This window comes from Anabaena sp. PCC 7108 (assembly GCF_000332135.1).
Lineage (GTDB): Bacteria > Cyanobacteriota > Cyanobacteriia > Cyanobacteriales > Nostocaceae > Anabaena.
Window position 1 is genome coordinate 4,886,428 of record NZ_KB235896.1, and the last position, 57,671, is coordinate 4,944,098.

Sequence of the window (57,671 nt, forward strand, 5' to 3'; positions counted from 1 at the left end):
TAAATAGGGCGCAATAGCTTTGGAGTGAGTACCGGGGTAATATTCTGGAACTAACTTTCTGAGTTCCTCTTTCGCGGAATTGAGTTGATCGGGGTTACGAAACTTGCTTTTATTTTGTTGTTGACTCAAACTTTCAGGTTTTAGTCCATAAGCTTTTTCAACTGCGACTAAATCACCCAAAAACCAAGATTCTAATTCATGACATATTATACGTATTAGTATATTTTGGTTTCCTGCATTTTGACAAATTTCTAAAAGTTCTGATTTGAGTTTTTTACAGTCATGGGAATCTTGATCATGAACAATGATAAATTTTGTTTCAGGTTGAAAATTAAAGGCTTTGATCTTCTTAGGAATTGATTTGGTAAGATCCTGTTTGCCTTGATGAGAGATACAAATATAGCTAATATGCTCAGGAATTAATTTTGGAAGAATAGTCTCTAGTACAGTTTTCATAGAAGGTTCTTCTAGTAAAAAAATCAGGTCATAGCTCATCAGGGGGCGACTCCTTCAAACCAGCCTTGATTCCAGAGATATCCGGGTAAATCTCCTGCTTTCACTAAGTTATTCAGAGTTTCATTATCACTGGCTCGAAAAATTTTGGTAATTCCTTGTTCTTTTGTCAACCAGAAAATACTTTCTAGGGGAACAGCATTAAGAAAGTCGGGGGAGTGGGTAGAGACAAAGACTTGTCCACCTCTGTGGGCATAACTGGCAAATTCTTCAGCAAGTTCGTGAAGCAAACTAGGATAAAGTTGGTTTTCGGGTTCTTCGACGCATAGTAAAGGATGGGGTTTAGGATCGAAGAGTAGAATTAAATAGGCAAACATTTTCATTGTGCCATCAGAAACATAGCGATCAATGAAGGGATCTTTAAAAGCTTGGTCTTGAAATTTGAGAATTAGTCTACCGTCTTCTGTTTCTTTTGCTTCTACTTTAGAAATACCGGGAACTCTTTCTTTCATTTTGTTGAGAATAGCTTGAAAAATGTCAGAATGGTTTTGATAAATATATTGAGCAACCACTGCCATATTATCACCTGTAGGAGTGAGGTGTTCGGCATAGGATACATCTTTGCTACCTCTGGCATCGCTGATATGGAAGTCGGAAACGTGCCAATTTTCAATTAGTGAACGAAAGGCACTAGCAGCTTTGAAGCGTTGAAATTGCCCCAATCCTTTAATTGCTAAGATGTCGCTAGATTCGAGTTGTTGTTCTTCGCGTTCTAATTCTTCGTCAGTTTGTTCAAAATTTTCTTCATTGGTGATCGCATAACCTTTACCTTTCTGGAAGTCGAGAAAGTGATAGGGAGAACCGTATTCGCCGCGTTTGTACCGAAGAATTTCTCTTTTAACTAAGGGTCGTTTTTCTTCTTGTCCAACAATTAAAATATAAGTAACAAGGCGCTCTGTCTCCAGAATTTTCATGCGGAATTTTAGTTCTATTTCGATATCTTCTTGTTCTTTGCCTCTGGTGACGACTTCATTAAATCCACCTCGGATCTGAAGGGCTTGACGAATGTTATTTTTTAGGGCATCGCGGAGAAAGCCAAAAATATCGAATAGGGTAGATTTACCTGTACCATTGGCTCCGATGATGACGCAAAAGGTGGGAATTTCTCTGATTTCTAGAAATTCAAAGGCTCGATAATTTTTAATTTTTATAGAAACAATTTTCATAACTAAATCTACCTTAAAAAGAAAGAATACTACTTATCTTGCTGCTATTTCTAGGGTTAGGACATTGGGTAATGTTTTTATTTTATTCCTCATTGCCTGGCTCAAGGGTTAAACCGCGATAGACTTGTTCTATGGGGAAACTGAGATTAATGCTCTTTAGTTCAATGATGTCGCCTTCTCCATAATTAATAATCATCCATTGTCCCGCATCATTTTTGTGATACAGGTCGATTTCGATGCTGGTGGAACTAACCAATAGGTAATCTTTCAATACGGCGTTATTTTGATACATTCTGAACTTGCTACCGCGATCATAGGCTTCGGTAGTTTTGGAGAGAACTTCAACGATTAAGCAAGGATAGGTAAAATAGTTGGAAGTATTTTTATCTCGTTCATCGCAAGTTACACTCGCATCTGGATAGGTATAGTTATTCGTCTCGACAATATTAACCTTGATATCAGAATTCCCAGTTATACAACCACTATTCTCTAAATGGGCATCAAACATGGAGGTGAAGCGGATAGCAATACGACCGTGATTGACGCTACCACCGCTCATGGCATAAACTTGACCGTCGATCAGTTCGTGTTTTTCTAGTTGCTTTTCTTCCCAAGTGAAATATTCTTCGGGGGTTAAGTTTGTGGGTTTGTCTTTGGCTGCGATCACGATGGAGTTAGCTCCTGTGTAGCGAAATTGATAGTATTATCTTATTTTATACAAACATTTTTTGGAGTCAGCTTTTTTAAATTGTTCGGTTTGATTGATTTGGCATTTTCAGCAAACCCTAATTAGCACGACGTTCATCGAGGGAAGCTAAAGTAGCGCCGGCGATTTCAGCTAAGATGCTAATGAGACGATAGAGAGCGATCGCACTAATTACTAAAGCAGTTGGGAAGTGATACTGTAAAATTGTCAGTGCTGTAGCTTCAAACACGCCTATTCCACCAGGCGCACCGGGAACAACCAAACCTAAAACCCAAGCAAAACTAAAAGCACCCAATAATAAAGGAATGTGGCTCAAGTTTAACGAACCCAGAGCAAACATAGTTAATATAAACCCAGTTCCACGCAGTCCTAAAAAAACCAATTCTCCTAACAACGGCTTTAGAGGATAGCGTTTAATATTTAAACTACTAATAGGCTGATTTTCAGAATTAGATTTTTTGGACTTTAATTTATATAAAAAGCGAATTACTGGATTCAAAACCCAAGGATGAAGCGAACTCAATACAATACCTAAACTCACCAATTGCAGAATTTGCACTCCGAAATTAGTATTATTAACTGCAAATTGACTACCGAATAAAACAACAATAATTAAAGCCGCAGCTGCCATAAGTAGCGGTTCTAGCAATACACTTAAAGTCGCTGCACCAGCAGAAACATTAGCATTTTTAGCCGCTAAAATTCGTCCGTAGTAGTGCCAAACATTACCAGGTAAATACTTAGCTATATTCGTCTTCAGATAAACTTGGATAAACTCAGAAATTGATACAGGTTCATTTAACTCTTGTAACACCCAAGTCCATATCCAACCAGCCCACGTATGTGCAAGTAAAGTTACACCTGTAGCAATTCCTAAAATTGCCCATCCTACCGCATCAATACGGATAGAAGTTACTCCTAACCAATTATCCTTCAGTGTTTTTCCTAAAAAAAACAGCGTCCCCCCCAAAATAAACCAACGTAAAATTTTTTTGATCATGATTTTCGTCAACACAGCCTTAAATCAACAATCATTATATTAAATAATATCTCTCTATAGCTAGATAAAAGTCATGGTTTCTGATCAGTAAAATGTGACCTACGCTAGAAGCAGATATCACTGCAAAAAAATTAATCTTGATTGAAACTGTTCACCTTAGAAATAAACTGAATGGCAAAAACTCCCATTCAATAGCAATTGAGAACCGTGACACGAGTTAGCAGAAAAAAATAGTTGCAGATATTGCCAAACATTAATTCGCAAAATCAAGATAGCTAGGTCCCGTTTCTCTACGAGAAGCTACACGGAATTTGTAATTGGTAATTACCATTCTGTCAGGTTTTTAGACTTTTCTAATGGGTGGCTTATTTACGCCGTACTGTACTAGAGGTAAATAGACTTTTAGTTTGTTGACTAATGCCTAATTTGTTTATGTAAGAGTCATTAAAAAACTACAAGGAGAAAAGCATGAAAACAGTAATTAATTGGTTTCAAAATCTGCGCCCACTCAAAACTTTAACAGTATTTTTGGCAGGAATATTTCTCTTTCTAGCACAAGCTTGTAATCGTCCTGGTATAGCTGCACAACCACCCCAGCCGACTGGACAACCACCGAATGTTCAGAAATATAATCCCACCACAGATTATACTATTCCTCCCTATGAAGGGGGAATCAAGAACTTTAGTGATGTAGATTCCAGAGCGAAAAAAGCAGAAAAAGCAGCCCAAGATAGAGCAGATGAGCTAATAGAAAAGGCTAAGAGAAATGTTGAAAGCAAAGGAATAGATAGTACTGAGCAATATGTCGATAATTATCGGACAGGAACACCCTTTGGTGAAAGAGTTAAAAATCTAGGTGAAGATGTAGGAAGTTCTGCAAAAGAATTAAGAAAAGATGTAACCAAGGGGACTCAGCGAGGAGTTGAAAATCTTCAGGAAAATGTTGGCAATGCTGCTAAAGACTTAACAAAGAACGTGCAACGCGGCACTGAAGATATTGGCAAAAATCTTCAACGCACAGCCGAGGATGCTGGTCAAGCAGTAAGAAGGACTGTAAGAGAAGCAGATTAAATATAATTCACGTTAATTCACGATTTTAGGGTGGTTAATACCCACCCTATGATGATTAAATAATGCCCTAATTAACCAACACCCACAAATAAATTATCTGCGTTTATCTGCGTTTATCTGCGTTTTTTGATCATATTTTTTCTCCAAATACCAATTATGTAGCGCCAAGCGTTGAACTTCCAGCCAGGGAATATTGTGTTTTCGTGCTAAATCTGCACAATCTTCATATTCTGGCTGTACATTAGTAATATTTTTTTCTGTTGCTTGTCCTTTCCACGCCACTTTAACACGCACCATGCCATAAGGTGTTTCCACTTCTTGAATTTCCCGTTGTAAAATGTGGCGTTTTCCAGAAGTTCGACGAATTCCTAAAGTAGTAGTTTCACGGAATAAAACACTTTCACAACTGGCTAATTGTTCTGAATGACAAATGACAGTTAACAAAATCCCTGGACGAGATTTTTTCATTCCTATCGGTTGAGTAAAGACATCAACTGCACCAGCAGCAAATAAAGCCTCAAACACATAGCCAACAGCTTGGGGATTTAAGTCATCAATTTGGGTTTCTAGTACAGAAATTGTTTCTAAATGCGGACTAGTATCCGTAAAATCAGGAATATTTGTCTGTGAATTCGTAGTTTCACCGAGCCAGAGGCGTAGTATATTAGGAACGGGTAAGTCAAGGGAACCTGCTCCTAGTCCCACTTTTTTGAGGGTCATTGGGGGTGGTGAACCAAAACTTCTTGCTAAAGTAGTAGTGATCGCAGCCCCTGTCGGTGTCACCAGTTCTCTGTCAATACCGTTGCTATAAACTGGACAACTCCGCATTTCCCAAAGTTTTAATACTGCGGGTACTGGTACTGCCATTTGACCATGTGCAGCCCGAACAGTTCCCCCACCAGTCGGAAATGGTGAGCAATAGATGAGGGGTAATCCTTCCTGATTGCTATCGATACCCAACCAATCTAACCCCAAGCAAGTACCAACAATATCCACAATCGCGTCTACAGCACCCACTTCATGGAAATGAACTTTTTCAGGTTCAATGCCGTGGACAGCCCCCTCTGCCAATGCTAACTGGCGGAATACAGCTAAACTCCAAGCTTCCGCCTGTGATGGTAACTTGGCTTTGAGAATCATCTTTTCTATTTCTGGGAGGTGGCGACCATGTTGGTGATTGTGTTCGTGGTGGTGATGGTGATGTAATAAATCTACATGGATTTTCGTTGCTTCCTGAGTTTGTCGATGAACAAGTTCTGCCCGTAATTGGTATTCTTGCTCAATTCCCAAATTGTTGAGTTTTGCCACTAAATACTCTAAGGGAACACCCAAACTTATTAAGGAACCCAGGCACATATCACCGGAAATACCTGTTGGACATTGAAAATAAGCAATTTTAGTCATAAATTAGTCACTGGTAATTGGGGAAAAGGTAATTGTAAATACTATTCACATTACCTTTAACCTATAACCTGTCACCTGTCACCACCCATCACCTATCACCGAATGAGCATCTTTTATGGCAAAAATTTTCACAATTCATCCTGATAATCCTCAAAACCGCCGAATAGATGAGATAAAGTTGGCGCTCTCTAGTGGCGCTATCATGCTCTACCCTACTGATACAGTCTATGCAATTGGTTGTGATTTGAATGCCAAGTCGGCGGTGGAAAGAGTGCGACAAATTAAGCAGTTAGCGAATGATAAACCACTGACCTTTTTATGTCCCTCACTTTCTAATGTGGCGACTTATGCCTTCGTAAGTGATACAGCCTATCGGATTATGAAGCGGTTGATACCAGGAAGCTATACATTTTTGCTACCTGCTACCAAGTTAGTACCGCGACTGGTACAAAGTCCCAAGCGTAAAACGACGGGAATTCGAGTGCCAAATCATATTGTCTGTTTGGCATTGCTGGAAGCGTTAGAAAATCCGATTATTTCCACTTCGGCACATTTACCACCAAATGATGTAGACGATGGAATAGTTGGAGTTAATCCAGATTCTATTCTGTCACGGGTAGAGCTATTTGACCGTTTGGATAACTTGGTAGATATTATTATAGACACGGGCGAAGAGCCGACTTCTGAAGTGTCTACCATTTTAGACTTGACGGATGAAGAACCAGTAATTACACGGAGGGGGTTAGGTTGGGAAGCAGCAGCAGCTTGGGTATAATAAGAGAGCTTTACAAGTGCAATCATCTGTTTCGGAAATTGTGATAAACATACTCCAGTTTTGAAATTTTCCTACTCACAGGCGCGGGGACTGGGGAACACGGGATGGCGAAAAATCTGGGCATTCCCTTGCTTTAGATTAGTTTTCCCACTCCACAAAGACCTATGTCTCAAATTTGATCTAGTTGCTGATAAAAAAAGCGACACAATTGACAGGCCCTTAACTTTTGAAATTTCCTACAGTCTTATAGGTGAGCAATATCTGTGGTGGGTCTTGGTAAATATTAGCAAGATTCTCCCATTAGAACTGTCCTTAAGTACTGTGTCTGCGTTTTAGTTAAGGTGCAATACCAATTTCAGGAAAAGTCATGAAAGCTAACCTCGTCAATCTGCCAAATTCTACACCTGCTTTTGACAGCGATGTTTCAAACGAAGACTTATCAGCTGGTAACACTGATACTTTAGTGCAACTGCTAGGTCAGGAATTGCAGACTCAAGTTAAAGCTTCGGTTGGGTGTGTGCAAGCTATAGCCGAGCGCATAGCCAAAGAAGTAGAACGCATTTGTGATAAAAGCTCTCGCATCCAAACTTCTGGGCAAATCAGGTCTTGGCAGATTACTTTAGCAAGACATCGAATACAAAAGTGCCTGCGTTACTACCAGTTGGGTTCAAGACAAGGACGTGTGGAATTACATAGTAGTCTAGGTGCTATTGTTTATCGCCACGTTACAATTGCCGGTTCAGAATTAGGTTTTGAAGCTCGTTACAATCTGATTGAAGATTTTCTCCAAGCTTTTTATATCGAAGCGATTAAAGCTTTTCGTCGGGAAAATGAATTACCGGAAGATTACACCCCCCGTACTCAGCTACAACTAGCTGAGTATATGGCGTTTACAGAGCAGTATGCTAAACGCCGGATTAATTTACCGGGTGGTGCTAATCAACAATTGATTGTATTACGCGCTCAAGGTTTTGCTCGCCGTCAGCCTCAAGAAACTACTGTAGATATTGAGATGGCTGTGGATTCAGCTAAGACTGAAGAAGCAGAATCTTATCAACGTAATTTGGCGGTGCAGCAGATTAGGTCGCAAATGGTTGCTAAACCTAATTTTGATCCATCTGAGGAGTCGGAACGCGATCGCGTGATTACAGAATTGATGAAATATCTGGAATCTCAAGGTCAATCTGATTGCATGGATTACCTGTCTCTCAAGCTGCAAGACCTCTCAGCACCGGAAATTGACCAAATTCTAGGCTTAACTAGCCGTCAGCGTGACTATTTGCAACAACGCTTTAAATACCATGTGGAAAAATTTGCCAAACAACACCATTGGCAATTAGTACATCAATGGTTAGGTGCTGGTTTGGAACATAAGTTGGGTTTATCTTCCCAGCAGTGGGATACTTTCTGGAATCAACTCACAGAACAGCAACAGCAAATCTTTAATCTGAAAACTGCTCTTGAGAATGATCAAGCGATCGCAAAAGCTGTCCAATGTACCCCCAAACAGTTACAAAAGCGCTGGACTCAAATGTTAGAACTAGCATGGGCTATTCGCAATGGTCATGCTGAAGTTAAAACCTGCTGAAGACAAGCTGAAATCACTCAATTTATCTGAAGCCCTGATCCACTTTATACACCTGTTTTTACAACACAAAAATCTCCTCTATTTCTCCCCCAGTAACGGGAGAATTAGAGAAGAAGGCGGTGATCATAACCAGTTAATACCCCTGGTTTGACCTTTTTCACATCTGACCACATCATTTCCTCTACAGTCTTTAGCAACATAGCCTTTATCTTTATCCCACTAAAAAAACTCCAATTTTCAAGATTGACATAGTTTGATTAAATACTATAAATATTTAAGTAGGGCTTGCTTAATAAAGCTAAAACTTAGATATATCAAGAGTTTGAAGGTAAAAAATGTGAATCAGGTGCAAGGAATAAGCGTTGAAACTGTTCATTGACCTATCACTTGACCAGATTTAAGACTCTTCTTCTAATTCTTACTCCTGACTCCTGATACCATTTCTTTATGAGGATGCGCTTTATTGGCGGATGTAGAGACGTTCCATGGAACGTCTCTACGGTATTTATTTGGCGCAACTTTACAGAGAATTGGTATGACTTCTAGCCCTAACAAAAAGACTTTTTCAGCAAGCCCTAAGTATATATTTTTGATTCGTTGTTTATTACACAGATTTTTTAGGAGTAATCTGTTTTCTTTAAAAACTTTAAGTATTGATTTAAGATAAGTGAACTTTTATGCTATTTCTTGTCAACTTGATTATTAATCATATATGTCCTTCTATACTAACTTAGCACAGAATAAGTTCATATAAGTAATAAATACTGATGAATAGTAGTAAAAAATATTTTATAAATAAATTCCTAACTTTGGCTTTGATGGTATTTATACTCATCATTGCTATACCTTTTGCCTATTCTCAGGATACTGCTCCACCCACTGATAAAACTCCAGCTGTTAGTAAGATAGATGGCGCTCCTGTAGTTTTGGGAGATCAAACATTATTTGTTATTAAAGCAGGTGTCGGGTCGTTTTCAGCATTAGAGCGATCGCAAGCGGTGACAAACAGAATTGAAATCATGGCTAAAGACCTAACAATTCCCGTTAGTTCCTTAAAAGTTTCTGAGCAACCAAATACAACAAATGTATTATCTGGTGATAAAGTCATATTTACGATTACAGATGGTGATGCAAAAGCCGCAGGTAAGACAACTCAAGAACTGGCTAATGAATATGTGCAAACAATTAGTACTAATATCACTAAATATAGACAAGACAGGAGCTTAAAAAATATTCTCTTTGGCGTTCTTTATACGGTTATTTCTACCGTTGTCCTTTTGATTGTTTTCAAGATTTTAAATCAGATATTTCAGAAAATATTTAATTGGGTAAGTAATTGGCAAGGAACAAGCATACCTGCTGTACGCATTCAAAATTTTGAGCTTTTGCCTGCATCACGAATCACCTATATTTTAAATAATATTATTAAGTCAATTCGCCTTGTAGTGGTACTGGGTATCCTCTTTATTTATGTTCCATTAGTATTGAGTTTCTTCCCCTGGACTAGAAAAATTAGCACAAATCTGTTGAGTTATTTATTTTTATCTTTGGAAGGTGCTATAGAGGGATTAGTTGCTTATTTACCTAAAGTAATTTACCTGGGAATAATTATTGTTTGTGCGTATTATATTATTAAGTTTATTCGACCTATTTTTAGAGAATTAGGTAACGGGAATTTATCTTTACCTGGATTTTACCCAGAATGGGCAGAACCTACTTTTAAACTAGCGTTATTTTTAATAGTCGCTTTGGCGTTAGTAGTGGCGATGCCTTTTTTACCTGGATTTGGTTCACCAGCATTTCAGGGAATTTCGGTCTTTTTGGGTGTTCTGCTATCACTCGGTTCATCCGCAGCTGTGGCTAACATTGTTGCAGGGGTGATTCTCATTTATACTCGCGCTTTTCGGATTGGCGATCGCATCAAGATTAACGATGCAATTGGTGATATCGTCGAGAAAACTTTGTTTGTCACCCGGATTCGCACTGTCAAAAATGTCGTCATTACTATCCCCAATGGGACAGTGCTAACCAGCCAGATTATCAACTATAGCGCTCTGGCTCAAGACCCCAACTATTATTTAGTTCTGCACACTACGGTAACTCTTGGCTATGATGTACCGTGGCGAAAAGTTCATCAGGTGCTAATAGATGCGGCTGTAGCAACACCACGTATCCTCAAAGAACCTGCGCCGTTTATATTACAAACCAGTTTGGATGATTTCTATGTTAGTTATGAAATCAACGCTTATACAAATCAGCCCGCGATTATGGCGAGAATTTACTCAGAACTCCATCAGAACATCCAAGATAAATGCAACGAAGCAGATATTGAAATTCTCTCTCCGCATTATTCAGCAATTCGAGATGGTAATCAAATCACCATTCCCGAAAATTACTTACCTAAAGACTACAAAGCACCGGGATTTCGCCTCTCTCCCCTCGACAGTCCATTAAATCCATCAAATGGCAAAGAATCTGGGTCAAATCAGCAATGATACGAAATTAATTGATGGAGATATACCATGCGAATACTGACTTTATTAGCATTAGCGATCGCGATCGCATCTGTGACTTTCGCACTGCAAAACTCAGCCCCGGTAGCAGTACAATTTTTAGGGTGGCGATCGCTAGACTTGTCAATGGCGCTAATACTTCTAATTACCTTTAGTTTTGGCGTATTATTTGGCTTCATTGTCTCATTATTTCCAGCCATCAAAGGTATGAGAAAAAGGTCTGAACTCATGCGGGAAATCGAACAACAGACCTACGAAAATGAAGACCTCAATCGTCAACTAACAGAAGCAAACAATCAACTTCAGGTGCTGCAATCTACACAACCACAACACTATTTACCTCAAGACACATCATCAAATTACTCCTCAGATGCCTATAGATGCCTATATTGAATGATATTCATTAGTAAAACAAATTATCAGGATTGCTAACGATGGACTTTATAAATACAATTCAACATTGGCTAAAAGACCCTGCTGTGGGAAAACTTATCCAAGTCTGCATAGCTGTTTTAGTTATTACTCTCATCGTCCGCGCCTTAAGTAATTCTGTACCTCGTTACATTCAGGATAATGATACCCGCTATCACCTCCGCAAGACAATCAACTTCATCGGCTATGGGTTGATTTTTCTGTTTGCTGCTAGTATATTTAGCGACAACTTCCGCCAGTTAACAGTCATCTTCGGGGTTATTGGTGCTGGTGTCGCTTTTGCTTTGCAAGAGGTAATTGCCAGCTTTGCAGGCTGGGTTGCTATCTCTTTTGGTCAATTTTATAAGCCTGGAGACAGAGTTTTACTTGGGGGAATTAGGGGAGACGTTATAGATATCAGTATTCTCCGTACCACCATCATGGAGTGTGGTGACTGGGTGAAAGCCGACCTTTATAACGGACGGATTGTGCGGATTGCGAATAGCTTTGTCTTCAAAGAACCCGTGTTTAATTATTCTGCCGACTTTCCTTTTGTCTGGGATGAGATTACTGTACCAGTAAAATACGGAAGCGATCGCCGCTTAACAAGAGAAATCATTCAACGAGTTGCAGATGATGTTGTTGGTGAGTACGTAATTCATGCTAGGGAAAGATGGCAAAATATGGTACATAAGTATTTAATTGAAGATGCCAGAATTGAACCAACTGTTACCTTAGCTGCCAATGATAACTGGATGGAATTTACACTACGGTATGTAGTAGACTATAAGAAGCGTCGAGGTAAAAAAGATGAACTTTTCAGCAATATCCTCGATGAGATTGATCTAACAGAGGGTCGAGTTGCTATTGCTTCCACAACTATTCATCTTGTTGAAACACCCACACTAGATGTCAGATTGTCAAAGAATGAAAATGGTTTTAAAACTCAAGTGTAAGAGCGGCTATGCCCTCAATCTACCCAACTGTCAGCAAATTTGCCCCTAATACCGAAACTAGAAATAGTCGTAACACCTAATAAATCATCTCGTAAATAATATCAATTTTTTTTTGTTTGCTATATTTGTTAATCAGTTAATTATGAGTTTATATTTAATTAAGCTATTTTTGCTACTTGTTACACTTGTATATGTACTAGAAAATGAGATGCCGAATGTGGGATTTATATCAATACATTTATTTTTGAGTACGCAATTACTATAATATTTCTGGTTTTTGATTGATTTATCTCATCAAAAATTCTTATACTCCATCATTTCCTGTCCCTTCTAAGGAATCCTAATATGAAGAACCTTTTTGAAGATAATCAGGATAAACATGACTCAAGGTGGAAAAGCGGTTACATCATCTAAATTTAAATATTCAAGATTGTTATCCAGCAGCAGCAATCGTATTAATTGACGGTGGAGGTATGAAACCACAAGCCATATCATGGTTAACCAAACAAGTTGGGTATAATCAGAATTTGCTCGCAGTTCATAATTTAAGTTCCTTTATTGCCTGGTCTAACAATCATATTTAATACAGCAGATTGCAGATCAATGAGGTACAGAATCAAAATTGAAACCTAGACACCAAGCCAGTTTTACTCCTGACTCCTGACTCCTGACTCCTGACTCCTGCTGTATGAAGTTACTAATACTTCAGTAATTTTTCCCCGCTTTTTAGCATTGGAATTAATTGACCTGGCTGCTGATATGGTATGAATATTGAAATTGCTATAAAGCTCACGAATAAATTTACAATCTGAATTAGATAGCATAACTTTCACACCACGTTCAGCTAATTTTACAAATACATCCCTTAATTCAACTTGCTGACTTTCAGCAAAAGCATAGCGACTGTAAGCCGTAAAATAGCTAGTTTCACTCACAGGATAATATGGTGGGTCAAAAAAGACAAAATCATCACTGCTAGTCGCATAATTTAAGACTTCGGTAAAATCGGCTTGTTGAATGTCTGCTTGAGAAAGTGCTTGTGATGCAATTCGCAAAACATCTTCTTGACAAATACCAGGATTTTTATATCTGCCCAAAGGCACGTTAAATTTACCTTGAGAATTGACCCGATAAAGACCATTAAAACAGGTTTTATTCAGATAAATAAACCGAGCCGCTTTTTCTAAATCAGTGCGTTCACAATAATTTCTGACATCATAGTAATAACTTGGATTATGTCCGATTTTATGTTCTTTTAGTAGTTCAATTAATTCTTGAACATGATCTCTAACACAGTGATAAGTAGTAATTAATTCGGCATTAATATCAGTTAAAATTGCTGTTTTAGGTCGCAGATGAAAAAACACAGCCCCTCCACCTAAAAAGGGTTCATAGTAAGTATGGAAATGCGGGGGAAAATAACCTTCATATTGCGGAATCAAGCGATTTTTACCCCCAGCCCACTTTAAAAAGGGACGTGGGCAAGTTTCTTTGGGGATTTGACTGACCATTTATTTATGATTCAACTAAAACTCAGCTACGTAAATAAAGCCAATATAACTAACGAATCATATTTTAGATGAATTGATCGATTTTCAGCACCATAGATTATAATTACGTTAAATAAGCACCTGAAAACAAACTTACATTTTATAACAAGGCAGTCTATATTCAAATGTTTGACGGATTTTGGGATAACGTCTTTCGCTACCCTCGGTACTTAATTAGTATCGTCTTAGGTCTTTTTCTGAACGCCTTTGAACCATTAAAGCCGCTTTTCAAACGCCCAATCACCTTAATTGCTATTTTGGGCTTTTTTATGGGGGGTTTATTTTTCTTAACGCTGACTCTCCGGGCAATGCTAGGTTTAAGTACTATCTAGACAAGGACTATACTATCATTGTTAATTTATTGGAAATGTTGCTGTGGGCTTTAGCCAATTTAAGCAATATCCTCTCAAAAAAAGCATCTATTTATGTTGTACAACCTCTGTGAGAAGGCGGAATTTATATGGCTACAAATCGCCGCGTTTCCCGCGTTGCTGAATTAATTAAACGGGAAGTTAGCCAAATGCTGCTCAACGGGATTAAGGATGACCGTGTGGGTACAGGAATGGTAAGTGTCACTGATGTGGACGTTTCCGGTGACTTGCAACACGCTAAAATCTTCGTCAGCATTTATGGGACAGAGGAAGCTAAGGCTGAAACAATGGCGGGTTTAAAGTCAGCGACGGGTTACGTCCGCAGTGAATTGGGTGCGAGAGTAAGGCTACGTCGCACGCCAGAAGTTCTGTTTATTGAAGATCGCTCTATAGAGCGAGGTACTAAAGTGCTGAGTTTATTAAACCAACTCCAGCAGGAGCGTCCAGTGGGGTTATCAGATGAAAATGAGCCAGATGTTCCCGAATAATTAGTTGAGAACTGACCACATACTGAGTCAGGTTTTTGAATCAGATACATAACCAGAAACCTGGCTCCAAACCAGGTTTTTAGTATCAAGTAGCGGCCAAGTTGATTAATAAATAGTAGAATAGGTTAAAAAAATGTTAATAGATGGGTTGCTATAAAAATTACAGGTGTAAATTATTCATTATAACTTGCAATAGTTTATACCCTATTTCCGGCAAAAAATTGCTGGGCTATTTTTTTGTGAAAACATTACAAATTAAAGTCTGAATAATTGCTTCTCAAAAAACCTATTTGTGTCATAGCGTTAGCCTTAATGAATAAGTATATCTCTAGCGAGATGCTAAAGCTATAAATTGGACACAATATTAAACCGTCAGAAGCGCTACTTCTGGTAAGTTTACCCAGAGAGATCATGCAGCGTGGGATCAATGACAGGAGCAAATTGGTACGCCCCTAATTCCGGGTAGTTAAGTTGTGAGTAGTCAGACAAGGTGATTATGACACCAACTGATTATCAAAACTAGACACCAAAATACTTTTCACACTGTCACCTGCTATAACTACCCAAGTACTCATAATGTGAAGGGTATTTATCAACAATGTTATGATTCCTTGACAAACTTAATATTTCTTTAGATAATTTACAGGTCTGTAGCGTCAAAATGATAATAGTTCCGTATAGCAAACTACAAAACCTAGCCACAGGTCTAATTATTGCCATCTTTGTTCCTGATTAACATTGGGAATACTATCTAAATGTAAATTTGTGAGTAAAAACATGAGTGTGAATACGGTGCCTTCTATCAATTACTACTCTCTGGATGTCATCCAGGACGAAGCACGCCAACTGGTACAAAAGGGAATGTTGAGCCGTCAGCAACCAATATATACACTCTGCCAATACATCCCAGCCAGAGAGTGGGTATGCGTTGAATGTGAATTAGAGAAATGTGACTTTTTGTTGCGCGATCGCATTGGTGATTTAATTGGTCGGGAAGAATGGGATAACGATTAGTCAAGCCTAAATTTTAGATTTTGGCTTGGGTGTTAAGTTTTGATGTATGGATGACATAACCAATTACTAGAACCTAAATCTACGGTACAGTCTCTAATTTGAATTTCTCAAGAAAGCAGAAAACCTACAGCCTAAATTTATACTACTTTTGCAGCAAGTGATATGTACGATTGGCTACGCCTACCCATTGCCTTTTGAAAGTAGTAATTGTTTTATTTATACTTGTTTAGAGTTAATGACTTTGAACAAGTATATTTTTTAATCGCAAATTATTACCTGACTTGAAAATAAGACCCCACCCCTAACCCCTCCCCGCTGTTTCGTGGAGGGGAATAAGAAGTTTTTTTTCATGTGTTCTGGTGTACGCAGTTCATGATGGCTACTTAGTCAGTTAACCAACTTGTTCTAAATACTGGTTAATATCCTCAATAACGCGAGTGAGTTCAGCTTCTGTAGTCACGCGAAGGTTAACGTTGCGAACAGTGAGTAGAACTTTAGCCGCAAAGGGAGTCGGCCAGATATTAGGATTGCAAAAAACTTCTAAAAAAACCTCACCAGTGTAGCGATATTCCAAAGGAGGTTGGGGAGTAAGTTTACCACCACCTGGGGTAGGTTTAACAGCAACAGCTTTCAGACTTGTCATTAATTCATCTATTGCGGCTTTTAATTCTTGTGCTGCTTGGGGTGAAAAACTGAAGGAGACAGAACCTTCACCTAGATTTAGTGTCAGAGGGGTAGAAGACATAGAGCTTTTTGATGTTTTTTTAACGTTGACTTACTAATGATAATAATCGTCTATTATCGACGATAATAATACCCAAATATATCAGGATAGCAGCTAATTTTAGTTAAAAAAAATCTCAATAAATTAGTAGTAAATTTAGAAGCTGTCGATAGACTTATTCCTTACAGAGTAAGACTTTGATACATTTTATTTGTGTTTATTTGTGAATTATGTTTTACAGTAGAAGTCATAGAACTTGATGTTATAAATTATCTATGACTTACGATAACCGTGCCGAAGTGCGAAAAGTTTTAATTATTACCCTATTACTTAATTTATTTGTAATGGGATTAAAAGCATTTGTGGGGTACTCAACAGGTTCTCTGAGTTTGTTAGCTGATGCATTGCATAGTGTGACGGATAGTGCCAACAATGTTTTAGGATTGTTTGCTAGTAAGTTTTCTTCCCCATATCCAGATCGAGAACATCCCTATGGACACCACAAATTTGAAGCGGTAGGAGCCTTGGGAATTTCGGCCTTCTTAGGAATAGCCTGTTTTGAGATTATCCAAGGAGCAGTGGAGAGAATTCTTAAAGGTAGTGAACCTGTAACAATAACAGCAGCTGAACTATGGCTATTACTGATTGTCTTAGGTGTGAATATTTTTGTCACCTTTTATGAACGTGGTGTAGGTAAGCGGATAGGTAGCCCAATTTTGATTGCTGATGCTACACATACAATGAGTGATGTTTGGGTGACGATTGCTGTACTTGGTGGTTTGATTGGTATTTGGTGGTTAAATTTTCAATGGCTAGATGTAGTCTTAGCCTTTCCTGTGGCTTTATTGGTATTTTGGAGTGGATGGTCGGTTTTAAAAGAGAATTTACCTTCTTTAGTCGATGAAATGGCGATCGCTCCCGAAGCTATCCATGCGATCGCTGTTGCTGTTCCTGGAGTGGTTAACTGTCATGATATCGCCTCCCGTGGCGTTCTTGGCCGCCAAGTTTTTATGGAAATGCATTTAATAGTAGATGCACCAGATGTAGAAACTGCTCACCGTATTACCGAAGAAGTCGAAAGCCAATTAGAAGCACGCTTTAGTCCAGTTAGGATTTTAATTCATGTTGAACCGCCAGCATACAAGTCTGAAAACATTAGCTTTGAACCGGGAGTAAAATAGTCTTGGTAAACGATCTCAACTTGTAAACCAGTCTTTAAAGAAAACCGTGTGATTTACTGAGTACAAATTGATTCAACTTGACTAAATTAGCGATAATTGCGACTAATTCACTTGGATCAACAGGTTTAGCTACATGATTTTGAAAGCCAGCTTCTAAGGCACAGATACGATCTTCACTATCTGTATAAGCAGTAAGAGCAATAGCAGGAACTCGTCCTCCTTGATTTACTTTGAGCGATCGCACCTTACGAATGAAGGTATAACCATCTTCTTCAGGCATAGCAATATCGCAGATTAACGCATCAGGTTGGAAATTAGGTAGTATTTCTCTAGCAGAGGCAGCTGATGGAACTGCTTGAACACTGGCTCCATCAGCTTCTAAAACCGTAGTTATGTAAAAACGGCTATCCTCATCATCATCAACGACAAGAATGCGTAAGCCAGCCAAGGGGAGATTAGCTTGCATAATATCTCCATTAGTGTTGGGAATTGAAATAAGAATCTTAAATCAGCTTCTTGTTCTATCCTCAGTCACCACACACTAAGAGTAATTTTACTGCGATCGCTGCTCATTTAGCTAAAATAAAAGCCCAAACTGTACGCTTCAGTGTAGGTAGTTTACTCCCACTCAATAGTTCCAGGTGGCTTAGAAGTGATATCATAAACCACGCGGTTTACCCCTTTGACCTCGTTGACAATGCGGGTAGAAATGGCTTCTAAGACCTCATAAGGTACACGGGCCCAATCTGCCGTCATCCCATCTTCACTAGTGACAATCCGTAAAACAATCGGGTAAGCATAGGTACGTTTATCACCCATGACACCTACACTCCGAATCGGTAGTAATACAGCGAATGCTTGCCAAACTTCATGATACAAGCCGCGCTGGTTAATTTCTTGGCGGACAATTAAATCGGCATCGCGTAAAATATTTAACCTATCGGCGGTGACTTCACCTAAAATGCGAATTGCTAAACCAGGACCTGGGAAAGGTTGCCTTTGGACAATTTCTTCTGGTAAACCAATAGAACGACCAACTTTGCGGACTTCATCTTTAAAAAGTTTCCGCAACGGTTCCACCAGTTTAAATCTTAAGTCTTTGGGTAAACCACCAACATTGTGATGACTCTTGATTTTGACTGCTACCCGTTCACCTGTTTTCGGATCAACGTTGGTATCAGCAGATTCAATTACATCTGGATACAATGTACCTTGAGCTAAATAGTCAAAATGGCCAAGGTCTTTGGATGTTTCTTCAAAGACGCGGATAAATTCATGTCCTATGCGACGGCGTTTTTCTTCAGGGTCTGTGACACCAGCAATAGAAGCAATAAAGCGATCCCGTGCATTCACATATTTTACGGGAATGTGAAACTGTTCTTGGAACAACTTCAGCAATCGTTCTGGCTCTAACTTCCGCATAAAGCCTTGATCAATAAACACACAAGTTAGCTGTTCACCAATGGCTTTATACAGCAAAAATGCCAGAGTTGAAGAATCTACTCCCCCTGAAAGCGCCAACAGCACCCGCTTTTCACCGACTCTAGCGCGAATTTCCCGAATTGACTCTTCTACAAAAGCTGCTGTTGTCCAGGTGGGTTCGCAGTCGCAAATGTGATAAACAAAGTTACGAATTAATGCTATGCCACCAAGGGAATGTACGACTTCAGGATGGAACTGTACACCGTAAAGTTTCTTGTCGTGGTCAGCAATAGCTGCACAAGGAGTATTTTCTGTATGTGCTAGTAATTCAAATCCCGGTGGCATTTTTGTGACTGAGTCGCCATGACTCATCCACATTGTGGTGCCATCTTCAACATTAGTCAACAAGTCTGTAGGGTCATCTATATATAATGATGCTTTCCCGTATTCACCTCGTTCAGCTTTGGTTACTTCCCCACCTAGTTGACTGACCATCAATTGCATCCCATAGCATACGCCTAAAATGGGGATTCCCAAATTCCAGATTTCTGGGTCACAATGGGGAGCATGATCACTATATACTGAATTCGGACCTCCAGAGAAGATAATCCCTTTCGGATTGAGTTGGCGTAAATGTTCAGCTGTAGTGCGATAGGAAAGGACTTCAGAATATACTTGAGTCTCGCGGATACGACGAGCTATTAGTTCAGAATATTGAGAACCAAAGTCTAAAATTACAACAATTTGGCGATCAAGCTTTCTCAAATTTGACTGTGTTTGAGATGCTGGTTCGGTTGGTAGAGTCACCGCTGTATTCATGATGGCGAGAGTGTGTCTTTTAAGGATAAATCTGTCTAATTGAAGATGATCATCACTATTTCCAGCTTTTTTAGGCTAGTAATAGTCGAAAAAACCTAATATATAGACGCGACTGCTGCCGCGTCTGTTTAACCGATTAATTTGACTGGTGATTAAAAGCAAGAAATCACTCGAGAGTAGGTACTCAAAAAATTATTTATTTGGTTTGTTTATGTTAATTCATAATAAGTTAGCATAATTTTCCTACTAACATACAACCAGTTTTACTCTTGACGATAATTTGGCGATCGCGGTCAAAAAGAACTGAACCACAGACTGTGGTATTTATCCCCCTATCGCTGTGACTGTGAATATATTCTTGGCAACGAGTATCAATGGTTTCCGCAATGGCGCTATAAACTTGATTAACCCAATTACTACCAGTATTTTGGTCAAGCGATCGCAGATGTTTTAATGCTGCTTCCGCAGTAGGGCTATGAAACACTGTCTCTATATCTGGAGACTGTAAACCCAAAATGGCACAGTGTGCTGCTAAAATTTCCCGTCGGCCATCAGCTAAATGATGATGGGTGTGAAAAATTCCCCCTGCGAGTTTCATCAGTTTACCGTGATAGCCAAATAATAAAATTTCTTTGACTCCTAGCAAATCAGCTTCTACTAACATCGGTCCAATCCAGTTAGCCGTTTTTACCAATTGTTCCGAATTTATCCCTAGTTTTCGCGCTAAATCTAAGCCGTTTTCGCCAATACAGAAGACTAAATTCTCAAAGCGACTGGCTTTATCTTGTAACTCCGCACGAAAAGCTGTGAGTTGATCTGGTGTACTCAAAGGTTGAGAAATGCCCGTTGTTCCTAATAAGGAAAGTCCTTCAACTACACCAAAAGCAGCATTAGAAGTTCTCAAAGCCAGCGATCGCCCTTCTGGTAAAATAATCGTGACGGTGATTTTTTCCCCTAGGGTGAGCAACCGCTGCAAATTCTCTGTTAACAACCTTTGAGCATAACCATAAATTGCGGCTTTCCCTTCACCATTGAATTGCTTACCAATTCCCTCACCACCCTTAATCACAACTGATTCCCCATCTCTGTGATCCCATTGCACCAAAGCCCAAATTGGCGTATTTTTAGTCAAATCAAGGTTATCACCCGGAGCACTGCGAGTAATTGCCAAAGCGCTATTTTCAGAAAGTCCGGCTACCTGTTCAATTGGTATTTCGGCGATTACGTCTGGTTCAATCAAATCCACTGAAGTTACAGACAGGGGTTGACCATGACGTAACCAGTGTAAAGCGGCAACAGCAGCAGCACAAGCAAAAACGGGGAGGGTGTATCCAGAAAGGGACATGAGCAAAATTCACAATTCACAATTCACAATTCACAATTCACAATTCACAATTCACAATTAAGCTGAATTTCTAACTTAAGTAGCCATCATGAACTGCGTACACTAGGAGGGATGAAAAACTTCTTATTCCCCTCATCGCTTGCGGGGAGGGGTTAGGGGTGGGGTCTTATTTTCAAGTCAGGTAAACAGAAAAATTTAAAGGTATGTGAAGAAAAGTAAATAGGGCTGAAACCCTCTTTCCCCCTGCCCCCTGCACCCTGCCCCCTGCACCCTGCACCCTGCCCCCTGCTCCCTGCCTTACCCCAACGACAATTTTTAACGCCCACCTACTTAGACTCCTACTTCCGCTAATAGGAGTTGCATAGCTTCCCAAGAGATTCCTCTTTCGATATAACGGGGTGATTCAGGATTATAAGGGCTACCGATGCGATCAATACTGATAATTGTGGCTTCATCTGGTAAAACAGGTACATCTGGGTCAAAGGCAGTAGAACGCATTAAAGAGCTAGAAAAGCCTTTAAAAATTGCAATTTTATCTTGCTCATCAGTCATTTTGATCGTGACTATTAAGACTTCTTGAGGGCGTTTGACAGTATATTGTTCTAGCCGTTTACCAATGGAATTATTCATCAATCAAAAACCATGTAACTTATTTACTCATCTGAAGTATTTACATCTGATAATTAATTTTCATACTTCATTTTTTATCTTTATATTCTGGTTATTGTGTGGCTGAACGCCCTTGCTTGCCTAGTTTAATCAATACAAAATAGCTTAAATAAACTACATAAACTACTAAACCAATTATGGCGAGAAAGCTCAGAAAAGCAGGTTTACTATTGTGATGAAAGTAGTCTTTAAACAGTAATGGTGCTTCTAACCAAACGCTACAGTGGGGGCTTTTCAGGGAAATTTCAGAAAAAGCACAACCCAAAAAAGGTACAAGAGCTACTGTACTCAGAATACAATAAACAGTTGTTGCCCAGCGCCAAGAGGTGAAAATCAATTTCAATAAACCACTGGATTGATATTCAATTTCATCGTTGATATCAACCCAGAACCATAGAGAAATGGGGATGAGAATACGAGCTATTAAAGCAGAAATAAAACTTACGGCCAATCCCCCAATCATTAAGTAAAGTGTTATTAGCAATAAACTTGCTACTCGCCAGTAAATCATTAATAAGCGTTGTATTGCTTCTGATTTTTGTACAAATGCCCAAATCAGCAGAATCAGGGGAATAATTACTGTAAATAATAAGGCTAATCTATATTCCATCCAGACGTAAGGTCGAAACCAAATTTGTGGCATAAATTTTTTCAGGTGATCAATCTAAAATTTATTTATCTTTTACTTGATAGTTTATTGAAACTGACACGGCGGAATTAACAATTAAAAACTAAAAAAGCAGATTACACAAGCTTTTTAGGGATTTTTAATAGTAGTTTTATTTCCGCCGCGTTGTACTAGACTAAAAGAAAAAGGATTAACTCAATTTTTAGTCTTCGTAGAGTCGGCACTCATCTGCTTCTGGATTGGCATCACAGTACTTTTCTAAAGAGTTCTTTGGCTTCTGTTGACGTTGGTGGGAGGCTTCAGCTTGCAGTTCTTCAACTGCATCCCAAGCCGCAGCACACTCAGGCGAACCGCTACCTGTGATATCACAGACAACACGCGCCTGTTCAACTTCTTCCTGGATCTTTTCTTGAATATCGGGATTTGCTGTTTCTTGGATATTTGTCATTGCTTTAGTCTCGTTATGTGTTGTTTATACTAGTGTAGAAAAAAATTCAAAATTTCCAGTGTTTGCTCTATCGCTTACTATTCTAACCACTGACCTGATCAGTTAGTATTTGAGCTTGGTAATCTATAACTAATACAACAAATTGCCTCATCTGTACTGTGTTCTCCTCTATGTTTTAAGATTTTGTGGGGACAGTACTACAGAAAAACAATCATACAATATATTTAAATGCATCTGGCAAGAAGTCACCGTCCTAGATGCGGGGGTAGATGAAGGGCTGGTGCATGAACTCTTGTCGGATGCAATACTTCCCTGGATAAAACCATCAACTACTAGCCTCAATAGAGAAAGAAGCCCAGAACTCATGGCAGACAAAATGCAGTGGGCAAATGCCCTATCAACCCGTCCTTCTTTAGAAGCAGCTGTTGCAGATGTGGTACAACAAGCTGTCTCATCTTTAACAGCACCTGCGGATCTGGGGCTGGTATTCATTTCGTCTGCTTTTACAAGTGAATATTCCCGACTATTGCCATTGCTGGCCGAAAAACTTTCAGTACCTGTGCTGATTGGTTGTAGTGCTGCTGGTGTAGTTGGTAGGACAGAACCAGGAAAAACTCAAGAAATCGAAGCAGAACCAGCTATCAGTTTGACTTTAGCCCATCTTCCAGGGGTGAATATCCAGGCTTTTCATGTTGTGGCTGAAGAATTACCTGATTTGGATAGTTCTCCCGATGCTTGGATTGATTTAGTCGGTGTGCCACCATCACCAGTACCTCAGTTTATTTTATTGTCTAGTGCGTTCTCGTCAGCAACTAATGATTTATTGCAGGGTTTGGATTTTGCTTATCCGGGTTCGGTAGTTGTGGGGGGACAAGCTAGTGGTGGGTTTGTGAGCGATCGCATTGCTCTATTTTGTCACAATCGTCTTTATCGTGAGGGGACGGTGGGTTTAGCTTTGAGTGGTGATATTGTGCTGGAAACAATTGTAGCCCAAGGATGCCGACCGATTGGCCAGCCATTGCGCGTGACTAAAGCTGAACGCAATATTATTTTGGAGTTAGATGAGCAAGTTCCTTTAGTAATTTTGCGAGATTTGATTGGTAGTCTGAGTGAACAAGAACGTTTGCTGGCACAGAATTCTCTGTTTGTTGGTTTAGCAATGAATGAGTTTAAACCTTCTTTACAGCAGGGTGATTTTTTAATTCGCAATCTACTGGGTGTAGATCCATCCGCTGGTGCGATCGCTATTGGCGATCGCATTCGTCCTGGTCAAAGGTTACAATTTCACCTGCGGGATGCTCAAGCTTCTGCTGAAGACCTAGAATTGCTTTTACAAGAATATCTTGACCACAACAGCAGTGAATCTTCTCCTTTGGCAGCTTTGATGTTTAGTTGTGTTGGAAGAGGTGCAGGTCTTTACGGTCAGCCTAATTTTGATTCTCAGCTATTTGGGCGTTACTTCCATGACATCCCCATAGGCGGTTTTTTTGGTAGTGGTGAAATCGGACCTGTGAGTGAGAGAACTTTTCTTCACGGTTACACTTCAGTTTTTGCAATTTGCAGACAACTTAATTCATAGGAAATAGGGAATATAATTAAATGTGCGTAACTTGAAACTATTGTAGGGACAATTCATCAATTGTCCCTATATTATTAAATAATAGATTATGAATAATATTTTGAAAATAGGCACTTTGCTTAAAGACCGTTATAAAGTTATCGAGATTTTATCTAGTAACACGGGTTTTGGAATTACTTATAAAATTAAAGATTCTCACCATCCAAATCAACCAATTCGGATTTTAAAACAACTCAAAAAACCTACAGCAGCTAAATTAGATATTGAAAATTTACCAATTCAAAAACAGCAAGAGATATTAAATCAATACTGGCAAGAATATCTAAGGCTTTTCAGAATAGAAACTCAAGTATTAGCTAAACTGGGAGAAGACTATAAACAAATTCCGACAATTTACGAATACTTTGATGAACAGGATGAATATTTTTATGTGCAGGAATATATTCAAGGACATTCTTTAAGTGAGGAAATTAAACCAGGACAAAAATTATCAGAACAAAAAACCATATCTTTATTAATTGAGATTTTAGAGGTTTTTGAATATATTCAAACTAATCCTGGTTATTCTGTAATTCATCGAGATATTAAACCAGAAAATATTATTCGCAAAATTACCGATCATAAATTAGTTGTCATTGATTTTGGTTTAGCGAAAGAGGTAACTATTCCCGGAACAAAAATAGGTTCAATTTTTGGCGGTACAAAAGGATATATTGCACCGGAAATTACATTAGGAACAGTATCATTTGCGAGTGATATTTATTCTATGGGAATGATTGGGGTTTTTGCAGTTACTGGAGAAGACCCTAATTATACACCTTTATTAGCTGAAAATTGGCAAACAAAAGCAAATGTTAGCCCTGAATTTGCTGCTGTATTAAATCAAATGATTTGTGAAAGTTATAAACAAAGGTTTCAAAATGCAACTGAATCATTAGCAGCATTGAGAAAATTAAATAAAAAACCAGTTCCACCACCAAAAATCAAAATTCCTATTAAATTAATTACGGGATTTATTTTAGCTGTTGTTGTGGTTATTGGGATAATTTTCATACTAAAAAAACCAGATAATCAATTAATAGCAGATGGTAAAGAAAAACAAGGACAATTAACAACAGCAGATCAGAAAGAATTAGCTAGTGATAAATTTTTTGATGGTTATAAATTTACAAGTGAGAAGAAACAATATTTAACTGTGGAAATAGTTAGTAATGATTTCAATCCTATTTTCACTATTCGTAAATTAGATGATCAGAATTTTATAACCGTGAAAGATGTGGAAAATAAAGACAATAATTTCACAGCTTCTATGATGGTAGAAAAAGGTGAATACGAGTTGAAAATTAAATCAGAAAATGAGGCTTTAGGAGATTATGTTATTAAAGCTTGGATAACTGATATTAAGTAACCATCTCTCGTTCCCAGTCTCCAGACTGGGAATGCTGTGATAGAGTCTCTGACTCTACTACAACGGAAGTCAGAGACTTCCTTAATTCATTCCCATACAGAGTATGGGAACGAGAAACGAGAAACGAGAAACGAGAAAATGAGAAAGACGCAATTAAACAAATATTTGCGTAAATTTTACATACATCAACCCTCTATGTGAGGCATAATATACTACAACGAATAATCTAATATACCCACAAGTGCAATTATGAGAAGTTATCAGTGGTTGTTATTCATTATTATGTTTAGTCTAAACCTGATCTTAACAGGGTGTCAAAAACCTAAAGAGGTTGTTTTTTCCTGTGAAACAAACAGTGATGGGGAAAACACCACCAAAGTTAAATACCAAGACAAAACGCGAGATTTGATAGAGTGGAAACGCACGAATTTTGTAAAAGCTGGTTTCCCTCCGCAACGAAGATGTGAAGAAGTAACACCAAAATTACAAACTGCTTATGATAATGGAACTTTGAAGGATTTAACTTGGGGTTATTCAGAAGCAGAAAATAATCCTAATCAAAGATTTAAGTCTTTATGTACCACTACAGGGAAAGATTGTCATACTTTGATTTTAACATTGTTAGATTCAGATGCTCCTGATGTGGAATTAAAAGCTTTTACTGCGGTGTTAAATGGTGATGCTTCCCAAGCATATAGAAATTCTTCTTGTGCGGTAAAAAATGGTAGTAATTTAACTTGTACAGTTGATATTTTCAAAGTATTTAAGGACAAATAAAATTTACCATGCGTCGAGACACCCTTTTTTATCAGCTATTTAAACAATTTCCCGGTTTAATCTTTGAACTGGTAGATCAAAAACCTCCAGAAGCAGCAGACTATCAATTTGATTCTATCGAAGTCAAAGAGACAGCATTTAGAATTGATGGAGTATTTTTACCTCCAGATCATGCTAATCCAAAAATAGCATTTTTCGCTGAAGTGCAATTTCAAGAAGATAAAGATTTATATCATCGGTTCTTCACTGAAATCATGACATTTCTCTATCGTCATAAAGTTAGGTATGACAACTGGTTTGGAGTCATAATTTTTCCATCACGAAGTTTAGAACCATCTAATTACCTCATTCATGATGTATTGGTAGATAGTTACAAAGTCAAGAGAATATATCTTGATGAATTAGGAGATTTAGAAAACCAATCTTTAGGAATAGGGTTAATGTTACTAACCAATACTCCTGAAAATAAAGCCAGAGAAGCCGCTAAAATTTTACTAAAAAAAGCCCAAAATACGGAGGTAGACAACCTAGAAAAACAAGCGATAATAGATTTAGTTACGAAAATAATGACTTACAAATTCAACAAATTAACTAGAGAGGAAGTAGAAGCCATGTTATTAGGACCAATTACAGAAGAACCTAGAGCCATTAGAGAATGGAAGGAATTAGGATTAGAAACAGGAGAAAGAAAGCTGATTATGCGACTATTAAACCGTCGCTTTGGTACAGTTCCTCAAGTGTTAGTACCAAAAATTGAGCAGTTATCTAGAGAACAAATAGAAACATTGGCTGAAGATTTGTTAGATTTTTCTGTGTTGACAGATTTAGAGAATTGGTTGCAACAAAATCAATCTGATCAATAAAAACTGTAGGTTGGGTTAAGCGACAGCGCAACCCAACAACTAATTAAGCAACAACAACTTAAAAATGTTGGGTTTCGTACCTCAACCCAACCTACATCAATAAATATACCAGGTTTATCATCTATGAAATTACACAAATTATCCCATTTATTATTATTCTTCATTCTCTTATTTCCTGCTTCTCCTATTATTATCACAGGTTGTAGTTCTTCCCTATTCGCACGCAAACCAGGGACATTATCAGAATCAGAATTAAAGAATGTCTTAAAAGAAATTACTGTAAAAGTCCTAGTTGATGATAAAGAAACGGCTTCAGGAACTATTATTAAAAAACAAAACGGTTTTTATACTGTTCTCACTAATTATCATGTGATAGAAAATGCGAAATCTGTGAAAGTTGTCACTCCTGATAATCAAGTTTATCCCGTTGAATTTTCTAAGGTAGATAGACAAGATAATAAAAAAGATGATTTATATGATTTAGCTAAGTTGACATTTAGCAGTGAGAAAACTTATTTAGTTGCTGGTTTAGGGGAAGAGAATATTAAACCAGGAGAAAAGGTATTTGCTGGAGGATATGTTAAAGGTAATTTGCAAACTACCCAAGGTACAGCAAAATTATTTTTAAATCAGCCGTTAATTAAAGGACAGCAAATAGCTTATGATAATGATATTCAACAGGGGATGAGTGAAGGAGCAATTATTAATGAAAAGGGTTATTTAGTGGGGATAAATAGTAAACTTGCTCACCCGGTTTTACAAACTGATTTTCGCTATTTACAAGGTGAACAACCTGATGAGAAAACATTAAAGGAATGGGGTAATTATAGTTGGGGTATTGCGGTTAATTTAGTAGATGAAGCCGCACCTGATTTAGCTTTATTTCCTGAGAGAGTAATTAGGAAAATTGGGGGTATTCCGGCTAAGGTTTTAGATATTGCTAAACAGTCTTCGGTGCAGATTGAAAAAGCTGATGGTGGTATTGGTAGCGGGGTAATTATTGCTAAGGATAATGATATTTATTATGTGTTAACTGCCGGTCATGTGGTGGAAGATAAACAGGAGTATCAAGTTGTTGCACCTGATAAACAAGTATATAAGGTGGATAATCAGACTATTCGCACCAGAAAGGGACTTGATATGGCTGTTTTACAGTTTCGTAGTTCTCAGGTTTATCAAGTTGCTACTTTGGGGGATTATAAGTTAAAGGAACAATATGTTTTTCTTTATGGTTGGAAGGGGGAAGAATTAAATCATCCTTCTTTGTTTAGCGCTGGAGTTATGTATAGTACATTAGATTCAGGAACTTTAAGTACAAGAAAACTTTACAAAAGAGGATATGATTTAGTATATACAAATGAAGGCTATTCAGGGATGAGTGGAGGAGGTATTTGGGATACAGAAGGTCGTTTAATCGGTATTCATAATTATGCAGAAACAGATATTGTAGGATATAGTTTAGGTTTATCTGTTCAGACTTTTTTATTTTTACAGAAAGAGACTTTATGGAATTTGCCTGAAGCTAAACTAAATATTGCTAAAAATGAACCTTCTACAGAGAATGTAAGTTCTATAAAGATTTCTCTACCTTCTGCGCCTAATGAAACTGACAAAGGTATTCGTTGGTTAGAATATGGTATTAAACTATGGAGAATTCAAGAATATAGTAAAGCAATTGAGGCGATGGAAGAAGCTATTAAGCTAGATCAAAATCTATGGCAAGTATACTATAATATTTCTTTCATTTTGGTATCTCAGGGCAAATATGAATTAGCTTTATCTACTATTGATATGGCTATTAATAAACAAACTAAAGAAATTCATCGTTCTTATTTATTAAAGAGTATAATCTTAGGACAGTTTCAAAAACATGAAAATGCTTTAGAAGCTATAAATTTAGGAATTAAAGCCGCAGAAGAATCACACAAACCAGAACCTTTATTATATTTAGTAAGTGGATATTTATTAGAGAAATCTAAACAATATAATGAAGCTATTAGCTATTATAATAAAGCACTTGAAATTGACTCTCAAATATCAGAAATTTATCTAAATCGTGGAAAGATTTATGGACAACAAAGACGTACAGATTTAGAAATTGCTGATTATACCCAAGCTATCAACATTAATCCTAAATTTACACAGGCTTACTATAATCGTGGAGTTGTATATGATGAACAAGGTGAAAACGACTTAGCAATTGCTGATTATACCCAAGCTATCAAGATTAATCCTAAATTTACACAGGCTTACTATAATCGTGGAGTTGTATATGATGAACAAGGTGAAAACGACTTAGCAATTGCTGATTATACTCAAGCTATTAAGTTGAATAATAAATATGCAGAAGCTTACAATAATCGTGCAGGTATTTATAGAAAAACAGGTAAAAAAGATTTAGCATTTTCTGATTATAATCAAGCTATTAATCTTAATCCTAAAGATGAAAGATTTTACTATAATCGGGGAGTTATATATGGTGAGCAAGGAAAGCAAGACTTAGCAATTGCTGATTATACTCAATCTATTAAGCTTAATCCTTTATTTATAATGGCCATTTCTGAACGTGGACTTGAATATCTTAATCAAGGAAAACTAGATTTAGGTATTGCTGATTACAAAAGAGTCGTTGCTATTAATCCCCAGTATGCTAATACTGTTAAGTCTAAATTTATATCTATATTAATGTTAGGAGGAATAGGTAATTCTGCACTTGGAAATAAAGATTTGGCTATAGAAAATTATACACGAGTTATTGAACTTGATTATCAGTATGCAGATGCTTACAATAATCGTGCTGTTCTTTATGCTAAGAAAGGAAATATACAACAAGTAATTAAAGATTTAGAAACTGCTGCAAAACTCTATCAACAACAAGGTAATATTCAAAAAGCTAAACAAATCCAGGAATTATTAAATCAATAATAGCTTAATTTTACCTTCTATTCTCTACCCATACATTAACCAACCCTAATCAAAAATAACCAAACAAACACCACAACAAATTACCCCATCTGCTAACGAGAATCAAGAATTGCTAATTTCCCTTACCTGAAACTACAATTAGAGTATAATTAAATAATGCCAATATGCCAGCCAAAGATATCTACCATAACGAAGTCAAAAACGCATTGATAAAAGACCGTTAGACTATTACAGATAATGTGATAATACTAGAAAGTGCTATTTTTAATATAAAAAAGTAGTAATGAAATTACAAATATGAAACATGACTCTCATTTATCTAGACTATAACTGCTTTCAACGTGGCTTTGATGATCCAAGACAAATTAGAATCCAAATGGAGAGTGCAGCTTGCCAAGAAATATTTATTCAAGCTCAAACAGAAAAAGTAACTCTTGCGTGGTCTTTTATACACGAAGATGAAACTAATTTATGCCCTTTTTTGGATCGTAAATATTCAGTTTTGGGTATGGTAAGTTTGTGTAAAATAAAAGTACCTCCAAAAACTGAAATAGCAGAACAAGCTCTTTTGTTCCAACAGTTAGTTAATCTATCCAGCAAAGATGCTCTACACTTAGCTTGTGCGGTTTCTATTCAAGCCAATTTTTTCTTAACTTGTGATGATAGTCTGGTGAAAACAAGCTCAGAAATTAGAGCTAGAAATAGCCATCATGAACCCAATTGACTATATTAGGAATAACGAAAACTATGGAAATAAATAATATCATGGATGATACAGAAATTAAAATCAAAGGCATCAAAGCACTATATGAATCTCTTGGTTCAGCAGCAGCTATGCGTTTTTTGACATTGCTACATAAAACCCCTACTGATTATGTAGAAATCTCAAAAACGATATATCAAGATCAAAGTATTGAGGAAATTTTCGCTAGAGCAAAACAAAATTGGCAAGATTAATTATGTAAAAACATTGATTTGTGGAAAGAATAAAAAAGAGCGATCGCTATCATCTAATTAAAATCCAAAAATAGCGATCATTTCTATCTATTATTGAAGATGTTTTATCACCAATTACCAATCACCAATTAACAATCTACTGTTATTATCAATAGCGGTAGGATGACCAGTATGAGTAACTGCACCATATTTTTGAATGTAGCGACGCACTTCTAGAGGAAATTCTGGATAGTCTAAGACTCCATCTCCATCAGCAATAGTTGCCCAAAAGTCTCGTAAATCGGGGGCTAGTTCTTTTGCTTGTGCTAATGGTAGGTTTAAGGGAGGTAAAGTTAATAACTTGATCAGGAAGGGGAAAGAGCGATCGCCCATCCATTCTCTTGATGACTGCTGTAAGTTGGGAAAATCTGGAACTGATTCCACGCGATGAGATACAATTTGTAACCATTCCCTACCGAGATGATCTCGTTGAAACTCTAGAACACGATAAGGATGAGGATAGCTGACTAAGGAACCAGTGGTAATATCATATACTCCGTCTGCACAAGCTACATCCTGAACGTGCAAATGCCCTGTAAAGACCAATCTGACTTCATGTTTACGTAATAAATCCAGTAATTCTGGGGCATTTTCTAACATATAGCGATTTGCCATGGGGTGGTTTGATTGATTAGGCAAATGTTCAACCACATTGTGATGTACCATTACCAAAACCAATTCATCCTTAATCGCTGCCAGTTCTGATTCTAGCCATTTGAGTTGTGTATCATCCAAACGCCCAATCTGCTGACCCTGGTCATCGAATGAGTTAGAGTTTAGACCTATCAGCCGCACTCCTGGCAATAATGGACAATTGTAGTAAGGTTGGTCTGGGTTTTCATAGCCAAACTTGCGGTAATAGTGAGGAAAATCAGCGAAAGCAATTGATTGCTCATTTGCCATTAACACGGGTACGTCATGATTACCAGGAACAACATAGACAGGAAAGGGAAGTTGAGATAACTTAGTTTGCAACCAAGCGTGGTTCTCTGGTTCACCGTGTTGGGTTAAGTCTCCAGGAATTAAGATAAAATCTAAATCGAGTTGGATTAAATGTTCGAGTACACTTTCAAAAGCTGGAATACTGACTTCAACAAGATGAAAGCGGCTAGGATGATCCCAAATTGTATGGGAAAGCCCAATGTGTAAGTCACTAACTATGGCAAAACGAAAATTGATATTATTCATTGATTTAAGAAAATGTTAAAAGCAGAAGTGTAAATGCTCTTTTTCCCAAAGTATAACTCCTGCTTTGCCTGACTGGGGATCAGCAGTCAGACTTAATATTTGTACACATTTAAGTTGATTTTTTTTCACCACAGGAGAGTTAATTTTGGCAGTTGTCCGAGTTCGTCAACACGTTAACCCACTTGCTAACAAGTATAAAATACCCGCCAACACTCCAGAATGGAAAAAAGTTTATGCACAGCCAAATCTACCCCTGCACTTAGATATTGGTTGTGCTAGGGGCAGGTTTTTACTACAGATGGCACAACTGGAACCAAACTGGAATTTTTTAGGTTTGGAAATTCGGGAACCTTTGGTTGTAGATGCGAATAGGTTATGTTCTGAGTTGGATTTAACAAATTTGCATTATTTATTTTGCAATGTTAATAACTCGTTAGTACCTATTTTATCTTCTTTAGGAACGGAAACTTTACAGCGTGTTACAATTCAATTTCCTGATCCTTGGTTCAAAAACCGCCACGCTAAAAGGCGTGTAGTGCAACCAGAGTTAGTGACAGAATTAGCCGATTATTTGGCGGTTGGTGGGGTTGTATTTGTACAATCTGATCAAAAATTCATTGCTGTGGAAATGTGCGATCGCTTTTCTGAACACCCAGCATTTGAGAAAATGGGTACAGAGGAATGGTTAGCAGAGAATCCTCTCCCAGTTTCCACAGAACGGGAAATAGGCACTATTAACAAGGGTGAACCAGTTTATCGAGCTTTGTTTGTGAAGCGGTGACACGGAGACGCGGTAATTAAGTAGGTGGGCGTTAAAAATTGTCGTTGGGGTAAGGCAGGGAGCAGGGGGCTTTCTAGCAGGGGGAAAGAGGGTTTCAGCCCTATTTACTTTTCTTCACATACCTTTAAATTTTTCTGTTTACCTACTTAGGGAGATGGGAGAAATAATTAATTACCTACTGCCTTCTGTCACCTGTCACCTGTCACCTGCTGCTGTTTAATCAATGGTAAAGTTACGGTAAATGTTGTTCCTAAACCAACTTGACTATCAACTAAAATCTCACCACCATGAGCCTCAACACACTTTTTCACAATTGCTAAACCCATACCTGTTCCAGAAATACTGCCGACATTTTCTCCCCGATTAAATGGTTGAAATAGCCGTTGTTGATCCTGTTTAGAAATGCCAATTCCTGAATCTTGAACCCGGAAAGTAACTATTTTATCTTGACTAATTACTTCAAATTTGATTTTGCTATCAGAGTGAGAATACTTAATTGCATTACTGAGCAAATTTTCTAAAATATGCCGTAACAAACTTTCATCCCAAAGTGTTTCTTCAAAGTCTCCAAAACTTGTGAAATTTATAATTACGTGTTTTTCTAGCGCCGTCAAATGCACTTCTTCTAGAATTTGGTGACAAAAAGCTTCTAAATCTAGGCGGCTGAGTTGACTGTGTAATTTACCAGAATCAGCTTTACCGATGAAAGAAACTTCATCTAATAACTGTGCCATATTTTTGATGGCAGAGCGAATCATCCGCAAATGATTAACTTTTTTCTCTTTAGTTAATTTTTCATCACTGTTTTGTAGCAATCCAGCCGCCAAGAGAATCGTATTTAACGGATTACGAATATCATGAGAAAGCATGGAGACAAATTCAGATTTAAACTGATTTATTTCTTTGGCTTTTACCAATTCAGCAGTTCTTTCTTCAACCCTAGTTTCTAATGCTTGATTGACAGTTCGTAATTGCTCTAAAACTTGTTTTCTTTCAATTGCATATCGGACTGAACGCACTAATGCATCTGGATTGACTTGCCTTTTTACTAAATAATCTTGCGCTCCCTCTCGCACAGCTTCAATTGCTAGTTCTTCATCGTTGGTGTTGGTGAGAACAACAATTGGTGTCCTAGGAGCGTGACTTATCAACAGTGGTAAAGATGATAATCCTTGACTATCCGGTAAGGTTAAATCTAACAAAATTACATCATAGGTCTGTTGACTTAGTTCAGAAAATGCGTCTCGTAATCTTTGCACATGAACTAAACTAAACTCTTTGGTTTGGGCTTGCTTGAGAAACTCTTGTAACAACCTAGCTTCTGCCAAGTTGTCCTCAATCAACAAGATTTTTACTGAGTAGCTCGCAGCCATAATTTCCTGGTTTAATCCCCCTCTAATTTCTGATTGCTGAGTCCTGAACAATAATTTTCCTCCCATGCTTTCTGGCCTTAATCTGATGGTAACGTAGCGGTAGCAAACCAAAATTCCTCAATCCCTTTAACGATTTGAAATAGTTGGCTGAGGTTACGAGATTTGGTGATGTAGCAGTTTACGTGTAAGTCGTAGCTGTGGTAGATGTCATCTTCGTTTTTGGAAGTTGTTAACACTACCACAGGAATACGTTTGAGTTTGGGGTCTGATTTAATTTCCGCTAGTACCTCTCGTCCATCTTTTCTGGGTAAGTTCAAATCTAGTAAGATCAGGTCGGGGCGTGGTGCATCTGCATATTCGCCTTCTTGACGGAGATAAGCCATAGCGTCTATGCCATCTCTAACTGTCACTACCTGATGGGGTAATGTACTAGTTTTTAATGCTTCTTGAATCAGACGGATGTCGGCTTTATTATCCTCAACTAAAAAGATTATTTTGTGTGTTTCTTCCGTTTCTGCGCTCACGCTCACGTCCTCCGGCTGGAATGGTAAAGTAGAAGGTTGCGCCCTGTCCGAGTTGCGACTCAACCCAGATCCGCCCCCGATGACATTCGACAATTTTCTTACAAATTGCCAAGCCCATACCTGTGCCGGGATATTCATCCCTGGTGTGTAGGCGTTGAAAGATAATAAAAATGCGATCGCTAAATTGCGGATCTATGCCAATTCCATTATCTCGCACTGATAACAACCACTCATCTTCTAACCTCTCTGCACCTATATGGATTTGCGGTGGTTTTTCACTGCGGAATTTGATGGCGTTACCTACCAGGTTCAGAAATAGCTGCATCAGTTGGGTACTGTCAGCCATGACAGTGGGTAAGGGGTCATGGGTAATAATAGTACCTGTTTCGGAAATGCGTTTGCGTAGATTGCTGAGAGCGCGTTCTAAGGCTGTGTCTACTTCAGTCACTTGAAATGCGATCGCTTGGGTATCAACTTTAGAATATGCTAGTACGTCATCAATTAACGTCTGCATTAAGCTCACTCCCTCGACTGCGTAGTTGATAAACTCTTTTGCATCTTCATCAAGTTGGGCTTCATAGCGCATCTCTAACAACTGCACATAATTGGCTACTTGATTAAGTGGTTCTTGCAAATCATGGGAAGCGACATAGGCAAATTTTTTCAATTCGGCATTAGAACGTTCTAAATCTTGCGCCAATTGAGCTAATTCATCAGCTTGACGCAGGACAATATTTACGATTCCCTTCCGCAGTTCTAAAGCTGCTCTAATCTCTACATATTTCCAGGGTAAAGATGTTAATCTGACTGTTTCTTTCCACAATTCAAATGATTTACGTGGACACAAACGCAAATTTCCATGTGCTTGACTAACTTCAAATGCCTTATGAGGATCACCACCCCAATTTACAGTTTGAATTACTTCCGGTCGGAACCACAAAACATAATTCCGCTGGGAAATAGGAATAGCTAACAAACCACTAGCGACATTTTTGAAGCTGACAGCATCTGGATAAAGACTAGGAAGAGAATCTGTATAAAATACCTCGTCCTCGACATTATTCTTCAACCATTCAACTAAAAAGTTTAAATCTTCTTCTTTGGGAGTTTCCCCAATCAGGGTATAATTTCCCCCAAAACAAACTGCTGCTCCTTTTGCACCAGTTAAATCCAGAAGATTTGGCTGATTTTTCACCAACCCATCAATAAAGTTATCCTCTTGGGACATATATTCAACTAAGAGTGATTGAATATATGTCAAATTCATTCGATAGTCATAATCTTCTGTTTCTTCTCTGGCAGAAATTTCCGAAAATATCAATCTTCCTAAAAATTCGCAAGCTTTCCGCAATTCATAAGAAACATATTTGGGTGTTTGATGATGACAAGCAATCAATCCCCACAGTTTTTGGTCTTTAATCAAAGAGATAGTCAAAGAAGCGCCCACGCCCATATTATGTAAATATTCTGTATGGCAAGATGCAGCACTTCTGAGACTAGATTGTGTTAAATCAACTGGACGCTCAGTTACAGGATTATTGACAGGAAAAATTTCTATAGGTTGAGAATGAGCATCCGGGATTAATCTAATTGAATTGGAAATAAATAATTTTCTGGCAGGTTTGGGAATATCTGACTCTGGAAAGTGTAAACCCAAGTAAGGTTCTAAACTTTCGATTTTTTCTTCAGCGATCACAGAACCATGTCCATCATCATCGAATTTATATAACATGATTCTGTCAAATCCCGTCACTTTACGGACTTCCTGGACGATGATTTGACCAAATTCTCGGAGATTTTTAGTAGTTTCTAGTTGATTTATGGATGCTCTTGCTAAATGATAAAAGCTTAAAAATGGAATATTTTCTTGGGAAATAGCAGGTTCTAATTCCAGGATTAAAAACCCTTCAATATTCCGGTGAAATACGGCATCAAATACTGTGTATTCATCACCTTTTTTTCTAATCCAAATTTTGGTAGGATTAATAAAATCTAAATTCTGTTCTGATAAACCAGATTTAATTCTTTCTATTTGGAAGGGATCTACTAAATCTTCTAATTTTTTTTCCAACATATTCTCGGTAGAAATTCCGAAAATATTTAAGGTGTTATTACTAACTTGCAATACTTTTAATTCTGGTTCTTCTAAAACTAACAAAATACCATGAGGTTGAATTTTGCTCGAAATATGAATTGGTGCTTCTTTCAAGCTGGTAACATTCACATTCTGCACTTGTAACCCTATATTCATCTCGATTACCCTTTATTATCTAGGTGCGTCAAGAGCAGAATTAGCGATAGATTTTCTCACCTGTCAAGGTTAGTATTCTACCTAAATGTAAATCTCTTAGCGCTTTTAATTAAATTAATTTGCAGATTATTTCAGAAATATGCCGAAGCTGTAATAATTTTCCTATTTGTCTCGGCAAGAAATTAAATGAGCTATTTAGCTAATTCGCCATTTCCACTAAGCTTAATTTTTTTGTCCTGCTTAATATCATTTTATTTCTAATTTGTCATTGGGTATAGTTACCCTAATCTGCCAACTGGTTTCAGTGTAACAGGCAGTTTTACTGAATACCGATAAGAAATGTAAAATACAGGCGATTAAATAAATAGTTTTTATGTAGCTATGTTAAGTAAAAAATCAATAACATAATTTTGTTGATCAACTCAAATCCAAGTTCTAAACCACATCCGCAGGTGATAGTCTTTCAGAGAAAGAGGTAAACCCAAATAAATAGGCATCCAAAAAACAAAAGCAGCGACAATAATGAATGTAATTGTTACACCAAGCGCACGCAATTCTCGATGATAACTACGAAGACATTGATCAACAAACCAAGCGATGGCTATAAATACAAATACAACTGCACACATATAATGGTAAATAAACACGCAGCGATTTACCTTCACCCAAGGTAAGAAATTAGCTGCATAGTTAATAACTAAATATAAAGCAATCCAAGTATCAACACCGAGATTTTTAGGAATAAAAACGCGTTTTTGCTGTATTCCTGGTAAAACCATTTTTACAAATAGCATTCCTATTAAAAATATAATTGCTGCCAAGCCAAACCACCATAAAAAAGGATTACCCATAGCATGGACATCATAAACCACTTTCCCAGCACCAGCAGGTAAAGGAGGACCAAATACAGGGAGGGGATCTTTAATACTTTGAGTTGTTTGATAATAATAAGCCATCGGTCGAGTTAATAATGGCCATTTGTACCAAGCTGCACAATAAGGATGTACACTAGCGCTATTACCACCCAACTGAAGATGAAACTTCAAAATCTGTTGATGAACCGCTATAAATCCATACCTTTTATCTAGTTGGAGGTGAGGAATCCAAATTAGACTGTAGATGATGGCGGGGATAATTCCTAAATAGGATATCATCTGGAAAATATTAATTTGAGTGATATTTTGCAGTGGAGTTTGAATAGTCACATCGTCTGTTTTTACTTGAGATTCAACAGTAGAATTTAAGAGATACAAATAAGAGAATAAAGGAACGCGGGGTGACGGTGAAAAAGATTGCAGCCAAGGAATTATCCAAGCTGCTATCCACATTCCATAAGCACCTGCAAGAAACCATAAGCCATTCCACTTAGTACCGACTGACGCACCAAAACTAACCCCCGTCAGAACTAACCACAACCAACGCTGTTGTTTCTGTTTTTCTAAAGCTAATAAAAACAACCATTGCCCTAGTAAACCAAAGATAACTATATAGATATTACTAAGTGCATAACGAGATTCTACCAAAAACAAACCGTCACAAGCTGTAAATAAACCTGCTAATAAAGCGAAGCTACGGCGATAACTTAATTGATAAGTTAGTAAAACAACTATTAAAGGAATAAATGAACCTGTTAAAGCATTTGCCCAACGATAACTCCAAGGGGATAATAAAGAACCTGTCAACCCATTGACTGTATCGTGCCAAAAGGGGATGTGACTACCAATCCAAATACCAATGCCGATGATATATTGACTGAGGGGTGGGTGAGCATTAAAAAATGGGGTATGAGTAAGATAGTTATTGCCAAATTGGGCAAAGTAAACTTCATCAAATACCAAAGTGTTAAATCGATTCAGTCCCCAAAAACGTAAGGCAACTGAGAGGATAAAAATCCCTGCCATTCCCATTCTGAACCATGTTTTAGTCATTAGTGATTAGTAATTAGTCATTGGTGATTTTATCAGAAATAAACGGATTTAATACTCCTACTCTAGGGTAAGGCCAAAGGCATAGGTCTACACGTAGGTTGTGTTCAGCAATTCAAAACTGGATAACTTCTGGCTTCTTTAAAAAAAATTAACAATTATTCGAGATAATAACTGTACATAAAATAGGAAATCCAATACACCATGTCACAATTAGAACGACTACTAAAAATGGCAGAAGATGAGTTAACTGAGTACAGCACTGATGCCCGCAAGATGGAAAAAATGCGCCGGAAGATAGGTATATCAGTCTCATTAGCAGAACAGCGGCAAATTAAAGCTGAATTATTGGCTACCATGCAAACCAGTAAAATTGCAGAAATAGTGGAGGAACAACGACAAGCAGCAGCTTTACCATTTTGGGGAATTGCTGGATTGGGTTTGTTATTTGGGATTTCTCTCAATCAACCAATATGCTTATTAGCAGCGGTACTGGGAACGGTGGCAGCTTTTAGAATTCAGAAATGGGGTTGGCAATTGCAAGCAACTCGTCTATTGTTACGCACATTGGAAGATATTGAAGCACGTATTGCTCAACCAAATAAGTAATCAAACAGATACATACCTGATTTAGTTTGCAAAAAAAAATTTAGTCAACCGGATCTAGAGAATGTCCCGTAGGTTGCTAAACTAACAATTGTTACTTGTGTGTTATCGGTTATTACTAAAAAACTTTTGATGGAGATAGAAATTATGACAAAGTATGATCAGATATTTAACTCAAAAGAAACCACAGAAGAATCACTAAGTCCAGAAGAGGCAGTAGCAGCGATCGCAGTTATTACTGCCATAGTTGATTCTTCCATTGAAGACATAGATGCAGACAGTTTAGCAGACATTCTCTGGGAATTCGAGGTTTTTGACGAATACTCAGAAGAGGATATGACAGAGTTAGTTGATAGACTAATAGCGATCGCAGCAGCAGAAGGACTCGGACCTCTGTTTAATACCGCTAATGCTAGTCTGGCAGATGATGTAGTACTGGATGGCTTTGCGGCTGGGGTAATTATGCTGTTAGACGAGGATCTGAGTATCCCCACGCAAAAACAGCCTTACCTGAAAAAACTACAGCAAGCTTTAGAGATGGAAGATGAAGAAGCGGAGGAAATTACCAAAGAGGTGATAGCCGCTATTCAAGAAGCCGAAGAAGATGAAGAATACGGAGAAGACGAATATCAAACCATCATAGTTGATGACCTGGGTCAGCAGGTGTATGAGTCACCCTTGGGTAATTTTATCGTTCCCATACCAGTTAACCCAGATCAAGGGGGAAAAATTCAAAGTCAAGAAGGAATAGTTGGCTTTTCTGATGATGTCGGAACTTTACTGAGAATTGATTATTATCCTCTCCCTTCAGAATATGTAGAGGAAATCGAGTCTAAAGGACAGGAAAAATATTTGCACTCAATTCTTGTAGATAAGTATTTACCCCAGGCGATTTTTGCCAATGTTCCAAGTGCTAAGGTCAAGTATACCGAATATTTGCAAGATATTGCGGAGGGGTCTTACTATACCTTAGTCGATATGCCTAAAGGTTCAACGATTTCTAAACAAGAAAATAACGGAAATGCGATCAGATTAGATGCTTATCGAGGACTTTTAGCCTTTGTCAATGGAGAATTTTTGTATATAGTTAGCAGTCAGCGCAGCTTTTTTAATGGTGATACTCCCGGTTCTATTGAGGAGGAAGCTGAGGACATCAAGCAGCATATTTTAGTGTTTGTGGATACTATCGAGTTTAGTTAATTGGGACTTTTTGCAGTTGTAATTAGGGGTGATGTCTGTGGACAAAACCCTTTTTTAATTTTTTTCAGTGATTCAAATACAGTATCTTTAATCTTTAACCGCTGCTAACCAACCCTGTAAATCAGCCAAACAGGTGAAGTCTAACAGTGCTTCGCTCAAATTTTCTAGCACAGGTAATGGTAAAGCAGAAATTGAAGCGCGTATTTCGACCGATAATTCTCCAAACCGCTTAGTCAATAGTCGGATAACCAGATTAACTGTTGCTTCTTCTACTCCTTCTTCCCGTCCTTCTTCTTTGATTTCCTGGTAAACTCGCGTTTCTTTGAGTGTAATTCCTAGCATAGACTCTACCTCCCTGCGGCTGAGTTGTTCAAACTTATACACCATTATCGTCGTGATCATCTCTATTATGGCGCGACTTGATGGCGATGGTATTTCTTCACTGGTTCTTGTTAACAAATACCTAGCTTCTTCTGGTGCTTGACTTTCTTCTAAGGTAGTTAGTACCATCAATGCTACCCATACAGGTAATTGCCGAATATCTCCCAATTCATCTAAATATATTCGATGTACTTGGTCACTGTTGAGAAATCCCCGATGAGGATAAATATCGCTTTGTTCAGTATTGCGAGATGGATAAATTATAACTGCTTGCCAATCGCTAAATCTGGCACGGTTGCGGTAGAAATATAGTGAAGATTCAGCAAATACTCTTTCGTAAAGTATTTCATCTTTCTGAAATTGTACTTCGCAGAAATATACTACTCCTACACCTTCGGTTTCTGGTGGTAAAAATACGCCGTCAATTTCAAATTTAGGTTCTTTGACAGCTACGGAATCAAATCTGTAAGCATCTGCATTTGTTGGGGGATTTGTCAATAGTTGAAATAGCAGAGATGGATATTGTTGGAATAGTTTATAGAAGATTGAATCTCGACGCATAAAGGATGTTATTTATTTTGGAAATATGAAAGAATAAAAAAAGAGAGATCACTACTTTATACGATTTTATGCTGAACTGTAATTAAAAAATTAGTGAAGACGTTATAAATTAGAAGCAACTAGAGATGATTTAATATATAGCAGTCCTACTCTAAACATGAGAAAATATGTAGATAAAAATCCTTATTTTATAAGCATTTGAGGCTTCTTGAACTCTCACGTATCATTTAGAATTGCTATACCTCATTAGAGGCTTATTGATCTTCTATTTGTGGTTTAGGAAGAGAATTGATATCATCCTCAATTGCAGCATACCAATTATGATCAGCATCCAATAATGAATATCCTCTTTGAATCCATAGGTAGTATGCTCTCTCTCTAATCTCTTTTTCTCTTAGAGATACATAGCTTTCTCTGACACGATTATACAGGGAATTACCAAGAGTTTCAATTCCTTTTTCAAGGATACATTTCAGGTTATAAGCACTTTGAATTTGATAACCAGAATTTGCTAATACTAGAATCTTTTCATAAATTGCATAATCATTTTTGTAAGGTATAGGTTCACAGTTATTGTCTGTACATATAAATCCTGATTGATATCCTTCAATGTGAACTTCGAGTTTTTTATTATCGGAACGTTTAATGTAGTGATGTTTTAGCTCGTCCCAAAATTCATAGATAGTAGCTTGTGATTGAACTCTCACTCCAGACAGTCTATGTTTTTCACCATAGAAAAGAGGATCAAGAAAATTTAACGCCAATCCAGTTAACCAAGAATATGAGCGAATTCCAGTATGGATATATATGTTACCCCACATATAGATTCTTTTTATGATATCAAACCGAGGAACAACGGTTATTTTCTCGCTGCTTACAAAAGTGCTATAAACTTTAAGAAATTCACTCATATTACCTGGTGAATCTGAAACTATATATCCAGATATTCCCATACTCCACTTCAATCGAAGTTCTATCATGACACGAATCAAGGCTGGACTAACTTCATTCTGATCCGAAGGATCATTAAAATGTGTTTCACCAAAAATAATCTGTTCACAAGTGTCATAGTAGAGTCTATAATCGGGATCACTCAAAGAAACTTGAAATAAGTTTCCATTGTCATTGCTCTGTTGATAGTGATTTATTAAGCGCAAGCTATCCATCATATACTTTCGGATAAGTCCTCTCAATTTGATGGATACCAATTTTTGAAGGGAGTTTTCCTGTTGTAATTTATCTATAACATTCTGAATAACTTTGTTGAATGCAGAGCAATTTCCTCTGTAATATGCACGGTTTTGACACTTTTTTTTATAATCTGCAAGTGTCTTATAGTATATTGCCTCAGCTATGATGTTTATGTCAGATAAAAAAGGATTTTGGAGACCAAGCAATTTAGTCCATAATTCTTGGTATAGAAGGAGGTAATCTTGGCATTCATTAGTTAACTTCTCTATGTCTCCAGAATATGAAATGTTTTCAATATGTTGGTACTTTGAATAAACTTGTTCCACTATCTGAACAATACTCATAAATAATATTTCCTTTTACTTTAATTCAATTCAAATTTTATTGATTATTTTATAATATCATAGCTTGAATAATATGCAGTTATTTTTTCTGTATTTTCATTACAGTATTGTCAGAGTGATTTTTTTATAAAAGCATCATACTATTCAAAATGTAGGTTTAAAACAATTTCAGCATAAGTTTTCTCGATTGATCCTTCAGCAAATAAATAGAGGCGTATCACTAGTGTGGACTTCCACCAATGATATTTTTCTCCCAAATTTCTCCTAAACTATATTCTTCTAACCAAGATTCTAATTCTTCCGGATGTAATCGCTTAAATTGCGACTCCTTACCCACTCTATCTACTGTAATTACATCTTCAGGATTAAAGTTATCTAAAAAAGAAGTAGATTGAGTGCTGATAAGAATTTGTGTATGATAGGAAGCCTTACCAAACATCGCAGCTACAACATTAAGAGCATAAGGATGCAAACCAAGTTCCGGTTCATCAACAATAATTAATGCTGGAAGTTCATCTTCTGGCTGTAAAAGCAATGTAGTCAGGCAGATAGCACGTAAAGTACCGTCAGAAAATTGGTGTGGTCCAAACACTTGATCTGATTCTTTGTGCAGCCAGTTGAGAATAACATGATGCCCTCTACGTACAAGCACAAAATCATCGAAAAAGGGTGCAATCAAACGAATTGTTTTGACAATACGCTGATAGGCTGTACTATGATCTTCACGGAATCTAAGAAGTAATGCGGCTAGATTTCCAGCATCAGGCATCAACCAGCGATTGTCATCAACATAACAGGATTGACGGACTGCGGCTGTAGAAGATGTATCATGAAAGTGGTAAACACGGCAGCGGTTGAGCAAGAATTCAATCACTTGAGATGTTTGCATACCTCCGTGCGCTGCTGCGCTGATTTTTGTCTCCTGATGTCCTGCACCCAATGAGTCTTTTGTTCCAGGCAAGAAGCGGTTTTCCCAAAAGGTTGCTTCTTCTAAACTCAATGTCTCTTCAGCAAAAATCAGCGTATCCCCTGCTGCATGAAACAAACGCAAATTATATGCATAGGGAGCATCATGAAATTCAAACTCTAGTTTCGCTTCTATTTGCGGTGTTATCTTAGCTCCAAAATGTAACAGAGATTGAGCGTAACCGGATATGCCAATATATTGTTGAAGCCGTCCAGCCATCATCTCATTCAGCATCTTAAAAAAAGAAATGAGATTACTTTTACCTGCTCCATTAGCACCAATCAAGATATTTAAAGGACGCAATTCAATATCCATTGTTTTAATGGACTTGAAACCGTTGATAATTACTCGTTGCAGCATGGTTAATAATTAGTATTTATGCAGAATTTTTCTATATAACATCTATGTTTAGCTATTATACAGATATTTATTATACAAACGAGCAATTGTAAGAAGATTGTCTTAAAATTTAATCCGCCGATAAATTTCATTCATCGGAATTTCTACATTTAAACTATGCAGACAAACTGACAAATCAATCTGATCATAAACTTGCAATTGCCAAAGATTATTATTTTGATCTTCCTGTTTATAATAATGCTCAATATAAGGTTCAGTTTGACTGACAAGCACATATTCACAAAAGCTAGAAAGAGAGCGATATTTTCTAAATTTCTCTCCTCTATCATAACCTTCCGTAGAAGGAGAAAGAACTTCAATAATCAGTAAAGGATTGAGAATTTCATCAGTACGATTGCCGTTAAATTCCGGTTCACCATTAATAACCAGAACATCTGCATAAGTTCCATGATGAAAATTAGGAATCCAAACCCGCAAATCACTACCATAAAAACGAAAATCAGTATCTCTGAGTAAAAAACCCAAATAAATTAATATATTACTAGCTATCGCACTATGAACTTCTGAACCTCCTGGCATAGTAATAATCTCTCCGTTGCGGTATTCGTGGCGTTCTTCGGCTGTTTCCTCCATCGCTCGATACTCATCTGGGGTAAAATCAGTTATTGTCGCTTCTGGGGTAAGGTTTGGTGGGTTGGTTTGAGCAATAACCATGCGATCGCACCTCCTGTATGATTAGACCTAAGACGATTATCACCTGAATACAGAAAATTAACCCAATTGAAATCCGGTATTAGTCACAAAAAAAGCTAAGAAAATAAGTATTATTACGTCAAAATCGCTCCACCCATTAACCGCGCATACCTATATTTCAACTCATCCTGCATCAACGGCCAACGCTCTAAATCCACATCCATATCAATTACTTTCTCTGCTGCTTGTCGCGCTAACAGCAAAACTTCCTCATCTTCCACCAAACTAGCTAAAGTAAAATCTGCTACACCTGATTGACGAGTTCCCATCACTTCCCCAGGCCCCCGAAAACGCATATCCATTTCCGAGATAAAAAACCCATCCTGCGACTGTTCCAACACCTTCAACCGTTGTTGAGCATCAGGACTTCTGGAACTGCTCATTAATAAACAATAAGACTGCGCCGCACCTCGTCCAACCCGTCCCCGTAATTGGTGTAGTTGCGATAAACCAAATCTTTCCGCGTGTTCAATTAGCATCACTGTGGCATTTGGCACATCTACACCGACTTCAACCACAGTAGTAGAAACTAAAATCTGCGTTTCATTATCGCGGAATTTGGTAATAGCTTCGTCCTTTTCGGCTGAACTCATGCGTCCATGTAAAAGTCCCACTTGAAAGTCAGGAAAAACGCTTTCTTTTAACTTTTGATGTTCATCTACCGCAGAACGCAAATCTAATTTTTCTGATTCTTCCACCAACGGTAAAACCACATATATTTGTCTACCTTGGGCAACTTCTCGACGCATTAAATCATAAGCTTGATGTCGTTGCTGTCCACTTAATAAAGTAGTTTGAATTTGTTGTCTTCCCGGTGGTAATTCATCAATTTGACTAACATCTAAATCTCCATGTACCGTTAACGCTAATGTCCGGGGAATAGGAGTTGCAGTCATTGTTAATACATGAGGTTGTTCGCCTTTTTGTTGTAACTTCGCCCTTTGTTCAACCCCAAAACGATGCTGTTCATCAATGACAACTAAACCTAAACGTTGAAAATTGACTTTATCTTGAATTAAGGCATGAGTTCCCACTAATAAAGGTAATTCACCTGTTTCTAACTGAGAGTGAATTTCTCGTCTTTTCGCTATTTTTGTCGAACCTGTTAATAATTCAACTGGCAAATGTAGTAAATTAAACCAACTAACTAACTTACGATAATGTTGTTCTGCTAATACTTCCGTCGGAGCCATCAATGCCGCTTGATAACCTGATTGAATTGCTGCCACAATAGCCACAACCGCAACAACAGTTTTACCTGAACCTACATCACCCTGTACTAACCGATTCATGGGTGTAGATTTTTGCAAGTCGTTGAGAATATCGTTGATAACTCTTTGCTGTGCGCCGGTGAGTTGAAAAGGTAGTATTTTGTGGAAATTTTCTAATAGTTGTCCTTTGGGGGCAAGAATGGCACTGGTTTGAATTTCTTTAGCTTTTTTCTGACGTTGTAGTAAGCCTAATTGCAGATAGAAAAATTCATCAAATACTAAGCGGCGACGGGCTATTCTTAAAGCATCGCTATCTTCAGGAAAATGAATATTAGCGATCGCATCCTTCAATTCCATCAAACCATACTTTTCCCGCAAACCTTTAGGTAAGGGGTCTTTCAAATTAACCGCAGCAGGTAAAGCCGTAATCACCGCTTGACGTACCGTATTCGCCACCACTCCCTCAGTCAAAGCATAAATCGGCACAACCCGCCCAATCGTCAGGGAATCAATGGTATCCCCTGGATTTGCCAAAACTTCTAATTCTGGGTTATCCAGCGTTAACCCATATTTACCTCCCTTTACCAACCCACAGGCAGCAATTACACTACCCACCGGATAGCGACGTTTTAAACCTTCTTGCCAACCACGACTGCTAAAACGCGCCCCCGCATAAAAACGGCTAACTTTAATTTGACCTGTATTATCTTTAAGAATTAATTCTAAAATTGATAATTTCTTATTTTTAGGGCTGGTAAAGAAATTACAACGTTTCACCGTCGCTATTATCGTTACTGTTTCACCTCCCTGCAACTCTTGAATATTTACCTGACGGGCATAATCAATATGATCACGAGGATAATTAAACAGTAAATCACGCACAGTATGTAAATCCAACCGCGCTAAATTTTCAGCATTTTTAATGCCTATTTCTGGCAATTCACTGAGTTTTTGCTCAATTTTTGGAGCTAGTCGCCGACTAACCTCTGCCACAATTGGAGTTGTGGGATTTAGGGTTTTACTTGGATATATTCTCCCCTGCTCCTCTGCTCCTCTGCTCCCCTGCTCCCGCTCCTCCAGTTCTTGCTGTAGTTGGTAGAGATATCTTCTGACTTCGGCAATTAAGTGTTGTCTTGCTTCCACTCCCAAATTTGGATAGCTGGCAAATTGCATCGCTATTTCGTGCCAGCGAGAACGTTCTTTGGGGGGCAAAGCTTGGGGGAATTTCCCAAACGTCAAACTCAGAAATTCACTGAAGCGGTATTGCTTACCCACCAAATCAGCAAAGCCATGTTCAGCCTCTACAGCTAAGGCTTTATGCAATCTTATCCAATCGGGTATGTCATTAGTCATTGGTCATTGGTCATTGGTCATTGGTCATTGGTCATTGGTCATTGGTGATTGGTCATTGGTCATTGGTCATTGGTCATTGTTGATTGGTCATTGGTCATTGGTCATTGGTGATTGGTCATTGGTCATTAAAGTTAATTGATTTTTATCTACACTCAGTACTCAGTACTCATTACTCATTACTCATTACTCATTACTCATTACTCATTACTCAGTATTCATTACTCGGTACTCAGTACTCTATTCAAACCAACTAGAACGCCATGCAGCTTCAGCTTCAGCAATTTTGAGTTCTCGCTGCTTCTTTTGATAATCTCGTCCTAGTTTGTTGAGGTTTACCAAAATATTCCGAATTTGCTTGCGTCCTGACAAAAGTGTCGTATCAGAAAATTCAATTTCTCCTAGTCGCAAGTTAATAGTTATAATCTGCGTCAAGCTAGAATCTTCTGATTCTTGATCATTGCTAATTTCAATAACTATGTTTAATAGGTTCGGTGGTCCTGGCATTACCTCGGCAGATGCTTCTGAGGCTGCTGCTGCGGCTGCTAAAATTGGTTCTGGTAGTTTTTTGGGTAAAATCTTAGCTTTTTGGAGTAAAGAATTAGCATCGCTGGAGACTTTTTTTAACGTTTCCACAATCGCTTCCTCTAAATCTTGCTGCCATTCTGCCAATTCTATTGGATTGGATGGATCTAAGTATTTGGAATTTTTAATGTTGGATTCTGGATGTTTTTTATCTTCATTAATTTCCTCAATTTCCTCAATTTCCTCAATTTCCTCAATTTCCTCAATTTCCTCAATTTCCTCAATTTCCTCAATTTCTTCACCGTGAAGATAATTGAGCAACTGTTCAGAAGCTTGTTGACCCAGTTTGCGGATGCCTTGTTGTAATTGCTGCCGCTGATTCAGTGATAACTTCAGAAGGTTTTCTGGATATCCCTGAGTACAAAGGTGGTAGCTTGCCAAAATTAACTGTTTCTGTAGGGTTACTCCTAAGATAGTTAAATAACTGACATAAGCACTGTGAAGTTCTCTAGCGATCGCACTAATCGCTTCTTTCACCATTGCAACATCCTGTTCTATTCGCTCAATTGCTCTAGCCATATCTTCTCATAATTTTCCATCTGCACTTTATTATGGTACAAACGTACGAAATTGGGGGCAATAAAATACAGGCCAGCAAATTTTGCTAGACCTGTTATTTAACAGTTATCAGTTTCATCGCTGGGCAAAAACCATACCATAAAGCGTTAGGACTGTTTACTGTGTAATGATTTAAGTATTAATTAATCAAAAGTCTTTAATCAATAGTCATTAGTTAATTATTTATTTTCAACAAATGACTACTGACTATTGACTAATCACTAAATTACTTAACGCCCATTTGAGCAGCGACTTCCTCAGCAAAGCTAATTTCGTTCTTTTCAATGCCTTCACCTAGCACATAGCGCACAAAGCGATTGACTTGAATTTCTTCACCTATTTTAGACTTAACCTGTTTTAGCAAGTCTTCTACCGAGATACTTTGATCACGAATATAAGGTTGATCCAACAAAGTCATTTCTTTTAGGCGTTTGTCAATTCGTCCTTGAACAATCTTTTCTTTGATGTTCTCTGGCTTATTCCCTAAATCATCCTTGCCCATTTCGATGTCTTTTTCTTTTTTGACAAGTTCGGCAGGAATTTGATCTATAGTGACATATTCGACATTAGGACAAGCAGCCACTTGCATAGCTGCGTTTTTAGCCAAGCTTTGGAATTCTTCGTTACTGGATGCTTCCTGGGTTTGGGTGTTCAGTTGCACCAAAACACCAACTCTGCCACCAGTGTGAATATAGCTATCTACTACCCCTGGTGTGTCACCAAGAGCGAAATTGACAAAGCGCCGTACCTGAATATTTTCTCCCAGGGTAGCAATAACTTGCTTAATGGCTTCGTCTACGGTAACGCTGGCATTTTCAATGTAGGGTTGAGCTAGTAAGGACTCCAGACTATCAGCAGTTGCAGCTTGCTTGGCTAGGCTCTTAACTAAAGCTTTAAACGCATCGTTACGGGCAACGAAATCAGTTTGACAGTTGACTTCTATCAGTACACCCACTTGGCCACCTGGCTGAATGTAGGTGTCTACTAGACCTTCTGCCGCAATGCGATCGCTTTTTTTACCCGCTGAGGCGATGCCTTTTTGCCGTAGCCAATCGCCAGCTTTTTCTATGTCGCCATCAGTTTCTTTTAGCGCTTTTTTGCAGTCCATCATGCCGGCACCAGTTTTTTGGCGTAGCTCTTGGACGAGTTTTGCAGATATTTCCGCCATGTTGCCTCAATTCCTAACTTGACAAGAAGATAGATTTGTAATCGCTCACGGTGTTGAGTATTTCTATCTTACTCACGACAATACAAAGTATGAGCCATGAATTATGAATTATGCAGGATGGAATCAGTTTTTTCATCCTGCATCCTTTCTCTTCTCTACTTATGCTTCCTCTTCTTCGTCGGGAACCACTGCGTCAGCGTACTCGCTTTCGTCATAGTCGTAGTCTTCTTCAGAGTAATCTTCGTAATCCTCTTCCGCTTCCAGTTGTCCGTGACGGCCTTCGTAAATAGCATCCGCTAATTTGCCGACAATCAGCTTAATCGATCTGATAGCATCATCATTGGCTGGAATGGGAATATCTACTACATCTGGATCACAGTTTGTATCCAGCATGGACACAATAGGAATACCCAATTTTTCGCACTCTTGAACTGCGTTATACTCCCGCTTCTGGTCAACAATAATCACCACATCGGGGACTTTCCGCATATTTTTAATACCGCCCAAGTACTTTTGCAGCTTTGTCATTTCCCGACGCAGCATGGAAGCTTCTTTTTTCGGCAATAAATCTAATGCGCCCGTTTCTTCACGACGTTCTAAATCTTTCAGCCTGTCTGCTCTGGTTTTGATTGTCGCCCAGTTGGTGAGCATTCCACCCAACCAACGTTGGTTAATGTAGTGAGAACCACAACGAGCAGCTTCTTGAGCAATAATTCCGGCAGCTTGGCGCTTTGTCCCTACAAACAGGAATTTCTTACCCTGCTCTGATTGGGTTCGCATATAGTTGTATGCATTATCCATTAACTGTGCTGTCTGCACCAAGTCGATGATGTGTACACCATTACGAGAGGTGTAGATGTAAGGAGACATCTTTGGGTTCCAACGTCGGGTTTGGTGTCCAAAGTGAACCCCAGACTCCATCATTTGAGCCAACGAAACTACTGGCATATTTGATTACTCCTATTCGGGTTAAACCTCCATCCAGGAGCATTTCCATAACGGAAACACCCGAATCCCCGGATGTGCGGAATTTTTAATTAACTTTACTAGGGTAGCACGATTGTGGCTAATCTGAAGGAAGAGCTAAATTTTTTTATCCCAATTACAGAAACAGAAAGTAGATGGAAATGCTAAAAGCAACAATTTTAGCCAGGTTTGTAATATTTATTTATCTTGCTGTCTTTGATTGATAATCTTGACAATCAATTGCTGCTTCTGTATTCGCAATATATGGATTTACAGTACATTTAAGACGATAATTATTAGTGAAAAATTGGCAATTATGACAAGGAATTTTGTGCATTTTTTGAGCAGTTTTAACAGTTGCTTGCGTTACGGTCCATAAGTTCAGAATCACCAAAATAATTACAGTCCAAGCTATGATAAAGCAAATCGGGATCAGAAATGGTTGTATCCCATAAATTAGGAAAGATATGAAATTTAACATGGCAAGTTATAATACAAGTGAGGAGTTAGAAATTAATATAACTCCTAACTCCTAATGATCCACTTCTAGCTAAAGATATATTAAGTTAAATTTCAGATTCTCTAGCACCAATAACGGTTGGGTGCTGGCTTGATATTTGACATCCTTATTTTTCATATTTTTGTCAACTCACCACATCTTTCACTTTTCGCTTCTTTAAGAAATTGGACATAAATGGTCGCTCAAAGAATAAGTAACACAAATAAGCAATCATGAGTGACATTATTGTACCTAATAAATAAGATACTGCTGCAAACATATTTGGGGAAATTGGCAGGTAAAACAGGAAATAACGTACAAATACTAAGACTGGTCCGTGAGTTAGATATAAACTATAGGAAAATGTACCGAGTGCGATCGCCCAAGGATGCTGTAATATTCTTAGTAATAAGGATGGCTGTTTGCCTTCAACTATAGACTTAGTCAGGGAAATAAATAAACAAGCAAATGCCAAACCAGCGAAACTTTGATTAATCCATATATGCAATCCGAGTCGTCGCCATTCGGTGATAAAAGCAATACAAGTAAATATAATCGTCAACCGATTCCAGGGTAAAGAATTTCTGATAGCTACTAACTTGGGTTTTTGAGAAAATCCAATATCTGCTGCTGCCATTCCTAAACAGAATATACCTAGAAGCCAAGGATTGGCTTGTTCAAGAAATCCATTCAATAAGTATATAGGTGTTAGACCAATTATAAAGGCGATAATGACTAGCATGAATAATCCTAAACGCCGCCATATAGGTAACAATAATAGCGGAAATAAAAAGTACATTTGCCATTCTGTAGCAATACTCCACATGGGTGAATTAATAGTTAAGTATGTACTTTCACTCAGATTATGAACTAATAACAAATGAGATACGACATCAATCACAGAGAACTTAGGTGAAAATGAGCCGAGACCTGCTATTTCATTCCATTGAAAATTAGTAGATTTCTCGACAATAAAAACAACTGTTCCTATTAATAAACAGATAAATAAAACTATGTAATATGGAGGTAATATTCGCCGTGATCTCCTCTTAATATAATTTATAAAACTTCCAGATAGCTGACCATTTTCAGAACGTACTACTGGTAGCATTAAAACATAGCCAGAAAGTACAATGAAACTAATGACACTAAAAGCCCCATATTTCATAGCTCTGACAAAAAGTAACCAAGATTCAGGTAATTGATCCCCGATTCCTGGTTCAACATGAACCAGTACAACATACAGAGATGCTAATCCCCTTAGTCCATCTAAATAAGGTAAATGTAGTCTTTTTTCTGTATATTTTTCTGATTTTGTATTCATTCAATTAATCTCCTATGATGTTCTTATTAACAGATGTTTTAACCTCTTATTAATGCTAAAACTTGATTTAATAAAACCCAACTATTCCCTAATATTTTGGGACTAAAAAATTTGGCGTTGCTGAATAAGGGGATGATTGAGGCTGACGCGGGGACACTCCAGACGCGGTGATTATATATTGATGCAGATTCTCAAATCATCCCGCAATTATGCAACGCCAAAAATTTGTATCGAAGTAGTAAATGTTCGCCTGTGTGCAGAGAAAATGACCCAGGCAAATCTTATAAAAAGTTAGTTTGAAGTTAACAGAGGTGAATCTGTAAACTTGACAAGTTCTTGACCTTCACGGCTTTTAATTACTCGTGCAGGTATACCCACAGCTACGGAAAACGGGGGAATATCTTTAGTCACAACAGCACCAGCACCGATAACACTGCCTCTACCAATGGTGACACCATCTAATACTTTCACTCCATCTCCTAACCAACAGTCATCCTCAATTACAATTCCCTGACGAGTAATACCTTGATATTTAATTGGCTTAGTCGGATCTGTAAAATTATGATTATTGGCATATATTCCAGTATTTGCTGCGATTAAACAGTGCTTGCCAATTGTTATGTCTCCAGGTCCAGCAATACAAACATTAGGTCCAATAAAAGTCTCTTTACCAATGTGGATACAAGTATTATCTAGCGCCCCTATTAAAACATTGCGCTCAATAGCTACTCCATTTTCTAGATGAATTTTGTTGTTTTCGTGTTCTCTCCCATCTATACGCACACCTTTGAAAATATGCACTCTATTACCAATTTCGATAGAATCAGTGCCAAGAAATTCAACGCCATCTTGAATATAAACTGAGCTACCTATCCGATAAAAAATAGCACGATATAACAAATTACGAAATTTTATACCTCCCAAAATTGTGGGAATATCACCTAAAATAGTAGTCAAAAAAAGTTGTTGAAATCGCTTTAACTTTGCCAGATATTTCAAGTTATTCATAACTCTATTGTTTCCAGATAAATTGTGAGATTTGAGTTTTGGTATGTACCATATAGATTCCTATATCTGCATTTCGATATTACAGATTAATGGGAAAATAAAATGGCTAATATAAAGCTTTTCAAACAGTTGAAAAACTCAAAGTAAGCTCTAAGGCTAGAAGTTATTAAATGCAGGTATTATTTAATTTTTAGATTTAGATATAGCTATACAAAAAATGCTGTTTATAAGCAAATTTTGTAGTTACACCAGTTTGTAAATACCTGAATCATGCTGTATTATTTATATTATGTACTAGTTGGAAATTGGAGAAAATACTTTTAGTGATGAATACTGAAGCTTAATGCTTGACTACAACATCAAATTCCTAACGATTGCTGCATATAAGTTAGCAATTTGACAAGCTATTATAATTCAGATATTACGTCACTAAATATCAAAGTATTTGTTGTAATTCAGTTACATCTATTTAAGTTAAGCCCTGCTAAAATAGGCGTGAAATTTACTCACTACCATGAAGATGTAATTTTTGAATTACTCATGAAATTTCCAAGCAAGTACAACCTCATTAAATTAGGGGGGAGTGTCTCCAACTTCAGCCATCACATTGAAGTTAATCATCGGAGCAAACAAATAAATACTTCCCCGATTACTATAACGGCTTCCTTGCAGCCAATTTTTAGAATCTGCCGCTGTTGTAATCATGATATGCCAATATAATTTACTTATGCACTAAAGTGTAAAGCGCTTTGATAGTGACACAAATAATGTCCTGCCTCCATCCTAAAAGAGAGTTATAAAATTAATGTCAAGGAATAGTAAAGTTTAAGGATAAATTATAAAGATTTAAAAGTGAGCATGGTTTTATGATCGGTAATTCCCTAATTTCAAACCGTTAACAACACTATCAAAATGAGAGGTGCGTTTCTAACGCACCTGATAATTAAACGCCGGCGTGACCTAATGCAATACCTGTTACCAGCATTCCTAATACCAAGAATGGTTGGGCGCTGGCTTGATATTTGACATCATTGGCTATAGGATCACGGAGGAAATACATATCTTGGAAAGTGATTTGGGGAATGATTAATAATACGAGAATTGCTGCATATAAATTCTCGTGAATACTTACCAAATAACCTGCAACCAAACCTTGAAATAAGTCAATCATGACTACACAAATTAAAGCGGCAGTTTGTACACCAAACATAACTGGTAATGATTGTAATCCTAATTGACGATCGCCTTCCACACTCTTAAAATCATTGACAATGGCAATACCTAAACCGGCCAAACTATAAAATAGAGTTAGAATTACGATTTTCCAGTTCAATTCTCCAAATAAAGCATGACCAGCCCACCAAGGTAAAGCAATATAACTTGCACCTAGAGCATAATTTCCTAACCAACCATTTTGTTTTAATTTCAATGGTGGTGCAGAATAGATATAGGCAATAAAAGTACCAAAAACAGACAACATCAAAACAGTAGGAAATGGATGACCTGCCCATAAATCTAAGGTGTAAGCTACTCCATATCCTAGTAATAGCAAAACAATGAATTGACTAATTACTTGTTTTTCAGAAATTGCCCCTGAAGGTATGGGACGGTAAGGTTCATTAATAGCATCAATTTCCCGATCATAATAATCATTAATGGTTTGGGTATAACCAGTCAACAAAGGACCAGAAAGCAACATACAAAGGGCAGACTTCAAGACATTTTCTAAAGTCCAAGTGTAGTTACCAGCAGAAGCCGCACCGCAGACTACACCCCAAATTAGGGGAATCCAGGTAATCGGTTTCATCAATTGCAAGCGAATTTTCCAAATAGAAGTTTCCCCGGCACTTGCCCCTTTCATTCCCAGCAATTGCCGAGTTTTCGCATTGCGGTCTTCTGTGTTTGTTACTTCTTGATTTGTAGATTCTACAACTTCATTTGGTTGGGAACTTGAATTAATGGGAGTTGATTCAGGCATAAGATGCAATTGGTAATAGGTGATAAATAGGGTTGGCTGAGAAAGTCTTCTCGTGATGACAGGTGACAGGTGACAGGTGATAGGTGATAGTTTCAGCTATCTGTTGGTAATAAATTTTGGCAGATTTTACAGATAAAATGCGCCATTTTCCTGCTCTTACCTTCAAAAACCTGGCACCTACTTCACCTTTTCACCCCCGGAAACTCTTGATTTATCTAGGTTTTGCGTTTATTCAGCAAGTCCTAAATAGCTTTCAGCAGTTAGCAGCTAATTAGGGTTTTGACTCCTGTAAAGAATACGCTACTACACAAATTTTTGCGTAGCGTTCAGAAGGAATAGGTATGTTTTGTCGGTGTAACCAAGCCACTGGGTTGGCCGGTTGACCCGACTTGTAGCAAGTGGCGTGCATCTTCTAGTCGCCAGGGCTAGTATGAGTTGAGACTTTTTAAACATCCTCTGATAGTTGAATGCTGAGAGCTTCTTCCTCAAACGAAATTATCAAATAACTATTATGAAACTTTGCACCAGTGACAGGTTTACCACTTAGAGCAGGAGGGAGGAAAATATTACGCCTTTGATCTCCGGCTTCTACTGTGACTTCTGGTCCGTACTGGGTGAGTTTGACTTGCTTTTTGTCAAAACCAGGTAAAAATAAGCGTACTTGCTGATTATGGACATCTATTTCAATCGGCTTAGGAGCTTGTAATGCTTGCTCAATAAAGTTAGGTAAAGCATCTATGAGGGGTTGCCATTCACCATTGGAGACATCAGGAACTATGCTCACAGGTAGAGGTGCAAATTCCTCTAATAGATTTGCATTTTCGTTTCCAGCAACTAGGATGGCTCCACCAATAGTTAACCCAATTTGTTGGGCGCTTCCCCAAAGGTAGCGAGAATTTGCCACATCAATGGGTTCTGATGTTGTCACCAAAAATGCGGCCACACGCTGGGGATTAGCTACAGCGTCTTTACCTTGTCCGAGAAAATTACCAACTTGGTTAGTAGGTTGGCTAAAATTACCAGCATTCCCGTTAACATTAACAAGACTGCTAATTAAGGGTTGAATCAGGGGAGATTCTGTAATTGTTTTCCCTAAATCGGAGTTAACAAATAATTGCCGGAATCTTCTCACATACCAACTTAAAGATTCTGGTAAGTAGAACATTCGCAAGGTGGAAGCGTCACCTGTGCCATCATAGATAATCGCGTCATATTCGCCACTGGCATCATATTCACGAATAGCATTGAGAGCGAGGGCGTGATCCATGCCTGGTAATGTGATTAGTTCTTGCCCATAAACCTCTTTAAC

55 protein-coding genes (2 of these 55 only partly in view) are annotated in these 57,671 nt (G+C 37.9%); 23 read left to right on the forward strand and 32 right to left on the reverse strand.

Annotated features, from left to right (window positions below):
• From ANA7108_RS0122855 to ANA7108_RS0122870, 4 genes are all read right to left on the reverse strand, one after another.
• Positions 1-456: the 5' portion of a DUF4276 family protein gene (locus tag ANA7108_RS0122855; RefSeq protein WP_237741541.1), read on the reverse strand. The gene continues 69 nt to the left of window position 1, outside the view; the window shows 456 of its 525 coding nt (coding positions 1-456); the start codon lies at positions 454-456; the stop codon falls past the left edge of the window.
• A gap of 38 nt (positions 457-494) precedes the next feature.
• Positions 495-1,679, reverse strand: coding sequence for an AAA family ATPase (locus tag ANA7108_RS0122860; RefSeq protein ID WP_016953158.1), 1,185 nt, complete (start codon positions 1,677-1,679; stop codon positions 495-497).
• An 82-nt stretch (positions 1,680-1,761) separates the two neighbouring features.
• Positions 1,762-2,346, reverse strand: coding sequence for a Uma2 family endonuclease (locus tag ANA7108_RS0122865; protein ID WP_016953159.1), 585 nt, complete (start codon positions 2,344-2,346; stop codon positions 1,762-1,764).
• Between the two features lie 118 nt (positions 2,347-2,464).
• Entirely contained in the window at positions 2,465-3,385 is a 921-nt protein-coding gene (locus ANA7108_RS0122870) for a lysylphosphatidylglycerol synthase domain-containing protein (RefSeq protein ID WP_016953160.1), read from the reverse strand.
• Between the two features lie 468 nt (positions 3,386-3,853).
• Between ANA7108_RS0122870 and ANA7108_RS0122875 the strand changes: the two genes are divergently transcribed.
• Entirely contained in the window at positions 3,854-4,456 is a 603-nt protein-coding gene (locus ANA7108_RS0122875; RefSeq protein WP_016953161.1) for a hypothetical protein, read from the forward strand.
• Positions 4,457-4,549: 93 nt separating this feature from the next.
• Here ANA7108_RS0122875 and larC read toward each other — a convergent pair whose 3' ends face one another.
• Positions 4,550-5,860 (reverse strand): nickel pincer cofactor biosynthesis protein LarC, encoded by a 1,311-nt coding sequence (gene larC, locus ANA7108_RS0122880; RefSeq protein ID WP_016953162.1) that lies wholly within the window; start codon positions 5,858-5,860, stop codon positions 4,550-4,552.
• A gap of 115 nt (positions 5,861-5,975) precedes the next feature.
• Here larC and ANA7108_RS0122885 point away from each other — a divergent pair, with 115 nt between their 5' ends.
• The 6 genes from ANA7108_RS0122885 to ANA7108_RS31450 all read left to right on the forward strand — a co-directional run bounded on the left by ANA7108_RS0122885 (position 5,976) and on the right by ANA7108_RS31450 (position 12,687).
• Positions 5,976-6,635 (forward strand): L-threonylcarbamoyladenylate synthase, encoded by a 660-nt coding sequence (locus ANA7108_RS0122885; protein ID WP_016953163.1) that lies wholly within the window; start codon positions 5,976-5,978, stop codon positions 6,633-6,635.
• 367 nt (positions 6,636-7,002) lie between these two features.
• Positions 7,003-8,223, forward strand: a complete 1,221-nt coding sequence (locus ANA7108_RS0122890) for a HetZ-related protein (RefSeq protein WP_016953164.1) — start codon at positions 7,003-7,005, stop codon at positions 8,221-8,223.
• Positions 8,224-8,990: 767 nt separating this feature from the next.
• The gene (locus tag ANA7108_RS0122895) at positions 8,991-10,718 is read left to right on the forward strand and encodes a mechanosensitive ion channel family protein (protein ID WP_016953165.1); all 1,728 of its coding nucleotides are present in this window, start codon (positions 8,991-8,993) and stop codon (positions 10,716-10,718) included.
• 27 nt (positions 10,719-10,745) lie between these two features.
• On the forward strand, positions 10,746-11,129 hold the full coding sequence (locus ANA7108_RS28315) for a lipopolysaccharide assembly protein LapA domain-containing protein (RefSeq protein ID WP_016953166.1): 384 nt from the start codon (positions 10,746-10,748) through the stop codon (positions 11,127-11,129).
• A 41-nt stretch (positions 11,130-11,170) separates the two neighbouring features.
• Positions 11,171-12,103: a mechanosensitive ion channel family protein gene (locus ANA7108_RS0122905; RefSeq protein WP_016953167.1), complete on the forward strand. Its 933-nt coding sequence runs from the start codon at positions 11,171-11,173 to the stop codon at positions 12,101-12,103.
• A gap of 389 nt (positions 12,104-12,492) precedes the next feature.
• Complete coding sequence (locus ANA7108_RS31450; RefSeq protein WP_016953168.1) at positions 12,493-12,687, forward strand: PD-(D/E)XK nuclease superfamily protein; 195 nt, start codon at positions 12,493-12,495, stop codon at positions 12,685-12,687.
• Positions 12,688-12,750: 63 nt separating this feature from the next.
• Here ANA7108_RS31450 and ANA7108_RS0122915 read toward each other — a convergent pair whose 3' ends face one another.
• On the reverse strand, positions 12,751-13,614 hold the full coding sequence (locus ANA7108_RS0122915; protein WP_016953169.1) for a DNA adenine methylase: 864 nt from the start codon (positions 13,612-13,614) through the stop codon (positions 12,751-12,753).
• 164 nt (positions 13,615-13,778) lie between these two features.
• Between ANA7108_RS0122915 and ANA7108_RS29150 the strand changes: the two genes are divergently transcribed.
• The 3 genes from ANA7108_RS29150 (at position 13,779) to ANA7108_RS0122925 (ending at position 15,526) form a co-directional block, all read left to right on the forward strand.
• Positions 13,779-13,985, forward strand: coding sequence for a DUF751 family protein (locus ANA7108_RS29150; RefSeq protein WP_084776967.1), 207 nt, complete (start codon positions 13,779-13,781; stop codon positions 13,983-13,985).
• Between the two features lie 128 nt (positions 13,986-14,113).
• Positions 14,114-14,512, forward strand: coding sequence for a 30S ribosome-binding factor RbfA (gene rbfA, locus ANA7108_RS0122920; RefSeq protein WP_016953170.1), 399 nt, complete (start codon positions 14,114-14,116; stop codon positions 14,510-14,512).
• A gap of 777 nt (positions 14,513-15,289) precedes the next feature.
• Positions 15,290-15,526: a DUF4327 family protein gene (locus ANA7108_RS0122925; protein WP_016953171.1), complete on the forward strand. Its 237-nt coding sequence runs from the start codon at positions 15,290-15,292 to the stop codon at positions 15,524-15,526.
• A gap of 391 nt (positions 15,527-15,917) precedes the next feature.
• Here the strand turns inward: ANA7108_RS0122925 and ANA7108_RS0122930 are convergent, their stop codons facing one another.
• The gene (locus ANA7108_RS0122930) at positions 15,918-16,271 is read right to left on the reverse strand and encodes a hypothetical protein (protein WP_016953172.1); all 354 of its coding nucleotides are present in this window, start codon (positions 16,269-16,271) and stop codon (positions 15,918-15,920) included.
• A gap of 254 nt (positions 16,272-16,525) precedes the next feature.
• Here ANA7108_RS0122930 and ANA7108_RS0122935 point away from each other — a divergent pair, with 254 nt between their 5' ends.
• On the forward strand, positions 16,526-17,431 hold the full coding sequence (locus tag ANA7108_RS0122935) for a cation diffusion facilitator family transporter (protein ID WP_016953173.1): 906 nt from the start codon (positions 16,526-16,528) through the stop codon (positions 17,429-17,431).
• A gap of 34 nt (positions 17,432-17,465) precedes the next feature.
• Here the strand turns inward: ANA7108_RS0122935 and ANA7108_RS0122940 are convergent, their stop codons facing one another.
• From ANA7108_RS0122940 to ANA7108_RS0122965, 6 genes are all read right to left on the reverse strand, one after another.
• Positions 17,466-17,897: a response regulator gene (locus ANA7108_RS0122940; RefSeq protein ID WP_016953174.1), complete on the reverse strand. Its 432-nt coding sequence runs from the start codon at positions 17,895-17,897 to the stop codon at positions 17,466-17,468.
• A gap of 152 nt (positions 17,898-18,049) precedes the next feature.
• On the reverse strand, positions 18,050-19,672 hold the full coding sequence (guaA, locus tag ANA7108_RS0122945) for a glutamine-hydrolyzing GMP synthase (protein WP_016953175.1): 1,623 nt from the start codon (positions 19,670-19,672) through the stop codon (positions 18,050-18,052).
• A gap of 229 nt (positions 19,673-19,901) precedes the next feature.
• On the reverse strand, positions 19,902-21,017 hold the full coding sequence (cbiD, locus tag ANA7108_RS0122950; RefSeq protein ID WP_016953176.1) for a cobalt-precorrin-5B (C(1))-methyltransferase CbiD: 1,116 nt from the start codon (positions 21,015-21,017) through the stop codon (positions 19,902-19,904).
• 330 nt (positions 21,018-21,347) lie between these two features.
• Positions 21,348-21,647, reverse strand: coding sequence for a hypothetical protein (locus ANA7108_RS0122955; protein ID WP_016953177.1), 300 nt, complete (start codon positions 21,645-21,647; stop codon positions 21,348-21,350).
• 91 nt (positions 21,648-21,738) lie between these two features.
• Positions 21,739-22,329, reverse strand: a complete 591-nt coding sequence (locus tag ANA7108_RS0122960; RefSeq protein WP_016953178.1) for a DUF3177 family protein — start codon at positions 22,327-22,329, stop codon at positions 21,739-21,741.
• Between the two features lie 187 nt (positions 22,330-22,516).
• Entirely contained in the window at positions 22,517-22,762 is a 246-nt protein-coding gene (locus ANA7108_RS0122965; protein WP_016953179.1) for a Calvin cycle protein CP12, read from the reverse strand.
• Positions 22,763-23,126: 364 nt separating this feature from the next.
• Here ANA7108_RS0122965 and ANA7108_RS0122970 point away from each other — a divergent pair, with 364 nt between their 5' ends.
• From ANA7108_RS0122970 to ANA7108_RS0123000, 8 genes are all read left to right on the forward strand, one after another.
• Positions 23,127-24,341, forward strand: a complete 1,215-nt coding sequence (locus tag ANA7108_RS0122970) for an FIST N-terminal domain-containing protein (RefSeq protein WP_016953180.1) — start codon at positions 23,127-23,129, stop codon at positions 24,339-24,341.
• Positions 24,342-24,429: 88 nt separating this feature from the next.
• Entirely contained in the window at positions 24,430-25,749 is a 1,320-nt protein-coding gene (locus tag ANA7108_RS0122975) for a serine/threonine-protein kinase (protein ID WP_016953181.1), read from the forward strand.
• A 249-nt stretch (positions 25,750-25,998) separates the two neighbouring features.
• Entirely contained in the window at positions 25,999-26,526 is a 528-nt protein-coding gene (locus tag ANA7108_RS0122980) for a COP23 domain-containing protein (protein ID WP_026104400.1), read from the forward strand.
• 8 nt (positions 26,527-26,534) lie between these two features.
• On the forward strand, positions 26,535-27,389 hold the full coding sequence (locus ANA7108_RS0122985; RefSeq protein ID WP_016953183.1) for a DUF2887 domain-containing protein: 855 nt from the start codon (positions 26,535-26,537) through the stop codon (positions 27,387-27,389).
• Between the two features lie 123 nt (positions 27,390-27,512).
• Positions 27,513-30,314, forward strand: coding sequence for a serine protease (locus ANA7108_RS0122990; protein ID WP_016953184.1), 2,802 nt, complete (start codon positions 27,513-27,515; stop codon positions 30,312-30,314).
• Positions 30,315-30,478: 164 nt separating this feature from the next.
• Positions 30,479-30,538 carry an element excision factor XisH family protein gene (locus ANA7108_RS31455; protein ID WP_369750746.1) on the forward strand — a complete coding sequence of 20 codons (60 nt, stop codon included), beginning with the start codon at positions 30,479-30,481 and terminating at the stop codon, positions 30,536-30,538.
• An 80-nt stretch (positions 30,539-30,618) separates the two neighbouring features.
• Positions 30,619-31,038, forward strand: coding sequence for a hypothetical protein (locus ANA7108_RS27840; RefSeq protein ID WP_202804353.1), 420 nt, complete (start codon positions 30,619-30,621; stop codon positions 31,036-31,038).
• A gap of 23 nt (positions 31,039-31,061) precedes the next feature.
• Complete coding sequence (locus ANA7108_RS0123000; RefSeq protein WP_016953185.1) at positions 31,062-31,271, forward strand: hypothetical protein; 210 nt, start codon at positions 31,062-31,064, stop codon at positions 31,269-31,271.
• A 114-nt stretch (positions 31,272-31,385) separates the two neighbouring features.
• On the opposite strand, the gene ANA7108_RS0123005 is transcribed toward ANA7108_RS0123000, so the two are convergent.
• Entirely contained in the window at positions 31,386-32,498 is a 1,113-nt protein-coding gene (locus ANA7108_RS0123005) for a metallophosphoesterase (RefSeq protein ID WP_016953186.1), read from the reverse strand.
• A 145-nt stretch (positions 32,499-32,643) separates the two neighbouring features.
• Here ANA7108_RS0123005 and trmB point away from each other — a divergent pair, with 145 nt between their 5' ends.
• Entirely contained in the window at positions 32,644-33,279 is a 636-nt protein-coding gene (gene trmB / locus ANA7108_RS0123010; protein WP_016953187.1) for a tRNA (guanosine(46)-N7)-methyltransferase TrmB, read from the forward strand.
• Between the two features lie 188 nt (positions 33,280-33,467).
• On the opposite strand, the gene ANA7108_RS0123015 is transcribed toward trmB, so the two are convergent.
• The 4 genes from ANA7108_RS0123015 to ANA7108_RS0123030 all read right to left on the reverse strand — a co-directional run bounded on the left by ANA7108_RS0123015 (position 33,468) and on the right by ANA7108_RS0123030 (position 39,355).
• Positions 33,468-34,652 (reverse strand): hybrid sensor histidine kinase/response regulator, encoded by a 1,185-nt coding sequence (locus ANA7108_RS0123015; protein ID WP_026104401.1) that lies wholly within the window; start codon positions 34,650-34,652, stop codon positions 33,468-33,470.
• A gap of 77 nt (positions 34,653-34,729) precedes the next feature.
• A complete protein-coding gene (locus ANA7108_RS0123020; protein WP_016953189.1) occupies positions 34,730-35,176 on the reverse strand; it encodes a response regulator in 447 nt (148 codons plus the stop codon).
• On the reverse strand, positions 35,130-37,427 hold the full coding sequence (locus tag ANA7108_RS0123025) for an ATP-binding protein (RefSeq protein ID WP_016953190.1): 2,298 nt from the start codon (positions 37,425-37,427) through the stop codon (positions 35,130-35,132). Before ANA7108_RS0123025 ends, ANA7108_RS0123020 begins: the two co-directional genes overlap by 47 nt.
• 422 nt (positions 37,428-37,849) lie before the next feature.
• The gene (locus ANA7108_RS0123030) at positions 37,850-39,355 is read right to left on the reverse strand and encodes a dolichyl-phosphate-mannose--protein mannosyltransferase (protein ID WP_026104402.1); all 1,506 of its coding nucleotides are present in this window, start codon (positions 39,353-39,355) and stop codon (positions 37,850-37,852) included.
• A gap of 201 nt (positions 39,356-39,556) precedes the next feature.
• Between ANA7108_RS0123030 and ANA7108_RS0123035 the strand changes: the two genes are divergently transcribed.
• Both ANA7108_RS0123035 and ANA7108_RS0123040 read left to right on the forward strand, forming a co-directional pair.
• Positions 39,557-39,961: a hypothetical protein gene (locus ANA7108_RS0123035; RefSeq protein ID WP_016953192.1), complete on the forward strand. Its 405-nt coding sequence runs from the start codon at positions 39,557-39,559 to the stop codon at positions 39,959-39,961.
• 144 nt (positions 39,962-40,105) lie between these two features.
• Positions 40,106-41,158: a hypothetical protein gene (locus ANA7108_RS0123040; protein WP_016953193.1), complete on the forward strand. Its 1,053-nt coding sequence runs from the start codon at positions 40,106-40,108 to the stop codon at positions 41,156-41,158.
• Positions 41,159-41,245: 87 nt separating this feature from the next.
• Here the strand turns inward: ANA7108_RS0123040 and ANA7108_RS0123045 are convergent, their stop codons facing one another.
• The 5 genes from ANA7108_RS0123045 to recG all read right to left on the reverse strand — a co-directional run bounded on the left by ANA7108_RS0123045 (position 41,246) and on the right by recG (position 48,279).
• Positions 41,246-42,100, reverse strand: coding sequence for an Rpn family recombination-promoting nuclease/putative transposase (locus ANA7108_RS0123045; RefSeq protein ID WP_016953194.1), 855 nt, complete (start codon positions 42,098-42,100; stop codon positions 41,246-41,248).
• A 254-nt stretch (positions 42,101-42,354) separates the two neighbouring features.
• Positions 42,355-43,635: a DUF2934 domain-containing protein gene (locus ANA7108_RS0123050; protein WP_016953195.1), complete on the reverse strand. Its 1,281-nt coding sequence runs from the start codon at positions 43,633-43,635 to the stop codon at positions 42,355-42,357.
• 220 nt (positions 43,636-43,855) lie between these two features.
• Positions 43,856-44,962, reverse strand: coding sequence for an AAA family ATPase (locus ANA7108_RS0123055; protein WP_016953196.1), 1,107 nt, complete (start codon positions 44,960-44,962; stop codon positions 43,856-43,858).
• Positions 44,963-45,064: 102 nt separating this feature from the next.
• A complete protein-coding gene (locus tag ANA7108_RS0123060) occupies positions 45,065-45,676 on the reverse strand; it encodes a Uma2 family endonuclease (RefSeq protein ID WP_016953197.1) in 612 nt (203 codons plus the stop codon).
• Positions 45,677-45,789: 113 nt separating this feature from the next.
• A complete protein-coding gene (recG, locus tag ANA7108_RS0123065; protein ID WP_016953198.1) occupies positions 45,790-48,279 on the reverse strand; it encodes an ATP-dependent DNA helicase RecG in 2,490 nt (829 codons plus the stop codon).
• Between recG and ANA7108_RS30610 the strand changes: the two genes are divergently transcribed.
• On the forward strand, positions 48,266-48,418 hold the full coding sequence (locus tag ANA7108_RS30610; protein ID WP_192815418.1) for a hypothetical protein: 153 nt from the start codon (positions 48,266-48,268) through the stop codon (positions 48,416-48,418). The two genes, recG and ANA7108_RS30610, sit on opposite strands and share 14 nt — an antisense overlap.
• A gap of 98 nt (positions 48,419-48,516) precedes the next feature.
• On the opposite strand, the gene ANA7108_RS0123070 is transcribed toward ANA7108_RS30610, so the two are convergent.
• The 9 genes from ANA7108_RS0123070 to ANA7108_RS0123115 form a co-directional block, all read right to left on the reverse strand.
• Positions 48,517-49,380 carry a hypothetical protein gene (locus tag ANA7108_RS0123070; protein ID WP_016953199.1) on the reverse strand — a complete coding sequence of 288 codons (864 nt, stop codon included), beginning with the start codon at positions 49,378-49,380 and terminating at the stop codon, positions 48,517-48,519.
• A gap of 265 nt (positions 49,381-49,645) precedes the next feature.
• Complete coding sequence (tsf, locus tag ANA7108_RS0123075) at positions 49,646-50,587, reverse strand: translation elongation factor Ts (protein WP_016953200.1); 942 nt, start codon at positions 50,585-50,587, stop codon at positions 49,646-49,648.
• Positions 50,588-50,746: 159 nt separating this feature from the next.
• Positions 50,747-51,535 (reverse strand): 30S ribosomal protein S2, encoded by a 789-nt coding sequence (gene rpsB / locus ANA7108_RS0123080; protein WP_016953201.1) that lies wholly within the window; start codon positions 51,533-51,535, stop codon positions 50,747-50,749.
• A gap of 220 nt (positions 51,536-51,755) precedes the next feature.
• The gene (locus ANA7108_RS31095) at positions 51,756-52,034 is read right to left on the reverse strand and encodes a hypothetical protein (protein WP_016953202.1); all 279 of its coding nucleotides are present in this window, start codon (positions 52,032-52,034) and stop codon (positions 51,756-51,758) included.
• Positions 52,035-52,197: 163 nt separating this feature from the next.
• Entirely contained in the window at positions 52,198-53,376 is a 1,179-nt protein-coding gene (locus tag ANA7108_RS0123090; RefSeq protein ID WP_016953203.1) for an acyltransferase, read from the reverse strand.
• Between the two features lie 291 nt (positions 53,377-53,667).
• Complete coding sequence (locus ANA7108_RS0123095) at positions 53,668-54,384, reverse strand: DapH/DapD/GlmU-related protein (protein ID WP_016953204.1); 717 nt, start codon at positions 54,382-54,384, stop codon at positions 53,668-53,670.
• Positions 54,385-54,957: 573 nt separating this feature from the next.
• Positions 54,958-55,089 carry a hypothetical protein gene (locus tag ANA7108_RS31235; RefSeq protein WP_016953205.1) on the reverse strand — a complete coding sequence of 44 codons (132 nt, stop codon included), beginning with the start codon at positions 55,087-55,089 and terminating at the stop codon, positions 54,958-54,960.
• A gap of 238 nt (positions 55,090-55,327) precedes the next feature.
• Positions 55,328-56,362 (reverse strand): chlorophyll synthase ChlG, encoded by a 1,035-nt coding sequence (chlG, locus tag ANA7108_RS0123105; protein ID WP_016953206.1) that lies wholly within the window; start codon positions 56,360-56,362, stop codon positions 55,328-55,330.
• Positions 56,363-56,807: 445 nt separating this feature from the next.
• On the reverse strand, positions 56,808-57,671 hold the 3' portion of the coding sequence (locus ANA7108_RS0123115) for an ArsA family ATPase (RefSeq protein ID WP_016953208.1). Its footprint extends 276 nt past the window's final position; 864 of the gene's 1,140 nt are visible here — the last part of the coding sequence; its start codon lies off the right edge, out of view; it ends in the stop codon at positions 56,808-56,810.

Bases quoted from the DNA above. Each gene is read 5' to 3' on its own strand.
- ANA7108_RS0122860 (WP_016953158.1), bottom strand. From the start codon at position 1,679: ATGAAAATTGTTTCTATAAAAATTAAAAATTATCGAGCCTTTGAATTT.
- ANA7108_RS0122870 (WP_016953160.1), bottom strand. From the start codon at position 3,385: ATGATCAAAAAAATTTTACGTTGGTTTATTTTGGGGGGGACGCTGTTT.
- ANA7108_RS0122875 (WP_016953161.1), top strand. From the start codon at position 3,854: ATGAAAACAGTAATTAATTGGTTTCAAAATCTGCGCCCACTCAAAACT.
- larC (WP_016953162.1), bottom strand. From the start codon at position 5,860: ATGACTAAAATTGCTTATTTTCAATGTCCAACAGGTATTTCCGGTGAT.
- ANA7108_RS0122885 (WP_016953163.1), top strand. From the start codon at position 5,976: ATGGCAAAAATTTTCACAATTCATCCTGATAATCCTCAAAACCGCCGA.
- ANA7108_RS0122890 (WP_016953164.1), top strand. From the start codon at position 7,003: ATGAAAGCTAACCTCGTCAATCTGCCAAATTCTACACCTGCTTTTGAC.
- ANA7108_RS0122895 (WP_016953165.1), top strand. From the start codon at position 8,991: ATGAATAGTAGTAAAAAATATTTTATAAATAAATTCCTAACTTTGGCT.
- ANA7108_RS28315 (WP_016953166.1), top strand. From the start codon at position 10,746: ATGCGAATACTGACTTTATTAGCATTAGCGATCGCGATCGCATCTGTG.
- ANA7108_RS0122905 (WP_016953167.1), top strand. From the start codon at position 11,171: ATGGACTTTATAAATACAATTCAACATTGGCTAAAAGACCCTGCTGTG.
- ANA7108_RS0122915 (WP_016953169.1), bottom strand. From the start codon at position 13,614: ATGGTCAGTCAAATCCCCAAAGAAACTTGCCCACGTCCCTTTTTAAAG.
- ANA7108_RS29150 (WP_084776967.1), top strand. From the start codon at position 13,779: ATGTTTGACGGATTTTGGGATAACGTCTTTCGCTACCCTCGGTACTTA.
- rbfA (WP_016953170.1), top strand. From the start codon at position 14,114: ATGGCTACAAATCGCCGCGTTTCCCGCGTTGCTGAATTAATTAAACGG.
- ANA7108_RS0122925 (WP_016953171.1), top strand. From the start codon at position 15,290: ATGAGTGTGAATACGGTGCCTTCTATCAATTACTACTCTCTGGATGTC.
- ANA7108_RS0122930 (WP_016953172.1), bottom strand. From the start codon at position 16,271: ATGTCTTCTACCCCTCTGACACTAAATCTAGGTGAAGGTTCTGTCTCC.
- ANA7108_RS0122935 (WP_016953173.1), top strand. From the start codon at position 16,526: ATGACTTACGATAACCGTGCCGAAGTGCGAAAAGTTTTAATTATTACC.
- ANA7108_RS0122940 (WP_016953174.1), bottom strand. From the start codon at position 17,897: ATGCAAGCTAATCTCCCCTTGGCTGGCTTACGCATTCTTGTCGTTGAT.
- guaA (WP_016953175.1), bottom strand. From the start codon at position 19,672: ATGAATACAGCGGTGACTCTACCAACCGAACCAGCATCTCAAACACAG.
- cbiD (WP_016953176.1), bottom strand. From the start codon at position 21,017: ATGTCCCTTTCTGGATACACCCTCCCCGTTTTTGCTTGTGCTGCTGCT.
- ANA7108_RS0122955 (WP_016953177.1), bottom strand. From the start codon at position 21,647: ATGAATAATTCCATTGGTAAACGGCTAGAACAATATACTGTCAAACGC.
- ANA7108_RS0122960 (WP_016953178.1), bottom strand. From the start codon at position 22,329: ATGCCACAAATTTGGTTTCGACCTTACGTCTGGATGGAATATAGATTA.
- ANA7108_RS0122965 (WP_016953179.1), bottom strand. From the start codon at position 22,762: ATGACAAATATCCAAGAAACAGCAAATCCCGATATTCAAGAAAAGATC.
- ANA7108_RS0122970 (WP_016953180.1), top strand. From the start codon at position 23,127: ATGGCAGACAAAATGCAGTGGGCAAATGCCCTATCAACCCGTCCTTCT.
- ANA7108_RS0122975 (WP_016953181.1), top strand. From the start codon at position 24,430: ATGAATAATATTTTGAAAATAGGCACTTTGCTTAAAGACCGTTATAAA.
- ANA7108_RS0122980 (WP_026104400.1), top strand. From the start codon at position 25,999: ATGAGAAGTTATCAGTGGTTGTTATTCATTATTATGTTTAGTCTAAAC.
- ANA7108_RS0122985 (WP_016953183.1), top strand. From the start codon at position 26,535: ATGCGTCGAGACACCCTTTTTTATCAGCTATTTAAACAATTTCCCGGT.
- ANA7108_RS0122990 (WP_016953184.1), top strand. From the start codon at position 27,513: ATGAAATTACACAAATTATCCCATTTATTATTATTCTTCATTCTCTTA.
- ANA7108_RS27840 (WP_202804353.1), top strand. From the start codon at position 30,619: ATGACTCTCATTTATCTAGACTATAACTGCTTTCAACGTGGCTTTGAT.
- ANA7108_RS0123000 (WP_016953185.1), top strand. From the start codon at position 31,062: ATGGAAATAAATAATATCATGGATGATACAGAAATTAAAATCAAAGGC.
- ANA7108_RS0123005 (WP_016953186.1), bottom strand. From the start codon at position 32,498: ATGAATAATATCAATTTTCGTTTTGCCATAGTTAGTGACTTACACATT.
- ANA7108_RS0123015 (WP_026104401.1), bottom strand. From the start codon at position 34,652: ATGGCTGCGAGCTACTCAGTAAAAATCTTGTTGATTGAGGACAACTTG.
- ANA7108_RS0123025 (WP_016953190.1), bottom strand. From the start codon at position 37,427: ATGAATATAGGGTTACAAGTGCAGAATGTGAATGTTACCAGCTTGAAA.
- ANA7108_RS0123030 (WP_026104402.1), bottom strand. From the start codon at position 39,355: ATGACTAAAACATGGTTCAGAATGGGAATGGCAGGGATTTTTATCCTC.
- ANA7108_RS0123035 (WP_016953192.1), top strand. From the start codon at position 39,557: ATGTCACAATTAGAACGACTACTAAAAATGGCAGAAGATGAGTTAACT.
- ANA7108_RS0123040 (WP_016953193.1), top strand. From the start codon at position 40,106: ATGACAAAGTATGATCAGATATTTAACTCAAAAGAAACCACAGAAGAA.
- ANA7108_RS0123045 (WP_016953194.1), bottom strand. From the start codon at position 42,100: ATGCGTCGAGATTCAATCTTCTATAAACTATTCCAACAATATCCATCT.
- ANA7108_RS0123050 (WP_016953195.1), bottom strand. From the start codon at position 43,635: ATGAGTATTGTTCAGATAGTGGAACAAGTTTATTCAAAGTACCAACAT.
- ANA7108_RS0123055 (WP_016953196.1), bottom strand. From the start codon at position 44,962: ATGCTGCAACGAGTAATTATCAACGGTTTCAAGTCCATTAAAACAATG.
- ANA7108_RS0123060 (WP_016953197.1), bottom strand. From the start codon at position 45,676: ATGGTTATTGCTCAAACCAACCCACCAAACCTTACCCCAGAAGCGACA.
- ANA7108_RS30610 (WP_192815418.1), top strand. From the start codon at position 48,266: ATGTCATTAGTCATTGGTCATTGGTCATTGGTCATTGGTCATTGGTCA.
- recG (WP_016953198.1), bottom strand. From the start codon at position 48,279: ATGACTAATGACATACCCGATTGGATAAGATTGCATAAAGCCTTAGCT.
- ANA7108_RS0123070 (WP_016953199.1), bottom strand. From the start codon at position 49,380: ATGGCTAGAGCAATTGAGCGAATAGAACAGGATGTTGCAATGGTGAAA.
- tsf (WP_016953200.1), bottom strand. From the start codon at position 50,587: ATGGCGGAAATATCTGCAAAACTCGTCCAAGAGCTACGCCAAAAAACT.
- rpsB (WP_016953201.1), bottom strand. From the start codon at position 51,535: ATGCCAGTAGTTTCGTTGGCTCAAATGATGGAGTCTGGGGTTCACTTT.
- ANA7108_RS31095 (WP_016953202.1), bottom strand. From the start codon at position 52,034: ATGTTAAATTTCATATCTTTCCTAATTTATGGGATACAACCATTTCTG.
- ANA7108_RS0123090 (WP_016953203.1), bottom strand. From the start codon at position 53,376: ATGAATACAAAATCAGAAAAATATACAGAAAAAAGACTACATTTACCT.
- ANA7108_RS0123095 (WP_016953204.1), bottom strand. From the start codon at position 54,384: ATGAATAACTTGAAATATCTGGCAAAGTTAAAGCGATTTCAACAACTT.
- ANA7108_RS31235 (WP_016953205.1), bottom strand. From the start codon at position 55,089: ATGATTACAACAGCGGCAGATTCTAAAAATTGGCTGCAAGGAAGCCGT.
- chlG (WP_016953206.1), bottom strand. From the start codon at position 56,362: ATGCCTGAATCAACTCCCATTAATTCAAGTTCCCAACCAAATGAAGTT.